The organism is Aporhodopirellula sallentina SM41, from assembly GCF_000346505.1.
Lineage (GTDB): Bacteria > Planctomycetota > Planctomycetia > Pirellulales > Pirellulaceae > Rhodopirellula > Rhodopirellula sallentina.
Genome location: NZ_ANOH01000120.1, coordinates 1 through 46,061, shown reverse-complemented (window position 1 = coordinate 46,061; position 46,061 = coordinate 1). Strand labels below are relative to the sequence as shown.

General features: G+C 55.3%; 37 protein-coding genes. 22 read left to right on the top strand and 15 right to left on the bottom strand.

Going from position 1 to position 46,061, the window contains the following annotated elements:
* A partial coding sequence (locus RSSM_RS07825; RefSeq protein ID WP_044301717.1) for a DUF1501 domain-containing protein occupies positions 1 to 926 on the top strand: 926 nt, incomplete at its 5' end.
* A 61-nt stretch (positions 927 to 987) separates the two neighbouring features.
* Here the strand turns inward: RSSM_RS07825 and RSSM_RS07820 are convergent.
* The 8 genes from RSSM_RS07820 to RSSM_RS07785 all read right to left on the bottom strand — a co-directional run bounded on the left by RSSM_RS07820 (position 988) and on the right by RSSM_RS07785 (position 9,076).
* The gene (locus tag RSSM_RS07820; protein WP_044301715.1) at positions 988 to 2,235 is read right to left on the bottom strand and encodes an RNA polymerase sigma factor; all 1,248 of its coding nucleotides are present in this window, start codon (positions 2,233 to 2,235) and stop codon (positions 988 to 990) included.
* A 20-nt stretch (positions 2,236 to 2,255) separates the two neighbouring features.
* The gene (locus RSSM_RS07815) at positions 2,256 to 2,729 is read right to left on the bottom strand and encodes a VOC family protein (protein ID WP_008676378.1); all 474 of its coding nucleotides are present in this window, start codon (positions 2,727 to 2,729) and stop codon (positions 2,256 to 2,258) included.
* Positions 2,730 to 2,863: 134 nt separating this feature from the next.
* Positions 2,864 to 3,250 carry a YciI family protein gene (locus RSSM_RS07810; protein ID WP_008676376.1) on the bottom strand — a complete coding sequence of 129 codons (387 nt, stop codon included), beginning with the start codon at positions 3,248 to 3,250 and terminating at the stop codon, positions 2,864 to 2,866.
* A gap of 33 nt (positions 3,251 to 3,283) precedes the next feature.
* A complete protein-coding gene (locus RSSM_RS07805) occupies positions 3,284 to 4,141 on the bottom strand; it encodes a YciI family protein (protein WP_008676372.1) in 858 nt (285 codons plus the stop codon).
* A gap of 100 nt (positions 4,142 to 4,241) precedes the next feature.
* Entirely contained in the window at positions 4,242 to 5,399 is a 1,158-nt protein-coding gene (locus RSSM_RS32365) for a DUF899 family protein (RefSeq protein WP_008676368.1), read from the bottom strand.
* A gap of 233 nt (positions 5,400 to 5,632) precedes the next feature.
* A complete protein-coding gene (locus tag RSSM_RS07795) occupies positions 5,633 to 7,102 on the bottom strand; it encodes a sulfatase family protein (protein ID WP_044301711.1) in 1,470 nt (489 codons plus the stop codon).
* Between the two features lie 88 nt (positions 7,103 to 7,190).
* Positions 7,191 to 8,120 (bottom strand): EamA family transporter, encoded by a 930-nt coding sequence (locus tag RSSM_RS07790; RefSeq protein WP_008676366.1) that lies wholly within the window; start codon positions 8,118 to 8,120, stop codon positions 7,191 to 7,193.
* A gap of 116 nt (positions 8,121 to 8,236) precedes the next feature.
* Complete coding sequence (locus RSSM_RS07785) at positions 8,237 to 9,076, bottom strand: helix-turn-helix domain-containing protein (protein WP_044301691.1); 840 nt, start codon at positions 9,074 to 9,076, stop codon at positions 8,237 to 8,239.
* 116 nt (positions 9,077 to 9,192) lie between these two features.
* Between RSSM_RS07785 and RSSM_RS07780 the strand changes: the two genes are divergently transcribed.
* The 6 genes from RSSM_RS07780 to RSSM_RS07755 all read left to right on the top strand — a co-directional run bounded on the left by RSSM_RS07780 (position 9,193) and on the right by RSSM_RS07755 (position 17,931).
* Complete coding sequence (locus RSSM_RS07780) at positions 9,193 to 10,707, top strand: L-fucose/L-arabinose isomerase family protein (RefSeq protein WP_044301689.1); 1,515 nt, start codon at positions 9,193 to 9,195, stop codon at positions 10,705 to 10,707.
* A 3-nt stretch (positions 10,708 to 10,710) separates the two neighbouring features.
* Positions 10,711 to 11,853, top strand: a complete 1,143-nt coding sequence (locus RSSM_RS07775; protein ID WP_008676361.1) for a PfkB family carbohydrate kinase — start codon at positions 10,711 to 10,713, stop codon at positions 11,851 to 11,853.
* Positions 11,854 to 11,867: 14 nt separating this feature from the next.
* On the top strand, positions 11,868 to 12,890 hold the full coding sequence (locus RSSM_RS07770; RefSeq protein WP_008676359.1) for a beta/alpha barrel domain-containing protein: 1,023 nt from the start codon (positions 11,868 to 11,870) through the stop codon (positions 12,888 to 12,890).
* 140 nt (positions 12,891 to 13,030) lie between these two features.
* Positions 13,031 to 14,023 carry a phosphotransferase family protein gene (locus RSSM_RS07765; protein ID WP_008676357.1) on the top strand — a complete coding sequence of 331 codons (993 nt, stop codon included), beginning with the start codon at positions 13,031 to 13,033 and terminating at the stop codon, positions 14,021 to 14,023.
* Positions 14,020 to 15,312 (top strand): phosphopyruvate hydratase, encoded by a 1,293-nt coding sequence (gene eno / locus RSSM_RS07760; protein WP_008676355.1) that lies wholly within the window; start codon positions 14,020 to 14,022, stop codon positions 15,310 to 15,312. The genes RSSM_RS07765 and eno overlap by 4 nt, the downstream gene beginning before the upstream one ends.
* Before the next feature lie 15 nt (positions 15,313 to 15,327).
* A complete protein-coding gene (locus RSSM_RS07755; protein WP_008676354.1) occupies positions 15,328 to 17,931 on the top strand; it encodes a sugar-binding domain-containing protein in 2,604 nt (867 codons plus the stop codon).
* 78 nt (positions 17,932 to 18,009) lie between these two features.
* On the opposite strand, the gene RSSM_RS07750 is transcribed toward RSSM_RS07755, so the two are convergent.
* The 6 genes from RSSM_RS07750 to RSSM_RS07720 form a co-directional block, all read right to left on the bottom strand.
* Positions 18,010 to 20,544, bottom strand: coding sequence for a glycoside hydrolase family 2 TIM barrel-domain containing protein (locus RSSM_RS07750; protein ID WP_236621010.1), 2,535 nt, complete (start codon positions 20,542 to 20,544; stop codon positions 18,010 to 18,012).
* Positions 20,545 to 20,628: 84 nt separating this feature from the next.
* Positions 20,629 to 21,966, bottom strand: coding sequence for a family 43 glycosylhydrolase (locus tag RSSM_RS07745; RefSeq protein WP_144059639.1), 1,338 nt, complete (start codon positions 21,964 to 21,966; stop codon positions 20,629 to 20,631).
* Between the two features lie 98 nt (positions 21,967 to 22,064).
* Positions 22,065 to 22,937: a LamG domain-containing protein gene (locus RSSM_RS07740; protein ID WP_008676348.1), complete on the bottom strand. Its 873-nt coding sequence runs from the start codon at positions 22,935 to 22,937 to the stop codon at positions 22,065 to 22,067.
* Between the two features lie 111 nt (positions 22,938 to 23,048).
* Entirely contained in the window at positions 23,049 to 25,277 is a 2,229-nt protein-coding gene (locus RSSM_RS07735) for a beta-galactosidase (protein WP_008676346.1), read from the bottom strand.
* A gap of 320 nt (positions 25,278 to 25,597) precedes the next feature.
* Positions 25,598 to 26,701: a sugar kinase gene (locus RSSM_RS07730; RefSeq protein WP_008676344.1), complete on the bottom strand. Its 1,104-nt coding sequence runs from the start codon at positions 26,699 to 26,701 to the stop codon at positions 25,598 to 25,600.
* A gap of 293 nt (positions 26,702 to 26,994) precedes the next feature.
* The gene (locus tag RSSM_RS07720) at positions 26,995 to 27,612 is read right to left on the bottom strand and encodes a bifunctional 4-hydroxy-2-oxoglutarate aldolase/2-dehydro-3-deoxy-phosphogluconate aldolase (protein WP_044301686.1); all 618 of its coding nucleotides are present in this window, start codon (positions 27,610 to 27,612) and stop codon (positions 26,995 to 26,997) included.
* Positions 27,613 to 27,749: 137 nt separating this feature from the next.
* Here RSSM_RS07720 and RSSM_RS07715 point away from each other — a divergent pair, with 137 nt between their 5' ends.
* The 14 genes from RSSM_RS07715 (at position 27,750) to RSSM_RS07650 (ending at position 43,782) form a co-directional block, all read left to right on the top strand.
* Positions 27,750 to 28,352, top strand: coding sequence for a GntR family transcriptional regulator (locus RSSM_RS07715; protein WP_008676341.1), 603 nt, complete (start codon positions 27,750 to 27,752; stop codon positions 28,350 to 28,352).
* Between the two features lie 50 nt (positions 28,353 to 28,402).
* Positions 28,403 to 29,518: an L-rhamnose/proton symporter RhaT gene (locus tag RSSM_RS07710; RefSeq protein ID WP_008676340.1), complete on the top strand. Its 1,116-nt coding sequence runs from the start codon at positions 28,403 to 28,405 to the stop codon at positions 29,516 to 29,518.
* 150 nt (positions 29,519 to 29,668) lie between these two features.
* Positions 29,669 to 30,682, top strand: a complete 1,014-nt coding sequence (locus RSSM_RS07705; protein WP_008676338.1) for a zinc-dependent alcohol dehydrogenase — start codon at positions 29,669 to 29,671, stop codon at positions 30,680 to 30,682.
* 41 nt (positions 30,683 to 30,723) lie between these two features.
* Entirely contained in the window at positions 30,724 to 31,488 is a 765-nt protein-coding gene (locus RSSM_RS07700) for an SDR family NAD(P)-dependent oxidoreductase (protein WP_173403141.1), read from the top strand.
* A 59-nt stretch (positions 31,489 to 31,547) separates the two neighbouring features.
* Positions 31,548 to 33,014 (top strand): aldehyde dehydrogenase, encoded by a 1,467-nt coding sequence (gene aldA, locus RSSM_RS07695; RefSeq protein WP_008676335.1) that lies wholly within the window; start codon positions 31,548 to 31,550, stop codon positions 33,012 to 33,014.
* Positions 33,015 to 33,071: 57 nt separating this feature from the next.
* Positions 33,072 to 34,196 carry a mandelate racemase/muconate lactonizing enzyme family protein gene (locus RSSM_RS07690; RefSeq protein ID WP_008676334.1) on the top strand — a complete coding sequence of 375 codons (1,125 nt, stop codon included), beginning with the start codon at positions 33,072 to 33,074 and terminating at the stop codon, positions 34,194 to 34,196.
* Between the two features lie 488 nt (positions 34,197 to 34,684).
* Positions 34,685 to 36,037 carry a glycoside hydrolase family 117 protein gene (locus RSSM_RS07685; RefSeq protein WP_144059638.1) on the top strand — a complete coding sequence of 451 codons (1,353 nt, stop codon included), beginning with the start codon at positions 34,685 to 34,687 and terminating at the stop codon, positions 36,035 to 36,037.
* A 96-nt stretch (positions 36,038 to 36,133) separates the two neighbouring features.
* Positions 36,134 to 37,135 carry an ABC transporter substrate-binding protein gene (locus tag RSSM_RS07680; RefSeq protein ID WP_144059637.1) on the top strand — a complete coding sequence of 334 codons (1,002 nt, stop codon included), beginning with the start codon at positions 36,134 to 36,136 and terminating at the stop codon, positions 37,133 to 37,135.
* Positions 37,136 to 37,143: 8 nt separating this feature from the next.
* Entirely contained in the window at positions 37,144 to 38,682 is a 1,539-nt protein-coding gene (locus RSSM_RS07675) for a sugar ABC transporter ATP-binding protein (RefSeq protein ID WP_008676328.1), read from the top strand.
* Positions 38,675 to 39,733, top strand: coding sequence for an ABC transporter permease (locus RSSM_RS07670; protein WP_008676326.1), 1,059 nt, complete (start codon positions 38,675 to 38,677; stop codon positions 39,731 to 39,733). The genes RSSM_RS07675 and RSSM_RS07670 overlap by 8 nt, the downstream gene beginning before the upstream one ends.
* Positions 39,730 to 40,728: a galactofuranose ABC transporter, permease protein YjfF gene (gene yjfF / locus RSSM_RS07665; RefSeq protein WP_008676323.1), complete on the top strand. Its 999-nt coding sequence runs from the start codon at positions 39,730 to 39,732 to the stop codon at positions 40,726 to 40,728. Before RSSM_RS07670 ends, yjfF begins: the two co-directional genes overlap by 4 nt.
* Before the next feature lie 171 nt (positions 40,729 to 40,899).
* Positions 40,900 to 41,460: a dihydrofolate reductase family protein gene (locus RSSM_RS07660; protein ID WP_008676322.1), complete on the top strand. Its 561-nt coding sequence runs from the start codon at positions 40,900 to 40,902 to the stop codon at positions 41,458 to 41,460.
* Positions 41,461 to 41,581: 121 nt separating this feature from the next.
* Positions 41,582 to 42,721, top strand: a complete 1,140-nt coding sequence (locus RSSM_RS07655; protein ID WP_008676320.1) for a DNA alkylation repair protein — start codon at positions 41,582 to 41,584, stop codon at positions 42,719 to 42,721.
* Between the two features lie 419 nt (positions 42,722 to 43,140).
* A complete protein-coding gene (locus tag RSSM_RS07650; RefSeq protein ID WP_144059636.1) occupies positions 43,141 to 43,782 on the top strand; it encodes a glycine zipper family protein in 642 nt (213 codons plus the stop codon).
* 41 nt (positions 43,783 to 43,823) lie between these two features.
* Here the strand turns inward: RSSM_RS07650 and RSSM_RS07645 are convergent, their stop codons facing one another.
* Positions 43,824 to 44,555: an AraC family transcriptional regulator gene (locus RSSM_RS07645; RefSeq protein WP_044301694.1), complete on the bottom strand. Its 732-nt coding sequence runs from the start codon at positions 44,553 to 44,555 to the stop codon at positions 43,824 to 43,826.
* Between the two features lie 543 nt (positions 44,556 to 45,098).
* Here RSSM_RS07645 and RSSM_RS07635 point away from each other — a divergent pair.
* Positions 45,099 to 46,061: a dihydrodipicolinate synthase family protein gene (locus RSSM_RS07635; RefSeq protein WP_315850008.1), complete on the top strand. Its 963-nt coding sequence runs from the start codon at positions 45,099 to 45,101 to the stop codon at positions 46,059 to 46,061.

Below are 46,061 nucleotides of genomic sequence, written 5' to 3'. Positions count from 1 at the left end.
CCTACGGTCTCGGTACGATGGCGGAGGATTTGCCGTCTTTTGTCGTCATGACTTCGCAGGATCGTCAGGGATCGTGCGGGCAACTCTTCTTTGACTACTACTGGGGTTCCGGATTCTTGCCCGGGAAACACCAGGGCGTGCCGTTTCGCGGTGCGGGCGATCCGGTGTTGTATTTGAGCAACCCGGCGGGCGTTTCTCGCGAAGCTCGGCGGGAAATGCTCGACGGGCTTTCGCAAATGAATCACTTCGCACATCAACGCTATGCCGACCCTGAAATTGAAACCCGCATCGCGCAGTATGAGATGGCGTTTCAAATGCAGGCGAGCGTCCCTGAGTTGACCGACTTTTCAGACGAACCGCAGAGCGTTCTGGACATGTACGGTCCCGACGTTCACCGCAAAGGAAGCTACGCGTACAACTGTCTGATGGCACGTCGGTTGGCCGAACGCGGCACCCGCTATATCCAATTGATGCACGCCGGATGGGATCAACACGGCAACCTTCCGAAGCAGTTGCCGATTCAATGCGAAGATACCGACGCCCCGAGCGCGGCGTTGGTCAAAGACTTGAAAGCACGCGGCATGCTCGATGACACGCTCGTAATCTGGGGCGGTGAATTCGGCAGAACCCCTTTCGTCCAAGGTGACATCAACAATCCGAACGCTCACGGACGAGACCACCACCCGCGAGCGTTCACGATGTGGTTAGCGGGCGGTGGAATCAAACCCGGAACGATCCACGGCGCGAGCGATGAGTTCGCATTCCATGTCGCAGAAAACCCGGTGCATATTCGCGACTTACAGGCGACGTTGTTGCATCTGTGTGGAATCGATCACGAGCGTTTCACCTATCGACACCAAGGCCTCGACTTCAAATTGACCGGAGTCGAACCAGCCAAGGTCGTGCACGATATTGTCAATGGATGATCGAAAGAGACCGACGTAAACACGCTGCAAAAAACCGGTTCACGAGGTTTCCGGCTCGGTTCTACGTCGGCTTGCTGATTGACCGGACTGCGGCAATCTTCTTTTGCAGGAATCGTATTTCGGGCGTTTGTTTCGCCAACGACGCTGCCTTCTCAAACGATTCGATGGCTTCGGCGTGTCGTCCGATTCTGCGGAGGAATTCCCCACGTGCGGAGTGCGCGAGATAGTACTGCTCGATCGTTTCCTGCAGCAGCAATCGATCGACAATCTCGAGGCCAAACTCCACGCCGTCTCTCATTGCGACTGCGACGGCACGATTGAGTTCCACGATCGGGTTCTCGCCGAACCGCAGCAACACGTCGTAGAGGGCGACGATCTGCGCCCAATCGGTTTCCTCTGAAGTCGGGGCCTCGGCATGAATGGCAGAGATCGCTGCTTGGATCGTGTACGTTCCGGCGAGTCCTGTTCGAAGTGATTGCTCAACGAGTTGCTGCCCCTCGGCAATGTGTCCTCGGTTCCAACGCGAACGATCTTGATCTTCGAGCAGCACGATGTCGCCCTGATCATCGGTACGCGCGTCACGCCGCGATTCGTGCAACAACATCAAGGCGAGCAGCCCAGAGACTTCCGCGTGCGGCAAAAGTTCGAGGAGTAGACGTGCCAAACGAATCGCTTCGTCTGAAAGATGAGAACGCGTCAACGTCTCACCGCTCGACGCCGAATACCCTTCGTTAAAAACCAGATAGATGACCGAGAGTACCGCGTCGAGACGATTGGGAAGCTCCGTCAGTGACGGGATGGAAAAGGAGATTCCGGCCTTACGGATCTTTGCCTTTCCGCGGACGATTCGCTGGGCCATCGTCGATGAAGGGACTAGAAACGCCCGTGCAATCTCTTCCGTTGACAGTCCACAAACTTCGCGTAGCGTCAACGGAACTTGAACCTTGGGATCAATCGCCGGGTGACAGCATGTGAAGATCAATCGCAATCGATCGTCTTGAATCTCAAGACCGGCCGGCGAACCGTTAAGCGATTCAAGCTCCGCAACGCGACGGGTTAGTTCAGGGTGTAACTCGGCGAGACGTTTGCGTCGACGGATCATGTCAACAGCTTTAAAACGTGCCGTCGACACCAACCATGACACGGGATTGCCTGGAATCCCCTCGACCGGCCACTTCTGTACTGCGGCGCTGAACGCGTCGTGCATCACCTCTTCCGCGAGATCGAAATCGCCGAGTAGCCGAACCAACGTCGCGTACACCTTGCGTGAATCATTGCGATAGATTCGGTCGATTTCGTCTGGATGCACCACAACACTCTTTCGCGATGTCACTCGTTGCCCGCGTATGCTTTTGTCAGCGCCGCGATGTCGAGTTTTTTCATTTGCCAGAGTGCTTTGAACATCCGTTGAAGTCCTGCCGGACTATCGGCTGCGAACCAATCTTCCATCACAGAAGGCCATACCTGCCAACACATCCCGAACGGGTCTTTAAGCCATCCGCAGGCGAGTTCCTGCCCGCCATCGCCAAGCAAATCATCCCAAAGGCGGTCGATTTCCTCTTGCGAGTCACACACAATTGCCAACGAGAACGCTTCGGTAAATTCCCATTGTTGACCTGCATTGAGAGCGATTGTTCTCATGCCGCACATTTCAAACTCAACGGTCAACACCGATTGATCACTCGGGTTGACTACCTTGCGAATGATGTGGGAATCGGGAATGACAGAGACGTAGAAGTCCGCCGCCTCTTCGGCGCGATCGCAGTATGAAAGAAACGGTGTGATTCGTTGTTTGATCTTCATGAGAGCATCGAGAGATCGTGGAGAGTAAACAAAAATGGTGGTAAAACGGACCGCACATTAACGAGAAACCGGAGCGTGCGAGAACGGGCAGCTCACCCCGATACTCCATGTCATGGCGTCGGTGGCTTTTCGGGTTAGGAGTCCATCGACGCAGTTGTGTCCTTCTCGGGAGTCGCAACCTCCGGCAACGGGGCCAGCGGGCGGATTTCGACCGTGCCTTTTTTGGACGGTGGCAACCGCGCCGCGATGGCGATTGCTTCATCGAGGTCGTCAACATCGATAATGTAGTAGCCGCCGAGTTGTTCGGTGGTCTCGGCAAACGGTCCGTCGACGATCTGTTGTTTGCCGTCACGCACTCGAACACTCGTTGCGGTCGAAATTGACTGAAGGGGCGAGGCCGCACACCATTTGCCTTGTGATTCGAGTTCTTTGCTGATCGCCATCGATTCAATCATGCACGACTCGCGTTCTTCTTCTGTCCAGCAGTCTTCATTGCCATAGATTAGCAGCATGTATTTCATCGGATCACCTTATTGGTTTTGAGCAGGAAGTTGCTATTGAGTAGGTAGTTGCTGGTCTCCGGGAACCATCACCATCCATCCGACGCCGAATGGATCGGTGGCCATTCCGTATTTCGTCGCCCAGAACGTTTGGGTGAGAGGCATGTCGACTTTCCCATCCTTCGAGAGCGCATCGAAAACACGCTCGGCGTCTTCCTCGGTCGGAACCGATAGACTCAGACGGAATCCGTCGAAGTGCGCCGGCTCGCCACATCCGTCCGACGCAAATAGCGTTTGCTGACCGACCTGAAAGGTGGCATGCATAATTTTTTCGGCATAACCTTCGGGGAGCGTGCCCTCGGGCATCGGTTCAGGCGAATCCTGCCACCGCATCTGCATCACAATTTCAGCACCGAGGTTCGACTGATAGAACTCGAGAGCTTCTTCGCAGCGTCCGCCGAAGAATAAATACGGTTGCAGCAAGGCGTCCTTGGCGGCCACGTTGCATCGGAGTCGGCTTTCCTGCTCCGCGATTTCTCCAGAGGAATCCGAATCCGCGAAGTCGCTCATTTCGTAGAACGGGCGTATTTCGATGTCGGAGTCTTCGATCATCGGGTTCGGACACTTCCTTACCCACGCGACAGCCTCCTGCATGTTTTCGACTTCCCATACCCAATATCCCGCGATCAATTCTTTGGTTTCGGTGAACGGGCCATCGGTAACGATTCGATCGGGACCGGAGAAGTGAACGCGGATGCCCTCGGAACTGGGTTTGAGACCGTCGCCGGATCGCATCACGCCAGCCTTGGCCAGCTCTTCATTGAACCGTCCCATTTCGGCGAGTTGATCCTCGCTAGGCAGTTTCCCCGACTCAGAACTCGGGCTCGCTTTGACGATCACCATCACTCGCATGTTTCATTTCCAATGTTGGTAGTAGTTACAAAAACGGCATCCACGCCGATGTATAAAGGCGTTATCGATTTTCGTGACTCAGCACGCCACGAAGGAACGGTTAGCTTTGGATTTGCGTGAGAGAAAGGTGATCATACTCGTCGCGTCTTCGCCACCATGAATACGGTTCCGTTTGAGGCCAACCGCGAGGAGAGTCTTCCCATGTTTCTTGACGGCCAAACGGTGCCATATCCAGAAGCGTGAAGTGGCTCATCAGCGTTTCACACCCGCGTTTTTCCGTAAAGTATGTTTGATAGATATCATCACCATCGCGAAGGAACATGCTGAGGCCGTGGTGTTCGCCCTGAGAGGTTGAAACGCCGAAATCTTCGTTGAAGGTGGTCCCCAATGACGAATACCAGGGGAACTGCCAATCCATCCGCTGCTTGTAGGGTTTCAAATGTGCCAGCGGGGCACGAGACACCAACGCCAACGACAAACCTCGCGCGTGAAGGTGGGCGAGCGGCCCGAGATGGTCAACGAGCGTCGAACAACCAACGCAACCTGCGTCTGGCCATCCGCCGACATCCTCCGCGAACATGAAGTGATAGATCGCGAGTTGACGTCTCCCGTCGAATAGGTCGACGAGGCGACGTGGCCCCTCGGTTCCTTCGAAAACGTATTCCTTCTCGATCTTGACCATCGGAAGGCGACGACGCTCGGCCGACAATGCATCTTTGTCGCGAGTATGCTCCTTCTCTTTTTCACGCAGTCGCTCGAGCGCCGCGTGCCACTCTTGCCGAGAGACGATTCGCGGAAGCCCGGTTGCCGATTCCGTTTGGTGACCGCTCGGGGGAGCAGTCGAGCTTCCGTTCGACTCTTCATCTCGCGTTTGTTGAAACTCTCCCTCACGGGTGGCAATCATCGCGTTCACTGTTTCGTCTGCGGGACGAATTTCAAACGGACCGATCGATACGCCCGGATGATGCGACATCAACGAGATCGCATGGTTGAGGTCTCTCGCCTCGAGGAAAAGAATGCCGCCCAACACTTCCTTGGTCTCGGTGAAAGGCCCATCGCAGACCCCCAGCGAGCCGTTTTTCTTGCGAAGCGTCACCGCGTTGCGAGCCGACTGCAACGCTTCCCCACCGATGAAATGACCTCCACGACGGAGTTCATCGTCGTACGCAAGACACTCTTCCATCTTCATGTGTGCCTCCTGCTCCGATAGCCCTTCCCATTTCGATTCATCGACGAAGCCCATGCAGATGAATTTCATTCTTTCCCTCTCCAATCGAATTGGCGTGGTGGAATCGACAGCATGAAAACTGAGTTTGGAGAGTAGTCGACCGGGACGAATCGAAATCGACAGCCGGCGACAGAAAAAGTCGATGTTTTCTGTGACTCACCACAGACCGCGAGAGGTCACCGCCACACGCGATGATTGCGTTCGTGCTGCCGAATCATCAGGCAGTGTTCATTTTCCCGGTGATGGACACACGACCAGATAGATTACGGCAACCGCAAAGGGCCGGGATGATGAATCGTTGTCGCGTTGGCGGCATCGCCGGGCATCTCGAGGTGTTGAAATGTCCGTCGATTGCTCTTTTTGCCGTTCGCGGGCTTGGGCTCACCCTCATTTTGAGACAAGGAAGGGCGGGCGTTGCGGTCGGGAGTCGGGTTGCTCGGGACCGTGTCACCGGTCTGTTCGGTCCATTCCTGGAGCGCGTTTCGGGTACGCTCTAGCACGGATTGTTGCTCGGGATTGGCAGCGAGGTTCTGCAGTTGATTGGCATCTTTTGACACGTGATATAGTTCTTCTTCCGGGCACGATTCGAGAAACAGCGGCATCTGCTCGGAATTCAATTTGCCGTTTCGGTAGGCGTCCCACAATTCGACGCCGGCACCGCCCTGATAGGCTTCGACACACAAATTCTGCTGCTCGGGATATTGATTGCGGATGTAGAGCCAATCGCCGAACCGGACGAGACGCTCGTGGTTTCGAAAGACATGCCAGTTGTGTTCGGCAAAAACCACCTCGCGAGTTACTTCATTCGTATCATCGAGAATCGGTTTGAAACTGACTCCCTGAATGCGTTCGTCGATCTCAACGTTGGCAAGGTCGAGAATGGTTGCCGACACGTCAATCGAACTGATCAGTCCGTCAACCGTGGCGGGCTCAGATCGTCTGGGATCGTGAACGACAAATGGTGTTTTGATGCCACTGTCATACAGCCTTGTTTTGCAGCGTGGGAACGGCCTTCCGTTGTCAGCCATCACGATAACGTACGTGTTGTCGAAAACTTCCTGACGCCGCAGCTCAGCTACGACCTCGCCGATGAAAAAATCGAATCGACTCACCTCGTGGTAGTAATTCGCGAAATCGACGCGGGTCTGTGGACCGTCGAACAAATAGGGTGGTACTCGCACATCATCGGGACCGTAGTTGGGGGTGTTTGCAGTCACGCCCCACGGACGGTGAGCGTCCGTGGACGCGAACCAACAAAAGAACGGCTGATCCTTTGGCCGATCGCGTAGGAGCCCAACCCAATCTTCTTCTTTGCCAACACCCTTGCCCCTCGAAATCTGCGAAAACGCGGCATTCGCGTTGGCCCCCATGTGATGTTTGCCGGACAGCACTGTGTAATACCCATCATCCTTCAAACATTCAGGAAACAGCACCGATCCGGCCGGCAATTCGGTGTGCAGTTCCGGTGCTCCGGTGTTGTGCGGGTACCGACCAGTGATGATGCTGCAACGACTCGGGCTGCAACTGCTCGTTGTCAGATACGCATTGTCAAAGCGCAGCCCGGCACCGGCCAAGGCGTCGATGTTGGGGGTCTGAATATGCGGATTGCCGTAACAACCGATGTCTTCCTGTGAAACATCGTCCGCGATAAAGAGGACAAAGTTAGGCCGTTCCGCGGAAGCGAAACAAGGAAGCAGAAAAGCACACGCCAACGCCGTGAATACCAATCGCATGATGAATGAACGCTTTCCAAGAGAGTTTCGTTTTCGCAACAGCATAACCCAACCTGCGGTCGATCGGGGCTGACGCTATTGATTGCGTCTACGACTGCGCACGCAGTTTCCGCTGCGGCGTCCGCAGTTCGCTGAGCCACGGTTGGACCAAAACCGAAAGGGCAATCACGACGGCGCCGACGTAGAAACTCGTGTTGAGATCGCGATGATCGTGAAAGACCAGCGATCCGAGTGCGATGCCGTAAACGGGTTCGAGGTTATTGGCGAAGTTGATTGTAAAGACGCTCAACCGTTCGAGCAGTTGGATGTACACGTGGTAGCCGTAGATAGTGCACGCGGCCACGAGGATCAGTATCCAAATCCACTGCAATGTAGAAAGGGACCAACTGCCCGTTGAGAGATTCCACCCAAACACAGCCGAAACCGACAATGCCGCCGCGCAGAACACCGTCGATCCCGCCATTTGATAGGTGACGATCACAATCGGCGGGGCACATCCAAAGAGTTGGCCATTGAAGATCGAAAACAAACACGCCAGAACGGCGGCAACAATGGCCACCACCACACCGGATTGAAAGTGCGCGTGACTTTGGTAGATCACCACCACCCCGACCGCGGCAACGACGCCGAGCACCAGATTAACGACGTTGAAGCGGACACGCCTGACCAGCATCGGTTCGAGAATCGCGGTCCAAAACGAGACCGTCGCCATCCCGATCATGCATACCGAAACAGACGCGATCTTCACGGCAACGAAGAACAAAATCCAATGCGCACCGAGCAGCATCCCGTTACCGATCAACAGGATGGCCACCCGTGGGCGAATCGCAAGGTGTTTGCGCAGCAAGGCCGCCAACAATAGGCTCGCGAGTAGGCTGCGAATGAAGACCAACTGCGTTGAACTGAGGTCAACCAAGTTACCGAGGACGGCGGTTAGCCCCCACAATAGGATCACAAAATGTAGTTTGACGTAGTCGAGCACAGAATCAACCGCGGATAGCGAATTGGAAAACGACACGCACCGAACGCGTGCATGAGATGTGATGGGACGTCGAACAAGGTAGGCAAGCGAACGAGATCGTGAAATCGGATCGGCTATCTTGTCATTTATCGATGGGCTCGCGTCGAGATCATCTATCGAGAACGATACTGACGCGGCGACATTTGATAGCGAGCCAGGAAGAGCCGATTGAAGTTGGCGAGGTTGTTGAACCCGCAGTGGAACGCGATTTCCGATACCGTGCGTTTGCTCTCGAGCAGATCACGGGCCGCCCGGCTGAGTCGGAGTTCGATGACGTACTCTTGAAACGTCCGGCCGAGTCGTCTCCGAAAATAGCGACTAAGCGATTGCGGATGAAGGCGGGCGACTTTCGCGATTTCAGCCAGTGGGATCGTTTCCTTCCAGTGGGCGTCGATATAGCTGAGGATCCGCTCGAGCCGTTTGTCAGGCTCGAGATTCTCAGTCGCCATAAAATCATGGCTGGCCATTTGCTCGCGTTCGGTATCGCTGCTCAGGATGTCCATCAACTCGACGAGACGACTGATCCGCTGTGGCCCCACGGGCGTTTTGAACAACCGCGTCATCATACGACATCCGTCCTTGCGAACCGCGTCAGAAAAACACAGACCCCGCGACGAGTCATGAATCAACTGCCGGATCGCTCGGCATTCGGGCAGTTCGAAAAATCCCTGCCCGAGTGCGTCGAGCCGGAACTGAACGACTCGAGAATGCGACTTTTTGCATTTCCAGTTCTTGTACCGGTGAGGCAGCAGGGGGCCAAACATGGCGAGGTCGCCCGGTTCGTAGTTGTCGAACCGGTCGCCGACCAAACGCTCCCCGCGGCTGGCGACGATGTGCGTGATCTCGACTTCGGGGTGGAAATGGTGAGGGCAATCGAAGTCTTTGTCGATCCACTCAAGGCACCGAAACGAAGCCTGCTCGTCCGCGGTGATTTTTTCGTAGATCATTCGCATGTGAGACGCCTCCGGTAACGCCATCGGATCTTTTTTTTCGATAACAGGTGAAGATAGTATAGGTTTGAGTGAGCGTAAGCGTAGTGGTCGTCGGGATTTGCTGTGATACTCCCGGAATGAGCACGACACCCAACTATGCGTTGCCCGAAAAAGGCATTCTGAACGACGTTCTCTCCGATTTGGTGCGGCCACCCCGGACGCTCCGGCCGAGTCGAATCTTGGTGGTTGCCTGTGGAGTGAAGATTCACTTCCCATGGGACAAAGCCTGCCAGCGGTACGACGCGGCGTACTCGGAAGTCTGCTCGGCGACCGCCGACTTACCGGTGGAGATCGTTCGAGCGGACGAGCCTTTCGAGGATCCGGATGCTCTTTGCGAACTGCTCGATCGAGAGCTGAACAAGGGGCTGGCCGGGATCGTGTTTTTCCACGCCGCATACACCGCCGGTGAAATCGGATCGCACCTCGGCCGATGGTTGCTCGATCACAAGGTGCCGCTGCTTTCTTGGGCGTGGCCGGAACCGGGCAACGGTGCGTCCAACGAAGCCAATAGTCTGACCTGTCAGAATTTCTTGCAGCAGATGTGGACGCAGATGGGCGTGCCCTACGCGTGGTTGCATGAACAGATCGATCCGTCGGCTCATCCGACTCTACGCAAATTCTCGCGAGCGACGTTTGCACGAGATCAATTTCGTCACGCGAAGCTACTGCACGCCGGTGGTTCACGGGTGACGGCGTTCTATGACGGCGAGGTGGATGAACTCGCCGTGATGAGAAATCTCGGTTGTCGATTCGACAGGATCGACCTCGAGGCGGTTTATCAACATGCGAACAAACGGTTCACCGATGCGGACGTGAACCGTTTGAAAGACGCTTTGATCGGTCACCCCGGATGCGCGGCGGTGCAGGTGCCTGAAGAACAAATATTGCAAACATACCGGTTTGGTCTGGGTATCCTCGATTTGGCCGCCGAACACGGATACATCGGTGCGACGGTGAAGAGTTGGCCGGAGTTGTTTGATTGCTATCAATGCGCAATCGACGGTTCGGTTTCGATGATGAACGATTATGGCTTCTGCGTCGCCGAAGAAGGCGAGATGAACGGGCTGCTGTCGTCGCTCGCGTTGTGGTTGTTGTCCAACGGCGACGCGGTTCCAACGATGATGGATTTGTCGCTGTGGAAGGTGCCCGAAAATCGATTGGGGATTTGGCACTGCGGTGCATCCCCGACTCGACTGTTAAAACCTGGCACTCAGTTTTCAGCAACTCGGCATTCGATTCTTGAAAACGGCGATCCCAAAACCGCGGTCGGTTTGATGCTCGAGTTTTTGTTGGCCAACGGGCCGATCACGGCAATGCGATACCAGGCTCCTGACGCGACAAAATGGTTTGCCTTTGAAGGTGAATTCGTGGATACCGAACTGGACTACCGCGGCACTTACGGTTTGATGAAACCGACGAGCAAGGCCAACATTGGGCAAATCATGGGAACGATTTTCGACGCCGGGCTCGATCACCACTGGAGCGTCGGATACGGGCACTGGCATGAAGAACTGCGAATGCTGAATCATTTCTGTTCGCTCACCGAAGTGCCGCTTCGCCAATCCGACGCCAACTATGGATTGAGCCGTTAAAAGATGAAGAATCAGGAACACTACAACGCGTGCGAGACATTGGCCGATTTTCTCGCCGAAAGAGAGTCGACGCTCCATGATTTGCCGGTGGTGATGGGGTTTGATGCCTTCGTTGACGAATCCATTCGCATCGTGGGTCAACGCCACTCGCCGGAATCTTATCAACCGATGCCGACCATTGCCGACTTCGGTGCCTGGGCAGCCGCGGCGACCGGTCGGAGTGGGCTACGGGAATTCGTCTGCGAGGAAGTCACGGCGGGCGGTTGCACAGTGAACATGGGCGATGGCATCGCCACGATGGGAATCCCGTTGGTTGCGTTCTCTGGCGTCGGCAATCCACCGCATTCGGTCTTCCATGATTTCATGCAGAAATGCGAAGTGGTCTATTCTCTTGGAATGGACCCGGGGCGGGCGATCGTGACGGAGTTTGATGACGGCAAGCTGATGTTTTGCGCCGTCAGTCACTTTGCCAATGTCACGCCCAACTATCTGCGCGAACAATTCGCCGACGGTGTCTTTCGAGCCGCATGCGAACGGGCCAGTGGCATCGCGTTTACGAGTTGGTCCGTTTATCCGTACATGACGCAGTGTTGGAACTTTCTCGTCGAGGAAGTGTTTGCGGGAATGACGCACCGACCGCATTTCTTTTTCGACCTCGCCGATCCCGCGAGCCGGACGACGGAGTCGCTCGTCGAGATGGTTCATTCACTCGAAGGATTCGAAACGGTCGGCCGAGCCACGCTCAGCGTCAACGGAAACGAGGCGAACCAAATCGGCCGTGCGTTCGGATGGCCCGAAGGCGGGCAGAGTGCGGAGACCTGGGAACAGTTGGCGAATCGCATCCGCGAAGAAGCCGGTATCAGCGAAGTGAGTATCCACCTCGTTGATTCAGCAACGTCGGCGACCCCCGACGAGTTACAAACGGTTGGTGGCCCCTTTTGCGTGAAACCCAAACGAAGCGTCGGCGCGGGCGACCGATTCAACGCTGGCTATCTCGCAGGATTGTTGTTGGACCTGAACGTGGCGGACCGGTTGCGGCTCGGTTGTGCGAGTTCGGGGTTCTTAGTGCGTCAGGGCAAAAGTGCGTCCTGGCAGGAACTCATCGAGTTTCTACGACGTTGGGCGATCGGTGAGATTGAAAACTAGATAGGAACAGGCATTTGAAAACCTTAGATAAAAAACTCGACAATTTGCGTCGCAATCCTGACGCGAATGACTTCATCATCGCCGATGCTAAAGACGCAGACATGGCGTGGGGAATCGCGGCACCGGGGCGACCTTACCCCGACGACGGGCGAGATCGGTTTTACTCGATGCCTGAATTCCTCGATCAAATGCGGGAAATGGTCGCGAGTGGATACATCGATATTCTGCTGGCGTCCAATTCAGCGATGAGCGTGCTCGCCCATCGTGACCAACTGTTTGCCGACAGCCCGGTCACGCCGGCCATTCGGGCAAACGACACGACCGATGTTTGGATCAGCCGCGCGGCCAACTATCGCGATCTGCCATCGAGGCCGTTCAGATCGAGCAATCTCCACGAGGCTCAATACGGCAGCCTGACCGCACCGAGCGATGGAGAACCAGTCGTCAATTTGGGGCTCTATTCGATCACGTTCAACAATGATCTCGATGCCGACTACAACAGTTTGACTGCGTTCAAGGAGTTTCGAACCGACGCCGCTGCATGTGGGTTTGAATACTTCCTAGAAGTCTTCGCTCCGAACGTGGAAGACTGTAGCATCGCGCCGGAGAACATCCCGGCGTTCGTCAACGATTCCCTGGTGCGAGCGTTAGCGGGCGTGGGACGTGCTCACTGGCCAAAGTTTTTGAAGATCCCTTACTTTGGCCCCAAGCCAATGGAGGAACTGGCGGCTTACGATTCGGATTTGATTGTCGGCATCCTCGGTGGCGGCAGCGGGACAACCTACGACGCGTTCAAGCAACTCTCCGAAGCGCAGAAATACGGCGCCCGCGTGGCACTTTATGGACGCAAAATCAAAGACGCCGAACACCCGCTATCGATGGTGAAATATCTTCGTGCGATCGTCGACGGAAACATCACTGCCGAAGAAGCGGTCAAGGCGTACCACGGCGATCTTCAAAAACTCGCCATCGCCCCCAAGCGGGATCTTCAACACGACAGCGAATTGACCGCCACCGAACTCAGTTATGCACGTTAGCCCGATGATCGAAAAACTACAGTCATCGGAAGAACGGGCCTGTGCGGGAATTTGTAAAGACCAAACATGTTGCAGAGCTTTAGCGAATCGCAAAGGCACAACGCGTCGCGACGGCATCAAGGCATGAAAGGCGACGTGAGATGACAACTTCGTTTGAGAACATGCTGCGTGACCGCGGCTTTCTACAATCGCAATCACCGACGCTGACGCCGTTGACCGGTGGTGTCTCGAGCGAAATTTATCTGGTTCGCGATGGCGATCGACGTTTCGTCGTCAAACGGGCCTTGGAAAAACTCAAGGTGCAGCAGGATTGGTTCGCCGACACGTCTCGCAATCAGAGCGAGCAGGCGTTTATGCGGTATGTTGCCGGGTTTCGTCCCGATGCGATGCCAGAGATCTACCGTTGTGATGCCGAGGGTGGTGTGTTCGCGATGGAGTATCTCGACGGTTTCAGCAATTGGAAACAGGACCTGCTCGACGGGGAGTGTGACATGTCGCTCGCTCGAAGCGTCGGCGAACTTCTCGGCGAGATTCACGCAACCACGTGGGGAGATCCCAAGGTCGCCGAGCAATTCGACACCATTGCCAATTTTGATCAACTCCGAATCGATCCCTATTTACGTGGTGCGGCGGATAAAAATCCGGATCTCGGACCACAATTGCTCAACGAAGCAGAGCGTTTGACCAAGAGTCGTCAGTGTCTGATCCACGGTGACTATAGCCCCAAGAATATCTTGCACCGAGACAACCGAGTTGTCCCGCTCGATTGCGAGGTCGCTTGCTACGCCGATGCCGCGTTCGACTTCGCGTTCCTCATCAACCACTTGTACCTGAAGTCACTCTACCACGCTCCCCGGCGGTTGCCTTTGGACGCGATGATCGAAGAAGTTCGCGTGGGCTATCGCGAAAAGAATCCTTCGCACTCGGCGGCAGTGGAAGACAACGTTGCCACGTTGCTGCCCATGTTGATGTTGGCGAGGGTCGATGGGAAGAGCCCGGTCGAGTACCTCGATTCGCAAAAGCAGAGCGTCATCCGAACCTTTGCCCGATCGCAAATCGCGTCTGGACCGACCGACCTCGACCAAACGCACAGCCAGTGGCTTCAAAACCTCCAACCCTTAGTGAATGAATGAAGATTGAATCCCTTGACGCCTACCAGATCTACGATTCGCGTGGCATGCCGACTGTAGAAGTCGAGGTCCGTTTGGCTAGTGGAGTAAAAGGCTACGGGCTCGTTCCGAGTGGAGCGTCGACGGGGCAGTTCGAGGCACTCGAAATGCGTGACGGCGACTCAAAGTCTTTTCGCGGAAGATCGGTTTTCAAAGCCGTTGAACACGTTCGCACCGAGATCGCATCGCTTTTGTCGGGGCATGACGTTTTCGATCAGTCGGGCATCGACCGGGCCATGATTCAACTCGATGGCACACCGAACAAAACTCGATTGGGTGCGAACGCGATCTTGGGTGTGTCGATGGCGGTCGCCAATGCGGCGGCGATCGAACGTGGCGTGCCGCTCTATGAGTCAATTGGCGGCGGCAAAGGGACACAGCTACCGTTGCCTGAGATTCAAATTATCGGCGGCGGTGCTCACGCGAATTGGCGGACCGACGTCCAGGATTACTTGGTCATCGCGACCGGGGCAAGAAACTACGCGGAGACGCTCGAAATTACATTCAACGTCTACCACGCCGCTGGGGATTTGATGCGAGAACGCAACAAGTACTACGGTCTCGCGGACGAAGGTGGCTATTGGCCGGAGTTTGAGAACAACGAAGACGCGTTGGAGGTCCTCGTCGAAGCGATGCAGCGTGCGGGCTACACGCCTGGAAAAGAGGCATCCATTTCGCTCGACATCGCGGCGAGCGATTTATACGACGAAGAAACGCAGACCTATCGATTCGGTTTGGAAAACAAAAGCTTCTCTTCCGAAGAGTTCTCGGCATTGTTGATCGATTGGTGCGAAAGTTATCCCATCATTTCGATTGAAGACCCGTCCGCCGATACCGATTGGGACGGGTGGAACCGAATCAACCAAGCGGTCGGCGAACGCGTTCAGATCGTGGGCGACGATCTTTTCACGACCAATCTAAAGCGGATCAAAGAAGGAATCGAACGCAAGGCTGCCAACAGTGTTCTGATCAAACTAAATCAGATCGGAACAGTGACCGAAACGATCGACGCCATCGAGTTAACTCAACAGGCCGGTTGGCTGCCGATCGTGTCGGCGCGCAGCGGAGAGACCGAAGACGCGTTCATCTGTCACCTCGCTGTCGCGACCAACGCCGGACAACTCAAAGTAGGTTCGTTCGCACGTAGCGAGCGAATGGTGAAGTGGAATGAAGTGCTGCGTATCGAACGTTTGTTGGGGCAAAACGCGACTTTCCAAAGTGCAGAGATCTTTTCCAAACTCAAACAGCTCTAGAAAATTGAGAATGTGATGAACAGGTTGATCGGGGTTCTGATCGCGGTGACCTTTGTGGCAATTTCAGACCGCGCGACAGGCAATGATCACACGGTGCACAGCGGTCACAAATTGGGCACTGATTTCGAGAGCCCGTCGCCTCGCGTGACCGAGGACTTTAACTTCGGTTGGCTGTTTGCGAAGTGCGATCGCTCGGATGGTTCTATTGCCGTTATCCCTGACGCGGATCTGAAGTTTCAAAAGATCAACCTGCCGCATGACTGGAGCATCCGGGAATCCTATCGCCAGGAAAACACTGCAGCGAGTACGGGATTCCTGCCCGGAGGCGTCGCCTGGTACCGCAAGTCATTTCGATTGCCGGCATCAGACCGCGGCCGAAACATCCGCATCGAATTCGACGGTGTTTACTGTCGGTCAGACGTGTGGATCAACGGACATCATCTCGGCTTTCGACCGAACGGCTATAGCAGTTTCTCATACGACCTGACGCCGCATCTACGATTTGGAGATTCGACAAACGAAATCATCGTCAAGGTCGATCACTCCGCCTATGTTGACTCGCGGTGGTACACGGGATCGGGGATCTACCGCAACGTTCGATTGGTCAAAACGGCACCGACGCATATTCCTCAGTGGGGCGTGCGAGTCACAACGCCACTGGTCCGTGAAGACCACGCCGCAATCAACGTTCGGGTCGAAATCGAGAAGTCCTCGACTCAAACAACGACTGCGGGAGAACCGATCGTTGAGGTTTGTGTCTTCGAAGGTGACGACCGCGTGTCGGATATCGTGCGGGCATCGAAACAAGACGACGGCTATCGAGCGAACGTCGGCTTGCCGAATCCGAAACGTTGGAGCACCGAATCGCCCTTCCTGTACCGGCTCGTTGTGAATGTTCGTGACACAGAAAAAACGCTCGATCGTGTCGAAACAACGTTTGGCATCCGTACGATTCGTTTCGATGCGGATCGCGGCTTCTTTCTCAACGATGTCTCGACAAAGATCAAAGGCGTTAATCTTCATCACGACGCTGGGGCAATTGGAGCGGCCGTCCCTAAAGCGGTTTGGAGGTATCGGCTTGCGAAACTCAAGTCGATCGGCGTGAACGCGATACGAATGTCGCACAACCCGCATTCGGTCGAATTGTTGGACCTGTGTGACGAGATGGGCATGCTCGTGATGGACGAGTTCTTCGACGAGTGGGATCGTCCGAAAGCAAAGAGCATCCGGTATCTCGGTGATCATCCGGATGAAACGATGGACGCCACAAACGGCTACACGAATTACTTCGATGAGTGGGCAGAACGTGACCTCAAAGATCTGATACGCAGAGACTTCAATCACCCATCAGTAATCATGTGGAGTATCGGAAACGAAATCGAATGGACCTTCCCGCATTACTCTCAAGTATTTGCACGTCTGAATCCGGAATCGGTGCAAGGTGAGACCGTACCGGTGTTTGATCCCGCGGTTGTCAAACCAGCGTTGGATGAAGTCACTGAAGGTGAAGACCCGCTCGCCACCATCGCTCAGCGACTGTCCAGGTGGGTAAAAGAAGAGGACATCACCCGACCGGTGACCTGCGGCAGCGTGCGTCCGAGCATTTCGGCGGTGAGCGGATACTTCGATGCGGTTGATATCACAGGATTCAATTACCGAGCCGAATGCTATGACGCCGCACATGCAACGTATCCCCAAATGAAAATCATCGGTTCCGAGAACTGGGGTGCCTACTCAGAATGGAAAGCTGTCCGCGACCGCGAGTTTGTCAGTGGCATGTTCGCGTGGACCGGCTTTGCATATTTGGGAGAAGCCGGTCCTTGGCCACGCAAGGGACTCAACCTTTCCTTCTTCGACTACGCGGGATTCCAGACTCCGCGGGGACACTTCTTTGAGTGTCTGTGGAAAGACGAACCGAAGGTCTACATGGTCACCACACCCGCATCCAAATCCGAGTACACCTATTCGGAAAAAGACGGTTGGCAGTTCGAGATGCAGATGCACGAACCTCCCTACTGGAGTGCTTTGCGGAAGTGGGAATGGTATCCCGTTAACGAACATTGGAACTACCGCTCGCGGGAAAGCATCGTGGTTCAGGTTTATACAAACTGCGAGGAAGCGGAACTGTTTCTCAATGGACGCAGCCTGGGAAAACAACGTCTCGAAGATTTCCCCGATGACAATATCATCAAATGGATGTTGCCGTTCGAAGAAGGCGAACTGTCAGTGACCGCGGTTCATCACAGCGGTGCTACTCGGTCTTACTCACTTTCAACAGCCGGCGAACTGGCGGGCATAGAATTGGTTTCTGACACCGGTTGTCTCGAGGCTGATGGTTACGATGTCGCTCATGTGCGTGCCGTCTTGGTGGATCGCTCGGGGCAACGGATCTGCACCGAAGATGTCTCCGTCGACTTCGAAGTTCAGGGCGCGGCCAAGCTTCTCGCGGTCGATAACGGTTGGGAGAAAAACGTCGAACCTCACTACCGACCGACAGTGACGTCGCACCACGGGCGTGCGATGGCGATCATTCAATCGGGCTTCACGCGAGGTGAGTGTGTCGTACGGGCGCGAGCAGCCGGACTGGAAAGCAAACCGGTAGAACTGAATGTCCGTTGAGGATGCGAGCGTGGTAATGGCGAAAGAGAAATCCGAGGTTCTCCGACTCGTTCTCGCAAACAGGTCGGCTCGGCGTTTCTATTTGACTTCGATCGTCATCGGTTTGCTGCGGAGCTTTCCTGCTCGTGCTCGGATAACCGCTTGGGCCGGTGTGCGTTGCGACTGAATGATTGTCAGACATCGCCCTTGATGAGTTGGGACGCGATCGGACTGATACTCATCGACAGTAATCCCAGAGCCATTGTCAACACCAAGTTTTGTGACGTTGCCTTCGATTTCGAACGTGATTTCGAGTTCCTGATTCCGCACCGGTTTTTGATCGGCGTCGACCAATTGGGCGACGATGTGCGCGACATCGGTACCATCGGATCGCAGGAGATCGTTATCGCTCGAAAGAATGATCTCGGTCGGTTCTCCTGCGGTTGAAAGTCGATCGGAATGTGTCACATCGCACTCGACGAAGCGGGCCTCGAGAGTCCCCGGGGCGAACGGAACGAGCCATTTGAATATTCGATCGGGAAAGTCCGAAAGGCTTTTGATCCCGAGTGATCGGTCGTCGAGAAAGAGTTCAACGCGATCACTGTTGGCAATCACCTCGACGACGACCTCTTCCTCCGGTTGGTAGTTCCAATGACGGTTGACGTCGTGCCAAATCCACGTGCGTCGTTTCCAATCACCATCGGTCTTTCCGACAAGATCGCCGCTCGTTGGGTCAATCCGATACTTTGAATCCGCGAACGGCTGGGTGCAGAGAAACACGTGTGGGTCATCCGACCACAGTGTTTTCATCATGTGGAAAGATTTTTTTTCAAAGCCTGCCGTATCGAGCAGGCCGCTCAGTACGCTCTTTCGAGGCCAGTCTTCATGTGATTCGCCCATGTAATCAATGCCGGTCCAAAGGAACAGACCGGCAACAAAAGGCCGCTGCATCACGGCTTTCCACTCATGCCACTGGGGAACGTTTTCGGTGCCCATCACGATCGTGTCGGGAAAATGCTTTCGGGCGTAGTCGTAGACCACCCGACGATAGCTGTAGCCAACAACGTCCAAGGAGTCGGCGTATCCGGTAACGTGACTAACCGAAGGCAAGATGCAGTTGGAGACAACCGGACGAGTCGTGTCCATGTCCTTGGTCCACCGGGACAGTTTCTGAGCAGTCTCCGCCAAAACGTATTTGCCGGCCGGCGTCTCCTGGTAGCGTTCCTTGATCTCTTCCGGCATCAAATGCGGAGCCGTCCAGAAGTAATTCCCTGACGCATCGGCGTCGAAGTAACCGGAGGCTTGGCGGTAGCGGGGATAGGTCCATTCGATTTCGTTCCCGATACTCCACTGGAAGATGCACGGATGGTTACGGTCTCGCCGCATCGTGGCCTTCAAGTCTCGCTCCGCATATTCCTGGAAGAACTCCGCGTGGCCTCGCGTGATTTGGTCGTCGTGCTGTTCCACCATGTTGAGGCGTTTGTCTTTGGGATTGTCCCACTCGTCGTAGAACTCTTCTTGGACGAGCAATCCCATTTCATCACACAGGTCTAGAAACTCGTTCGAGGCGGGATTGTGCGCGGTACGAATCGCATTGCAGCCGGCGGATTTCAACTTTGCTAAACGCCGCTTCCAAACTCCCTTGGGAACCGCGGCCCCGACGAGCCCGGCATCGTGGTGAAGACAGACGCCTTTGATCGCGGTACGTTTCCCGTTGAGATAGAACCCGGTCTTTGCGTCGAAACGAATTTGGCGAATGCCGAATCTGGTTTGGTATCGGTCGACAACATCAGCTTGCTGCGTGATCGATGTTGTCGCGGTGTAAAGATGAGGAGTGTCGAGCGACCAGAACCGCGGCGATTCGATGGAAAAGGTTTGCCGAAAAGTTTGCGTGTCAGACGCGGCTACTTCGCAGGTCGAGGATTCCGTCGTCACGACCACGCCTGACTCGTCGGAAATTGTCGTTGTGAGATCAAACTGCTTCGCGACATCGCATTTGTTTTGAACTTCGATCTGTAACTCAGCCGATGCCTCACTCTGTGAAATTGTCGAGGTCGTTACAAAGGTTCCATCGATGGGAACATGCAGCGTGTTGGTAGTGATGAGTTTGACATCTCGGTAGATGCCCGATCCTGTATACCAACGACTGTCTGCGTAGCGGGAGTGGTCGACCTTCACCGCGAGAACATTGTCTTCGCCGGACGTGTTCAACAGCGACGTAATGTCGAAAGAGAACGGAGTGTATCCATAAGGATGAAACCCCAACCGGGTTCCGTTAAGCCAAACCTCGGTGCGGTTATAAACGCCGTCAAAATGCAGGTAGACGAGTTCGTCTTGGTTGACTGGTTTCGAGAAGTGTTTTCGATACCAACCGATGCCGCCGGGCAAGTAGCCTGTGCAGCCTTCGAGGTTTTCCTGGAACGGCGATTCGACGCTCCAGTCGTGAGGGAGCGTCAACTCTCGCCAGCTCGAGTCATCGTGATCGCGCGAGTACGCGTCGTCGGCGTGGAGCGAAAAACGCCAACCGGCATTGAAGTCCACGACTCGGCCCGGTTGTTCGTAGTCCGCCGGGGAGGTAGGTAGGGCAGTCAGTAAAAACGCGAGACAGATTGCGAGGCGGACGTGGATCTTCATGATGTGAACTCGTTGACGATGTTGCCGCGCCGTGGAAGTAGCCAACGTTTGGTCTCCCATCGAGTCTGCGACGCACGCGGATTGCTACTCGACCTTCTGATATTTCTGAATGTACATCCAACCTTTGGGGCCCGCGTTCCATTTCAAAACGTGGCTCAGTCCCCATTGAACGCCAGAGTGCGGTGTGTCGTCCGGTTCGTTGGGGCGGAACAGCCCAGCGGCTTCAGGCATGTTTTTCACCGTCCCCATGACCTGGAAGTTCAACCCGTCTTCGGCATATTGAATCGTCTTGGCTTCAGGACCGTCTTGATGTTGCAAAATTGCGATCCCGGTTCCGTACTTCCAAACCATGACTTCATGGCCCGTGTTGGTGATCGGGTTGTACGGAGACTTTTCGAATGGGCCGGTGGGTGAATCCGAGATCGCCACGCCCCATTTGACTTGCTTGCGAAGACCGCATGGCGGGTTGCACCACTGGCGACAGTTTTCGTTGTCGCGGCAACTGCACTCACCCTTGTAGTACAGATAGAACTTGTCGCGGTAATGAATCAGACAGGGATCATGGACGGCTCGGTTGTCAAAGAACATTTGTTCTGTGTAGGTCGGCGTGAGCACGGGAGCATCGAGCTTTTTCCATGGCCCATCAGGGGACTGGGCGTGCGCCATTCCGACAACGTTTCGATTGTAGATTCCGTCGACGTCCGCAGCGGCTTGGTAGATGAGGTAGTAGACGTCATCGTGCACAAAGATTTCAGTGGTGAAGACCGAACGGTGGTCGAACGAACCTTCGACACCTCGCGGAACTGCGACGCCTTGCTCCTTCCATGTTTCGCCGTCTTTGGAAGTGGCTAAATAGAGATCGTTGAGGTCCCACGGGGCGATCTTGTTGGTGTCGTGTGTGAGACTATACGAGTACCAAACGTAGTACGTGCCATCGACAAGAATGACCGAACTCGGATCTCGACGGGTGTAGGTCGGATCGGGAGCGAGATCGCCTTTGAGAAGCGACGAGGTGAAGGCGATGTTCCATTCCGGTTTCGCTGGATTGTCGACTTCGCACCCATTGGCCAAGTAATGTTGCTCGCGGATGGTGGCGGCGCTCTCGTGCCGCTTTCGAAGTTTGAACTCAATCTCGTCGTTAGGTGACACGTTCTGTTCTTCATCGAACATGTATCCGACACTCTCCACCCTGATTGTTTTGGCGTCCGAATCACTGGCTTCGATTTGGAAGGTGCCATTGTCGTCTGTCTTCGTTGACAACTCGTCTTCGACGAGGCGGACCGTCAGCCCGGCCAGAGGGGATTGTGATTCGCGGTCAACAACACGTCCTTTGAACTCATCGGCCAACGCCGCACATGGAAGGCACAGGATGAGTGCAACAACGAACGAGCATTTTCGAGACGGGGACAGTACGTAATTCATGGAGCCGATTCGGATGCGAGTAAAACGTGGGGAAAAACAGGGGTGCTAAGCGAGTCGCGAAAGAACGAGGATGGAATCGAGGACGGTAACACAGCGGGCTATTTCAATCGCCATGTGCGGATCCAGTCGTAACGCGTGGTCCGTTCGTCTTCGGACATGGTGGCGACATATCCGCCGTCCTCGGGCACCGGATTCCAGTCATAGGTTTCGATCGCCATTTGGTAGTAGGAGGGAACATCCCAATCGACTCCCGGTTTGAGAGAGTAGACGTATTTGCCGTCGAGATAAAAACGCAGCTCGCGAGGCGATTTCCACCACGCTCCGTAGACGTAATATCGCTCCCAGTTTTCGGTTTCCGTTTTGACCGAACCTTGAATTTGAACCTTTTCAGGACGCTCTTTCGTGGGACGCTCGATCGCGTTGGAATGAAAGATCTGATTCCAATTGCGTCCCCAACCGTGTGTCAGTTCGGTGGTTCGGCCGACGCATTCTTGAATATCGAACTCGAGTCTTTTGGGAACGTTACCTTTCGTCATCAACCAAAATGTGGACGACATTTCCGTATGGTTCGCTTTCATACGACACTCGTAATACCATCCGACTTGGCCGGGATGGATCGAGCGAACGATCGCACCGTGGTATTTGTACTCGTGATCGTTGATGGTCTGCGGTGAATCGAGGACGCCGACGGTCACGCAGAGGTTGCCCTCTTTGACCGCGACACTTTCGGGTTGGAACAATCCAGGTGGGCGACCGATCCATGCCCAGCCTCTTGATTTGGGATCGCTGTCCCATTTCGATTCATCCAGTTCGTTTCCATCAAAATCGTCGGACATCAGATCGACCAGTTCCCATGTTTTGTCCGAGGGCCGAGGATCTTCATGGTCGACAAAGTGTGGCGTTGTCTGAGCTGATACGTTGCTGACAAGGCAAAGAAGAATCAGAGGCACGAAGTGTTTGGCGATTGTCATTGGAGAACCATGTAGAGTGATGCCAAGGTGTGGAGAGTTGCACCTGAGTAGAATGCGTCGAGAACGCAGAACTTGCTGCGGGCGGCCAGAGACAGACTACGGGGACATGAGTTACGGGTTGTTCGATCGGACCTTGTACATGTTCGCACCGATCTCTTGGGCGGCGGCAATGGTTTCGGGATAGGGCGTGTCACAATTGTCGACAAAGCCGACTTGATAGTTCTCACCATCGCCTCGCCCCGCAGTCGGTTCGGACGTGTACTGAAACCAGTGAGTGCCGACGACACGGGGGTTTTTCAGTGCGGTGTTCAAGAAGTTCTTGTAGCACTCCGCTCGATGCTCTTGATTCTTCGCGGGGACTTTGGTCGGGTGAAAAAGCCCACGGTCAAGTGCACCGAAGTGGAACTCGCCGACGATGATCGGTTTGTCTTCGCCTTCGGGAAGTTGGAGGTCCGCGACGCTGTAGCGATATTGATTGAAACTGACGACGTCGCAGAATTTGCTCGCCGCCCGCAACGCAACATCCGAGTACCAGATGAATCGACAACCGAGGTACAGTTGCCCGGGTGCAGCCTTCGCGAGTTCCCCTTTGACGGTTCCGAAATACGTGTCCGCGAACTGTTTGGAAAATGCGAGCAAGTCTTCGGAGGCATTTTCGACATCCGGCGTCTGGGTCGCGGTTGCGAGAGCGTCCCAAGATTCGTGCTCGGTACCCCAAGACGCATTGAGTTCTTCGACAGTTTCATATTTGTCACGAAGCTGCTCGATGAACACCTTCTTGGCGGCCTGTTCAGGTGGGCAGGCGAGAGTCCAAAGGGCCAAAGATTCGTTGTTGCCCCAGTACAACTCATTATCAACATAGAATCCGATGCACCATGGATCACCGAGTGATTCGTGACACGTATCGATCCCCTCGATCACCGCCGTGCGGAACTGAGGATCAAACACATCCACGAACGTAGTCCATCGCTTTTCGGCGCCCTGCAACGTCGGGCAATTCTCGGCTCGGAAGAAGGCGACATAGGGCGTCTTGTGCTGCAGATACACCTCCGAGTCTGACCAAGACGCGAGCGTATTCATGCCCCAATGGCGCAGACGCTGATGAGCGGTTTTTGTGAATTCCGACTTCCAATTCTCGCCGTATTTGCGAAACAAATTCGCCGCGTAGAAGTTGTACATCTCGAAAGGAATTCGGTCCGCGTAGAACCCGAATGCCCACGTGCTCTGGAAGTAAAACTGACCGAGCGGTGATTCCTTGGAGGGGAGATTCCGGAAGTAGGTTTCGCGGTGCTGCGTTCCGGTGCCACCGAAGCGAGTGGAAACCGAGTCGATGCCGTGTGACCAAAATCGACATCCGTCAGGATCGATCAGCCACCAAACGCCATCATGTTTCTCGACGCGAAAGAACTTCGCACGATCGCGTTGGGGACCATCCTTCCATCCACCGAATCGATTAAACGAAGTCGGCCCGGTGCTCTCTGCCAACACTTTGGCTTCGTCGTCGCGGTACTGATGGAGCTGCGCGTCCGAATGAATCTTGCCCGGCCAATCGCCGTGGATGAATTGCCCGTACTCATCGATGAACGGCAGGAACGTTTCTGGATCGAGAACTTCGACGGGTTGTTCGAATCGAACGTTATCGATTGTGAACTCGTGGTCTTCCCTCGGCGTTCGCAGAAACAGAATAACCTCATTAATCTTCGCCGGATCGATCGATTGCTGTCCGGGGGCCGCGTGCATTCCTTCCAATTTCAACGGGCTGGAAAATTGCCACGGTGTGTCAGACAAGTTCGCCGAAACGGTAACCGAGTCACCTGGTTTGACGAACGTCATTTTTGTAACGCTATTGCTCTGTCCGTCTCCTCCCGGGTTGTCGATCCGCAGTCCCAATTCGAAGGCGTGCTCTCCTGTGTTCTGCACGTCGAGTGCGAGACGTTGATACGGGGCACCATTCCAAAAGGTCGACTCGGGTTTGAGCGTGATGCCGGGCCAGTCCAAATCGTGGCGCGAATGAAGCATGAGTCGCGAGCCAGACGCACCGTCAACGCGGCTGATTTCAATGCCACGCGATTCGATTCGTCCCATCGACTCATCGTCTTCAAAATGGAACAGCATTTCACGTGAGTCCGGCTCGCTGGCGTGTGCCGGTGACGGCGACGCGAGCAACATCCCCAACACGATCGCGACGCAGTACGGCGACCTCGATAGGGTCAACGCGGCCGCGACGGGAGTCGATTTGGCTCGAATCGGCGGAGCGTAAGAAGAGCGGCAAGCAGCGGCGGCCTGCTGAAGAACGTTCGCAGGATTGGCGAACGTGGGAGAACCCGAATGGCAAATCATTGGTATTCAGTGCGGTGGGGGCGTGATTGCCGGACGCGGTGCCGGCTGAACCACGATTTTGTCACATGTAGATTGTTAACAAAATAACGACTCGAACTCGGGTGTCAACCGGATAACGGCGTTGCCTGCCACGTTATGGGCGATTGTGGGTCGCTCGTCGTACAAATGAGCATTGGGATGCGCTGCGTGCTGAGAACGCTCGCCCGATCTGGTTTGGGGTGGATAGGCTTGGGTAAGCCGTGGTGGATCTGGTTAGGGATCCTCATGCACCAGGATCTTTTACAAGATCCACTACCTGAAGATATTGCTGATAGAAACGACTAGCGGACGACTCTTGCGCCGCCTCCGGCCATCACCTTTTCGACTTCCTGGACGGTGACCATCGTGGTGTCACCGGGCGTGGTCATGGCGAGGGCACCGTGAGCGGCACCATAATTAACGGCCTTGTCGGGATCGCCGGTCGTCAGGAAGCCGTAGATCAAACCGCTGGCAAAGCTATCTCCGCCGCCGACTCGATCGAGAATCTCGAGTTTGGGGAATGCCTGCGACTCATAGAACTCGCCGCCACACCATGCCACCGCACTCCAGTCGTTGGAGGTTGCCGAATGGACTTCACGGAGCGTCGTGCCGGTGGCTTGAAAGTTCGGGAATTCGGTGACCGCTCTCTCGATCATCTGTTTGAACTTCTCAACGTCGATGTTTGCGAGATTTTCGTCGACACCTTCGACATGCAATCCCAGACAAGCGGTGAAGTCTTCCTCGTTGCCGATCATCACGTCAACTGACTTCGCGATCTCGCGATTGACTTCCTGCGCCTTGGCATGCCCGCCGATCCCTTTCCATAGCGACGGGCGATAGTTCAGGTCGTAGCTGACGATCGTGCCGTGTTTGCGTGCGCACTGAACCGCTTCGATAACAACATCCGGTGTCGTGTCGCTCAGCGCCGCATAGATGCCACCGGTGTGGAACCAGCGGACACCGAGTTTCCCGAAGAGGTGTTCCCAATCAATGTCGCCCGGTTTGAGTTGACTCGCGGCGGTCAAACCACGATCGGGACATCCCACCGCCCCACGGATACCAAACCCGCGTTCGGTGAAGTTCAACCCATTGCGGATCGTTCTGCCGAGTCCGTCGTAAGGCATCCATTTCACGAAACTCATGTCGACGCCACCTTGAAGGATGAGATCTTCGGCGAGTCGTCCGATCTCGTTGTCCGCGAACGCACTGACCAATGCCGTTCGCATTCCAAAGCATCGCCGCAGGCCGCGAGCGACGTTGTACTCGCCGCCTCCTTCCCAAACGTTGAATTGCCGGGCGGTGCGGATGCGGGTTTCGCCGGGATCGAGCCGGATCATAACTTCGCCGAGTGAGACAAGGTCAAAGCGACAATCGTCTGCGTTTTTGACGTTAAGTGCGTTCTTCATGGTGGGGATATTAGATAAAAATATGTGTGTAACGATTTGCCCGGCAACGGTTCACGTCATCGGGCGAAGATGGACAAGGAGGCCAGCACGCGCGAAGGCGACCAGCACAGGCGACGCGATAAACACAGGAACCCGACCAACACAAGCATCTTCGACAAGCCCTGAATATTCTCTACAAACGCCCTGATTATTCTCTACAACCCCCTGGATATTCTCTACAAACCCCAGGACATCCTCTACAAACGCCAGGACATTCTCTACAAACACAGTCGAGGAAATGCACGTGGGGGAAATCAGCTCTTAGCCAACTCGACCGCGTCGCGAGTCAGTTGAGCAATTTCGGCAAACTTCTGATCGCGGATCAGATCGGCCTTCACCATCCAACTGCCACCGCAGGCGACGACGGAAGGCAGGGACAAGTAGTCGCGAAGGTTGCTCGTTGAGATACCGCCCGTTGGGATGAACCGCACCGAACCGTAGGGCCCTTGAAGCGCCTTGAGCATCTTCGCGCCGCCGATTTGTTCCGCCGGAAAAAACTTAACCACCTCCAAGCCGAATTCGAGGGCCGTTTCGAGATCCGTGGGGCTGGAGACGCCCGGGAAGATCGGCATTTCGTTGTCCAAGCACCACTGAACGGTTCGCGGATTGAACCCGGGCGAGACGATGAATCGAGCCCCCGCGTCTGCAACCTGCTTGGCCTGGTCAACGCTGTGCACCGTTCCGGCCCCGACGAGGAAACCTTGGCGATCGGCGAGCGACTCGATGGCCGCGACTCCGGCGTCGGTCCGCAGGGTAATTTCGGCAACCGGAAGCCCCCCCTCGGTCAGGGCATCAGCTAAATCGGACGCGTCTTCCACGCGGTCAATCGCGACGACGGGGACGATCCGCAAACTTTCTATCTGGTCTATCAATTTCTCTCTCCCATTGCGGGTTTACTGCAAAATCTCGGCAAGCAATCACTTGTATATGGATTCACGACGCTGTACGATGTTAACAATTAACAGATGGCATTCGTAAGGTGCCTGGCGCAAAAAACTGAGTCGAAATCATGTCCATTCAACCGAAGACGGTACGAGAACAGGTCACCAACCAACTTCGCGACGATCTCCTGTCGGGTCGTTTCGAGGCCGGGTCGATGCTGCGTGAGATTGAATTGGCGAGCCGGTTTGGCGTCAGTCGCGGTCCCGTTCGTGACGCATTCATTCAATTGTCTCACGAAGGATATCTCGCCTACTACGCCAACCGTGGTGTGATGGTACGGCAACCGCCGAATCCAGAGGACCGGAAGTTTATCACATCGCTGCGTGTCGAGATTGAGACTCACGTGGTGACCCGCGGTGCCGCCTCAGTCGACCCCGGCGAACTGAAGCTTGTCGAGGTGTCACTGGATCGTTTGAAGGCGGCCTGTGACACGGGCAAGGCGACCCACATTGCCCTGCGGGATGTTGAATTCCACGAGGCGATTTTGGTCGCGTGCGGTGGCGAAGACATGTTGGGCGCGTGGCGGCAGTTGTGTTCGCGCATGTTGCTCACCTACACGCGTCACGACAACTACGCCCAAACTTACCGAGAGCATTTCGAAATCTTCACGCCGTTGGCAGACGGGGATCCGAAAGCCACCGTTGCCGCGATCAAGGCAAACATTCGTTAGCGTCACCAACGCTCACACCCTCCCCACAATTTTTCAACCGGATACGGTACATGTTCATTGGAATTGCCGCCGCGCTCGTCGCGGGCACGATGCTCGGTCTCTACGCTTTACCAGGAAAGTACACCACGGACTTTGAGGAAGAAAACAAGTGGAGCTTGTTCTTCATCCTGACAATGTTTGTTGTCCCCTTGGGCGCAACACTCACGTTGATGAAGGGCGTCGGCGCGGTCTACTCGGGAATCGACTCGGGCATCCTGCTGACAATGATTGTGTCGAGCTTCCTCTGGGGCGTTGGCGTGATGATGTGGGGCAAGGCGATCGACCACATCGGTCTTTCACTCGGCTTTTCTCTATTCATCGGAACGGTGATCTTGGTGGGCAGTATCCTGCCGCTGGGGATTGCGATTTCAAAAGGGCAACCGCTACCTTCGACACCTGCATTGATTGCAATCTTGACAGGGATCGCAATTGTGTTGCTCGGTGTTCTTTCCAACGGCAAAGCGGGGCTAGCTCGAGAAGCCGATGAAGCCGCAATCAAATCGGCCGAAGACGCCGAGGGAGACGGCGGCGAATCAGCAAAGCCAAAGTCGTACGCTTTAGGCATCACGATCGCAGTCGTCGGTGGTTTGTTGGCGACAGGTTTCAATGTCGCGTTCACCTATGGCGCGGGGCCACTCGGTGAAGCGGTCGTTGCCAACGGGAACCCGGGATGGATGACGGCGATGGCGGTCATGTTGCCGGTTTTCCTCAGCGGCGGGGCGGTGATGACGTTTTACTTCCTCTATCAGCTTTCACAGAAGAAGGCATGGGGCAAATTCAAAACGCCGGCATTTGGCAAGAACTTTGTCCTAATTTTCGTGATGGCATTTTTTCATTATGCGGCGTCGGCGATGTACGCATTTGCTGCTGATAAACTCGGTGCCAACGGGCCGGTCGTGGTTTATGCGATTTTCAACACAACCTGCCTCGTCGTTGCAGTGGTCAGCGGTATCCTCACCGGCGAGTGGACGAAGGCATCACCGACCGCGCGGCGTTGGCTCTACACCGGACTGTTCTGCATGGTCGCGGGCGTTTTGACGTTGGCCTTTGGTCAAACACTCGACCAAGCCCCCGAGACAGAACCCGTTGCCGAAGCGGTCGTGGCCGCGGATGCCGAAGGCGTTTAGACACCAGCGATTGAACGGCCGTTTGCGTTCCGCCTTTGCGGCCTGCCGGTCATGAGATCACGCCGAACACATGACGAAGACCCCGGTGGCCGCCCTCACATCCGGTCACCGCCCCACACACAACTCAACACTTTACCTATCTCTAGTTTCATGAAATCAGCACAATACAAAGGCGACCGCACCGTCGATGTCGGCGTCAGCGAAGCAATCGCCCCAGCGGCGGGAGAAGCCCGTTTGGAAGTCGCCTACTGCGGTATCTGCGGCACCGACATTCACATCTTCCACGGGGCCATGGATCAACGAGTTGACATGCCGCAGATCATCGGCCACGAAGCATCGGCTGTCGTTGCCGAAGTGGGAGAGGGCGTTACCAACGTTGCCGTTGGTGACCGCGTGGCGGTTCGGCCGCTGTTCTTTGGCGAACCGGCGAGCTTCGACAAGGGTCATCCCCACGTTGGGAAAAACCTGAAGTTTATCGGCATCGACATGCCCGGCGGGATGCAGTCGTCATGGACGGTGCCCGCCTACACACTGCACCACCTTCCCGAGTCGATGGACCTACAACACGGTGCGATGATCGAACCGGCCGCGGTTGCCTGCCACGACGTACGATTGGGCGACGTCCAATCGGGTGAAACGTGCGTGGTCATTGGCGGCGGCCCCATCGGGTTGTTGATAGCGTTGGTCGCACTGGAGAAAGGGGCCAAGGTCATTCTTTCGGAGGTCAATCAAACACGTTTGGATCTGGCCGCGTCGCTCGGCATCGAAGGCGTCAATCCGCTGAACGAAAATTTGCCCGAAGCGGTCAACCGCATGACCGATGGCAAGATGGCCGATTGCGTTTTCGAAGTTTCCGGATCGGCACCCGGCGTGGAGGTGATGACCGAACTGCCCAACGTTCGCGGCCGAATCGTGATGGTTGCGATTCACCCTCAGCCCAAACCGGTCAACCTGTTCAAGTTCTTCTGGTCAGAGATCAAGATGATCGGCGCGCGACTTTACGAAGAGCAAGATTTCGACGAAGCGATTCAGTTGGCCGCCAGCGGCAAATTGCATCTGGACAAACTGATCACCCAAGTCAGCCCGCTCGAGAAAGTCCAGGAGGTGTTTGAATCCATCGACGCCAACCCTGATGGGATCAAATACCTGATCCAGTGCAGCTAACTTTCCGCATTCACTCCTACGAATAACTTCCCCCAATGAGCATTCTTCAACAATTTGATCTGACCGGAAAAACGGCATTGGTGACCGGGTGCAAACGCGGCATCGGCATGTCGATGGCTATCGGGCTCGCCGAAGCCGGCGCGGACATCATCGGTGTGTCGGCGTCCTTGGAAACAGAGGGCAGTTCCGTCGAGAAAGAAGTCATCTCACTCGGCCGTTCCTTCCGCGGTTATCAATGCGATTTCTCGGATCGCAAATCGGTTTACTCTTTCATCGAACAGGTCAAATCGGAACACCCAACGATTGACATTCTGATCAATAACGCGGGAACGATCCTTCGCAAACCGGCGGCCGAGCACCCCGACGACTATTGGGACAAAGTCATCGAGGTCAACCTGAACGCTCAATTTGTCTTGTCTCGCGAGTTCGGGAAGGACATGATCGCTCGTGGCAGCGGGAAGGTGATCTTCACCGCGTCCCTGTTGACGTTCCAAGGCGGCATCACGGTTCCCGGATACGCAGCGAGCAAGGGCGGTATCGGTCAGTTGACGATGGCCCTCGCCAATGAATGGGCTGGCAAGGGCGTCAACGTGAACGCGATCGCCCCTGGTTACATCGCCACCGACAACACCGAAGCGTTGCGTGACGATCCGGTTCGTAGCGAGCAAATTTTGGCACGAATTCCTGCGGGAAGATGGGGCAATCCCGACGACTTCAAAGGCCCCGCCGTTTTTCTTTCCTCCGACGCTGCGAGTTACGTGCACGGTGCCACGTTGCTGGTCGACGGCGGATGGATGGGACGTTAGCCCTCCCAAATTAGTTTCCCCACACCTCCAATCGAGATCACTCCATTATGTCATTGTCAATGAAGACATCTAGCGGCGACGTCGACCACTATCGCATGTTCATCAACGGCGAGTTCAAGGACTCGGTGTCCGGTGAAACGATCAATGTGGAGAACCCGACGAACGAAGAGTTGATCTACACCGTCCCGAAAGGGAACGCGGAAGACGCCGTGTTGGCGTTGAAGACTGCAGAGGCGGCGCAGAAAGCCTGGGCAGCAACGCCAGCGGTAGAGCGGGGCGAGATCTTGGCGAAATTCGCCGATTTGATTCGTCAAAATCGCGAGCGACTGGCAAAAATTCTCGTCCGTGAGATGGGCAAAACCTACAGTCTCGCGTTGGGCGAAGTCGATGTGTCGGCGGACTTCATCAACTTTCCTGCTCAGGCCGCACGCCGACTCGAGGGTGATATCCTGCCGTCGGATTTGCCCAACGAACACATCATGATTCACAAGGTTCCTTACGGCGTGACCGTTGGAATCGCGGCGTGGAATTTTCCCCTCGCGCTGTCGTGTCGCAAAATCGGCCCGGCGTTGACGACCGGTAACGTGATGGTCGTCAAACCACCTTCGGTGACTCCCGTTGCGGTACTCGCCCTGGGCGAATTGGCTTTGGAAGCAGGGATCCCGCCGGGAGTACTGAACCTGGTCACCGGTGGCGGGTCCACGATGGGCGAGGAATTGGTAACGAACAAAATGACCCGGTTGGTCACCATGACCGGCTCCACACCGACGGGGCAAGAGATCTTCCGTAAAGCGGCAGACCGTTTGACGGCGGTTCGTTTGGAACTGGGCGGCAAGGCACCGTTCATCTTGCTCGCCGACGGTGACGTTGACAAAGCCGTCGAGGCGGCTGTGGTGTCGCGACACCTCAACAGCGGTCAGGTTTGCACCTGCCCCGAACGGTTCTACATCCACGACGCGGTCTACGATGAATTCCTCGAGAAGTACTGCGAGGCCGTTTCGAAGCTGAAGATTGGTGACCCCATGGACGAAAGCACCGACATCGGTCCCAAAGTGAACGCGCACGAAACGAACGAGCTCGAAAAGGTCGTCAATGCGGCAATTGAAGCTGGTGCCAAGGTCGCCGTTGGTGGAAAACGGCCAGAGGGCGAGCAGTATCAAAAAGGACATTGGTATGAACCAACTGTCCTTACTGAATGTACCAACGAAATGACCGTGATGAGGGATGAGGTTTTCGGTGTCGTCAGTCCGATTGCACGGGTCAGCAATTACGACGAAGCACTGACGTTAGCCAACGATAGTGATTTCGGATTGGCTGCGTTTCTATTCACCCGTGACATGCGTTTAATCCAGCGTGCTGTACTCGAGCTCGAGTTCGGTGAGATCTACGTTAACCGTCCTATGGGAGAACAGCGACAAGGCTTCCACAACGGACACAAACTCAGTGGCACCGGAGGAGAAGATGGCAAATATGGTATGGACAATTATCTCGAAAAGAAAACCATGTATGTCAACTTCTCCGAATAATCACCGGTGCGTTTCGCCATTCGCAAATCAATACACTGCTAACCCCAATCACCTCCGATGAAAATAGAAAAAGTCGAAACTGAGCTTTATCACGTTCCACTGGCGAAACCCGTCGTTGACGCGATCCACGGTGTTCAGCGTGAGTTTTCGCTGATCGTCGTGAAGATCACGACCGACGATGGTGCGACGGGGATGGGGTACACCTATAGCGTCGGAAAGGTCGGCGGTACTTCGATCGCGACTCTCGTCAAGGACAACCTTGTTCCGCTATTGATCGGCGAAGACCCTCGCCGCATCGAACAGTTGTGGAACAAAATGTGGTGGGCGTTGCACTACGTCGGGCGCAGCGGGATCGCCGTCTTCGCGCTTTCGGCGGTGGACACTGCGTTGTGGGATCTCAAGGCACGCATGGCGAACGAGCCAATGTGGCGTTTCTTGGGTGGCCACGATAACAAAGCCGAAGCGTACGGTGGCGGCATTGATTTCGACATGACGATCCCGCAACTGCTCGATCAAACTCAGGGCTTCCTGGATGCGGGAATTCGCGCGATCAAGATCAAAATCGGTCGCGAGTCGATCGCTCAGGAGTGCGAACGGATCGCAGCGATCCGCGAGTTCATCGGCCCGGACAAGAAACTCATGGTCGACGTGAACATGAAGTGGAGCGTCGAGCAGGCACTCCGCGCGGTTCGCGCGTTCGAGAAGTACGATCTGTACTGGATCGAAGAACCTACGATTCCAGATGATATCGAAGGGCACCGCCGGATTGAAACGGAAGGACCGATTCCGGTCGCAACGGGCGAGAACCTCCATTCGATCTACGAATTCAAAGAGATGATTTCGCGTGGCGGCGTTTCTTTCCCCGATGCGGACATCTCGAACCTCGGCGGCATCACCGCGTTGATGAAGGTCGCGCACATTGCCGAGGCGTATAACCGAAATCTGACCACACACGGCATTCAGGAAATGCACGTCAGTTGTTTGGCGGCGATTCCGAACGCATCGCTGTTGGAAATACACGCATTCCGACTCGACGATTTCCTCGTTCACCAACTCGAGATTCGCGACGGCTACGCCTACGCGTCGGATCGCCCGGGACACGGTGTCGAGATCGATTGGGAAAAGATCGCCGCTCACCGCGTGGCGTTTTCGGAAGAGTGCGTGATGGCACCAACCTATTGATCGGTCCAAATTCGACGTGGAACGCCACGTTCGGCGTCGATTGATTGATCGCTTGAATGATCGGAAGCGAGCCTGAGTAAAGCAGCCGGCACACTGTTTGAACGCCAGACTTGTCAACAGCAAACGCATGAAGGCTGAAATCGCTGCCGGCTAGCCCCGCGGGGGTGTCGGCTCAAGTTTAGAACGATCGCGATTCGCAGACGCGAGCTCGGAACCGCATGGATGCATCCGAACCGCAAGCATGGCGAATGGATCGATTGCGTTCGAAAACCTGCACCAACACCATGTTGGCGCGCGTTTCGATGAACGCGTTCGAATCAACGCGTGCTACCGATGAGATCATGGACGCCCCCCCTGAATCAGCTCCGCCTGAATCAGCTCCCCTTGAACTAGCTTCACGGGCAACCGCATCTGTCGCGACGCTGTTCGTGTCGCGACCGCAACGGCAAGCGGTTGCCTCCCGCCCTCCTATCTCACGCGAGCAATCAATGAACACGTGGCAGACGTCTCGAATACTTGTCTTGGCACGATCCGGTGCGACCTTCAGTTTGGTAGGTATCTTCGCCGCAGTGAGCGTATTTGGCTTGGCAGGAACACCGGCGTTCGGTGACGAACCCGATAGCGGCGCCGCCAACGCAGCCGTTTTCCCCTACGGCAATGTGCCTGCCGAAAAGCCCGACGTGCCGCTCAGTGCAGCGATGAAGCGTGTCTACGATGGAACGTACACAGGGCTGGACTGCGCGAGCAACGAGTTGTTCAGCCGGTTCAAGTACACACCGCTGAAGGGTTTCGACTATCACGGTCACGATGGCACCGTGTCGCGACGTGATGCAACCAAGATCATTCGCGTCAACGGAAAGTACTACGTTTGGTACACGAAACGTCATACCCCGACTCCACCCAACTACGACGGAGGCGCCAACGAGACGATCCCATCGCGAGACTGGGATCTATCGGAAATTTGGTACGCCACGAGTGAAGACGGGTTCACGTGGGAGGAACAAGGCGTCGCGATCGAGCGGATGAAGAAGCCGCTCGCCGGTTGGCGTTCAGTGTCCACGCCGGACATCTTGGTATGGAAGGGCAAATACTATCTCTACTATCAGGCGTATCTATTCATGCCCGGCAGCCGAGAGTCCAGCGGCACCAACGGCGATGACTGCCCGGTGTCGGCATCGGTTGCCGATTCACCCGATGGCCCATGGACACCGTCAAACAAAATCGTCGTGCAGAACGGCCCGCCGGGCTCGTGGGATCAATACGTCATCCATGACCCGTACCCTCTCGTCCGCGACGGCAAAATCCATCTGTACTACAAAGGTGAAATGGGCGGAGAGCCGCTGCCTGTTCGGGCTCAGGGTTTGGCCATCGCCGAGCATCCTTTTGGTCCGTTTCGCAAACACCCTTTGAACCCGGTTATCAATTCCGGCCACGAAACCTCCCTGTTCCCGTTCCGCAGCGGATTGGCGGCCCTGGTCAGTCGCCATGGTCTTGAACACAACACGATTCAATACTCACCCGACGGTGTTAATTTCGAGATCGCTGCGATCACCGGACTGATGCCGATCGCGCCGGGTGCGTACGTGCCTGATGCGTTCACTGATACAAAAGACGGTCGCGGTATCACGTGGGGTCTATGCCACTTCCGCAACCTGAAACGTGACGAAGGCAAAAGCCACAGCATGCTAGCCAGGTTCGATTGTGACCTAAGTCTTGATGTTGATGACATTGAGATGAAAGAAAGTGATATCTTCAATGATCCGGAGATCAACTTCAAATTTGGTCTCACGGAAAAGCAACGCAAACGCATCGAAGCGGCCGCGCGAAATCCCTCCCGGTGAGTGAACGTTCGCTTGTGCGTTGCTGCATAGGCGGGTGCGTGAACACTCCCGATCCCCAACCTCTCGCTTCGCTCTATTCTTTTCTGGAGAAGATCAATGAGTACCCATTCTCGGATGACCCGCCAATGGCTCGCTGTTGGATCGATGATCATGTTGTCTATCATCGGTTGCAGTTCGAAATCCGATAGTAGCTCCGCGGACGGCAGTTCGGGCGAGAACGACAAACCGGTGATCGGTTTTGTTCAGACCGGCTCGGAAGGTGACTGGCGAAAGGCTCACACGGTTTCAGTTCGCGAAGCGGCCGAAGCGGCAGGATACGAACTGCGTTTTGCCGACGGCCAAGCGAAACAGGAAAATCAAATCAAGGCGTTGAGCTCATTCGTTGCTCAGGGTGTTGACGGAATCATCCTGGCACCGCTCGTTGAAACCGGATGGGACAACGTTCTCGAAAAGGCCAAAAAGCGAAACATCCCAGTGTTGATTCTCGACCGCCAAGTGGACGTGAAGGACGACTCGCTTTTCGTCACCTACATTGGTGCGGACACGTATAACGAAGGTCGTCTCGCCGCAGAGTGGTTGATCGAGAAAACGGGAGGAAAGGCCAAAGTCGTCGAACTGCAGGGCACGCCTGGCGCATCGCCGACGATCAATCGCTACAACGGGTTCCGGGACGTGATCGGTGAAGAATCCGGCATCGAAATCATCGCTTCGCAAAGTGGTGACTTTCGCCGGTCCAAAGGAAAAGAGGTCATGGAAGCCTTCTTGAAAAAGCACGGCGACGAGATCGATGTCGTCTACGCCCACAACGACGACATGGCGATCGGTGCGATTCAGGCGATCGAGGACGCGGGCAAGAAACCGGGCGACGACATCATTCTGGTTTCGATTGACGGCGTGCGAGCCGCGTTTGAGGCAATGGTCGAAGGCAAACTGAACTGCACCGTTGAATGCAATCCTTTGCAGGGACCGATGGCGTTTGAAGCGATGGATAAAATCCTCTCGGGCGATATCGGAGACATGCCGAAGAAACAAATGATCAAGGACGAAGTCTATGAACGCGAGAATGCCAAAGAGGTAATCGATTCTCGCAAATACTAGGACACGGCATGTCTGAACCGGCACTACTAGAAATCAACGCGTTGCAAAAGAGTTTCCCGGGCGTCAAGGCGCTCGCGGGGGTCGATTTTCGCGTGCGTCGGGGCGAAGTACACGCGCTCATGGGCGAGAACGGCGCCGGCAAATCGACGTTGATCAAAGTCCTCAATGGCGTGCACGATCGAGACTCGGGCGAAGTCCGTCTCGATGGTCAGGTGATCCACCCGCGGGCTCCCACCGAGGCGGAGTCGCTCGGAATCAGCACGGTGTTCCAAGAAGTGAATCTGATCCCCAGCCTCTCAGTCGCCGAAAACATCGCACTGGGACGGCAACCTCGGCGATTCGGTTTAGTGAACTGGCGTGAAGTGAAACGATCGGCGCGGACGGCGATCGAGCGTCTCGGTCTGTCGATCGATGTTGATCGCGAATTGAGTTCTTACTCGGTCGCGACTCAGCAAATGATCGCAATCGCCAGGGCCATCAACCTCGACGCCAAACTGCTCGTTCTCGATGAACCGACCTCGAGCCTTGATGAGAAAGAAGTCGAGGAGTTGTTTTCGGTCATGGAACGACTGCGTGACCAAGGTTTGGGCATCGTGTTCGTGACGCACTTTCTGGATCAGGTCTATCGGATCTGTGACCGAATCACGGTACTGCGAAACGGACAGCATGTCGGAGAGTACGTGACCGCCGACCTGCCGCGCATTGAGTTGATCGCCAAGATGCTCGGTAAAGAAACTGCGGATATCGAATCGATGGAAGCGGCGACGGTTGCCGCGCATCATCAAGACGCAATAGCCGATGGAAACGATACTGAGCAAACTGCCTTTGTTCGTGCCAAACAGTATGGCCGCCGCGGTGCGATTGAGCCGTTCGATTTTTCGATACGCAAAGGGGAGGTCGTCGGACTCGCCGGTTTGCTCGGAAGCGGTCGTACCGAAATCGCTCGCCTGCTCTTTGGGCTCGATTCGCCGACCGAGGGAACGTTGGAAGTCGACTCCGAGGAGAGAACCAACTGGAATCCTCGCCGAGCGATTGATGCCGGGATCGCGTTCTGCCCCGAAGACAGGAAGGTGGAAGGCGTGATTGCCGAGTTGTCGGTGCGGGAAAACATCGTCTTGGCGATGCAAGCGAGTCGTTCGGTTCTGCGAACGTTGCCGATGAAGAAACAGGTCGCGTTGGCCAATCACTACATCGATGCATTGAAGATCAAAACACCGTCAACGGAGACTGCCGTCGGGACATTATCGGGCGGCAACCAGCAGAAAGTCTTGTTGGCCCGTTGGCTGGTGATGAATCCCAAATTGATTATTCTCGACGAACCGACACGAGGGATCGATGTGGGAGCCAAAGCCGAAATTGAAACACTGGTGGCGTCGCTGCGACGTGAAGGGATGGCTGTCGTGTTCGTTTCATCGGAATTGGATGAGGTCGTACGCACGTGTCAACGCGTCGCGGTTCTTCGCGATCAAAAGGTGGTAGGAACGCTCGCCGGCGACGACGTCAACGAACAAGGAATCATGGAAATGATCGCGCGCAGTCATGACTGAATCGAATCAGAATGCCGAGGTGAACCGCACGTCATCCAATGCCTTTGGCAAGGTAATGGGCAGTCGAATTTTGTGGCCGTTGGTGAGTCTCGTCGTTGTGCTGGTGTTCAACGCGATCTTCATTCCTTCGTTCTTTACGATCGAAGTACGAGACGGTGCCTTCTATGGCAGCCTGATCGATGTGGTCAATCGTGGCTCGATCGGAATCATTCTCGCGTTGGGAATGACGTTGGTGATCGCCACCGGGGGCGTTGATTTGTCGGTCGGTTCCGTGATGGCAATCTCCGGAGCGGTCGCCGCCTTGATTCTCACCGAGACCGACTTGGGCATGTGGGGGTTGTTGCCTTCGGTCCTGTTGGTTGCGTTGCTAGCAGGATTGATGAACGGCGTCCTGGTCGCGTACCTCCAGATTCAACCAATCATCGCCACATTGATCTTGATGGTTTCGGGACGCGGAATCGCGAAGTTCATTACCGGGGAAAAGATCATCACGATCGGTGATGAATCGCATAACTACTACTTTGATTTTATTGGGAAAGGGCATCTGTTTGGTCTGCCTTTCACGGTGACTCTCTTTGCTGTGTTGTTTTTGCTGACGTGCCTGCTCGTCCGAGCGACGTCTTTAGGTTTGTTCATCGAGTCTGTGGGAGCAAACGAAACAGCGAGCCGAGCCAGCGGGATTGCCGATCGTCGCATTAAGATCGCGGTTTACATTTTCGCTGCTTTCTGTGCCGTGATCGCTGGACTGATTGATTGTTCGAATATCAATGCAGCGGATACGATGAACGCGGGAGTCTTCACGGAACTGGATGCGATCTTTGCCGTCGTGGTCGGTGGCACTTCGCTGACCGGCGGGCGATTTTCATTAACCGGTTCCCTCATCGGGGCGATCCTGCTGCAGACATTGATGACCACGCTGTACACCTACGGCGTGCCGTCGGACGTCGCACCGGTTCCCAAGTCGCTCGTGATCATCGCAGTTTGTCTTTTGCAGTCGCCTGTGTTTCGATCCAAGGCGCGACGATTGGTTGGTCGGGGGGCGACGGCGTGAGCGGCAACGAAAGCAATGCCAACCAAGGCAGCGGGAACACGCGAGGCAGTCTGCTCCCGAAGAAGTGGATCCCACTGTTGGTCACCGCAGTGGTGTTTGTGCTCCTATTTGCGTCCGCATCGATGCGGTTCGAGGGATTCGCGTCGATGTATGTCGTCGCAGACCTTTTTTCCGAGAATGCGTTTTTGGGGATCACCGCCATCGGGATGACGTTTGTGATTCTCTCCGGCGGAATCGACTTGTCCGTCGGTTCGGTAATCGGCTTCACCTCGATTTTGGTTGCCTCGTTAATCACAGATTATGGAATGTCACCGTGGATCGTTTGGGCGATCGCACTGACGCTCGGAACCACTCTCGGCGCCGCGATGGGGACGTTGATACACGTGTATCGTTTGCCGGCGTTTTTGGTGACCCTCGGCGGTCTCTTCTTTGCGCGTGGGATGGCTTTCCATGTCAAACCAGAGGCGGTGCAAATCGACCATCCTGTCTACGACCGTCTCGGTGATGTTGCGATCCCAATCGGTGGCGGTGCCGAGTTAGGGATTCCGCCGCTGATTTTTCTGAGCCTGTTTGTGATTGCGTTGGTGGTTGCTCATTACACTCGATTCGGACGTAACGTCTATGCGATCGGTGGCGACGAGGAGTCGGCGGTATTGATGGGATTGCCGGTCGGCAAGACCAAGATCCTGGTCTACACCGTCAACGGTTTTCTGTCCGCGTTGGCCGGGATCACGATGACTCTGTACATGGATTCGGGAAATCCGATCAATGCGACCGCGTTGGAATTGGACGCCATCGCGGTCGTCGTGATCGGGGGAACGTTATTGACCGGCGGCGTCGGATATGTCGCAGGCACATTGCTGGGGCTTCTGATCTACGCGACAATCTATCAGGTCACGTTCTTTGCCAGTCTCCGTTCGTCGCTGGCAACGATCGCGATCGGTATGCTGCTGCTCGGGTTCATCGTTCTGCAGAAAGTCGTTCACCGGGACTAAGTTCTTACCGGAAATATGCTCTACCCGGAAATAGGTTCAGAGCGAGGTGAGAAGCCTATCTATGGCGAACTTCGATGCGGAGAACGTTGTCGAATCCCTATCACTGGCGCGAGGTCTTCGCCAAAGTCCACGGTACTGCCAGTCGTCAATTCCGCGAATGAGTGAGTTCCTATGCCGGCAAAGTGTTCTGTATTTATCGCGACGAGTCTCGACGGTTTTATCGCGCGGAGCGACGGATCATTGGATTGGCTCGATCAGGCAAATGCAATGGTCCCTGAGGGCGAGGATTGTGGCTATCAGGCGTTCATGGGATCGGTCGACGTTCTCGTGATGGGACGAAAAACCTATGAGAAAGTGCGTACTTTCGGAGAGTGGCCTTATGGTGATCAACGCGTCGTTGTTTTGAGCCGGAAGGACATCTCGTTTCCAGAGGAAATGCCGGCCTGCGTGTCGCACTCGTCGGAGTCTCCAGAGACGCTACACAAACGACTTTCCGACGAGGGAGCCGAGAAGTTATACATCGATGGTGGGGCGACGATCTGCCGTTTTCTCAACGCAGGACTGATCGATGAGATGATCATCACAGTGATTCCGGTGGTGATCGGGTCAGGCATTCCGCTGTTTGGTTTAGCGGTGGAAGACCGATGGTTGACACATCGTTCCACCACAACGTACGAGTTCGGTTTTGTCCAATCGACCTATGACGTGAATCCCAACGGCGGATCACGTTAGAGCGTTCTTGCAAATGACGTAGCCGATGTCGCCAAACTTGGGTCCGGAATTCTCGCGAATCCTGCTACCGGGATCGGACACGTCCAATTTCGAAATGCGTTAAGCCAATAGAAAGCAGTTCATGTCAACCACGTCATCGGGAACCGGATTCAGCCTGAAGGATCAACTCTTCAATCGAGAGCGAGTTACCTACCTCGCGAGATTGTTCCACGAGCAGGATCACGAATTCGATCAGACCGCATTCGTTCGCACGACGATGCGAGGGTTCTCGAAACTCGAACTGAAAGAGCGCATCGTGCGAATCGCAACGACGCTCGAACGATTCTTGTCCGACGATTTTCGAGTGGCCGCGAAGCAGATCACCCAAGCGTTGCCGCCACCTCTGGATCCTCGTCGAAGCGACGACGATTTCGGTGATTTCATTTTCGCTCCTTTGGGAGAGTACGTCGTCCGCAACGGGATGGACCCAAAGCATTTGAAGTTGTCGCTGCGAACTCTCAAATCGCTGACGCAGCGGTTTTCCATGGAGGACGCGATCCGTTCGTTTATCAACGAGTATCCCGATGAGACGATGAGAGAACTCAGTAAATGGGCGACGCATTCCCACTACCACGTGCGACGGTTGGCGAGTGAAGGGACTCGTCCGTTGTTGCCGTGGTCGAAGCGATTGCTGATTGATAGTACGGCTGCGATTCCGATTCTCGATGAGGTGCACGGGGATCGCACTCGCTATGTGACGCGATCGGTTGCCAACCATTTAAACGACATCTCGAAATCGCATCCGGATGTGGTGCTTTTAACGCTCGAGCGATGGAAGCGAGAGGAACGACAATCTGCCGATGAGTTGCATTGGATGTCTCAGCACGCGCTACGCACGCTGGTCAAGAAAGGCGACCGAGACGCACTCCAATTTCTCGGTTTTCGCAGTTGCCCGGACGTCGAGATATCTGAGTTTTCTCTGCGGCGCACCGAAATTCGTCCTGGCGAGGCGGTCGAGTTTTCGTTCGTTGTCGATGCCAGACGAGACGAAAGGTTGATGGTGGATTTTGTCATCGATTTTATGAAAGCAAACGGCAAACGTTCGCCGAAGGTGCACAAATTAAAACAGCTCGAAGTGAAAAAGGGCAGCCAGACGGTTATCCAAAAGAAGCACGTTCTCCGTGCCAACGCCACGACATACACCCTCTATCCGGGAACACATCAACTAGCTCTGCAGATTAACGGTCAAAACAGGGGCACTCTGTCTTTTGAACTGCTGTAGCGTTTGCAAACTACCACGATCGCTCGCCCAGCACAGGCTGTCATGCGATCTGTCCGATCGAGCAATCGCGAAGAGACGATTCGGTTGACGCATTGACGATCGGTTCGATGCGAACTGACATCGTGACACGCGATCGAGTATCAGTGGCAGCTCGATATGGATGCCTTTTGCGGTTGAGGCGCCCCAGTCGTTCGGGCCCGTACGATTCATTTTCGCATGAAGACGACCGACGTGCGTATCTCACGAATGATTGGATGCTGCGTCGTCGCGGGGCCGAAAGAGAGGAACGTTTCGCGACCGGTTTGTCATCCTTTAGGTGGCAAACTCACTAGCGGACAGACTCCTGATAGCGACGGTTCGCTTGCCTTTAACGCGAGTCGACGCGACGTCATCGATCCCCCCATTTCCAAGAGTGTTCCATGACAATGAAACTGATGCATCACCGGTGTCTTTGTTGGTCTGTTGCTGCCCTCGGTTTGGTTAGCACGGTGGGATGCCAAACGACCAGTCACATGCAGCAAGATGCTGCGGTCGGCACCTTTTTAGGGAGCGCGGCCGGAGCTGTGATCGGACACCAATCGGGGCATGCCGGGGAAGGCGCGTTGATCGGTGCGGCCACCGGTGCCGTTGCCGGTGCGATCGTTGGAGACGCCAAAGACGCTCGCGAAGAAAGAGACGCTGCGTTGAGCCAGGTCAGTCATCCGGTGCAAGACGCTTCGCTGACGAATTTCGATTTGATTCGCATGTCGCAATCCGGGTTGGGCGACTCTGTGATTATCAACACCGTGCAAACACGCGGTGGCACGTTTGATTTGAGTCCGGACGGTCTGATCAACTTGAAATCCAATGGTGTTTCCGACGGAGTAATCGTCGCCGTGCAGTCGGCGTCTCAGCAGAATCAAGCCGCGGGGTATGCGAGTTCATCGACAACGTACGTGTCACCATCGAGTAGCATCTACGTGGTCGCTCCTCAGCCTGCCGTTCGAGTCGTTGCTCCGGTGCGACGGGCTCCCGTGGTGCGAACCCGTCCTCGTCGGTCGTCGTTTCACTTCCGATTCTAAAGCGTCTTCATCAACGTGAGACAACCGAAGAACGTTACCTCTTAGGTTCGTTTTCGAACGGCGCGGTATTCTCGCGGAGTCAGTCCTGTTGCCCGGCGAAATTGACGGGTGAACGCGCTTTGATCGGCGTACCCTGCTTCCAAACCGATGGAGGCGATCGACATGTCGGTGCCGATCAAAAGATTTTGAGCCGTATCGATACGCGCCTTCATCAACCACTGACCGGTGCTGATTCCAAAAATTTGTCGCATGCGGCGATCGAGTTGGTACCTCGACATCATCGCAATGGATGCGAGTTGCTCGACCGAAGGCGGTTGCGAAAGGTTGTCCTCGGCGTACTTCAACGCTTCTGCAACGTGGGCATACTCTTCCGTTTCGTAATCGGGCAATTTGAGATCTTGAGAGATCCCGACAAGTCCGATCACGTTTCCGTTTCGGTCTTTCATGGGCAGTTTGGTGGTCATGCACCAACCCACAATTCCCGACGGATAGAGATGCAGTTCCAATTGAGAGAGCAACGGTCGTCCGGTCTCAATGACCTGCCGATCCTGCTCCACATAACGTTGCCCCAACGGAGCATCATGTAATTGATCTGCCGTTCGCCCGAGCACATCTTGTTTCCCACGGACACCGCTGCGTTGGACGAGCGTCTCGTTGACGACCAAATATTCACCGCGAGTGTTCTTGATAAAAAACACACTGTCGGTGAGGTGGTCGAAGAGCTCTTCGCCCGTGAAGGGGCTCGGTAGCTGTTGGAAAATTTCCTCGATCATGTTTGCCACCGGTTAGTGGGATGTGCGCGTTTTCTAAAATGTTAGCTACGTCGCTCACGCCGTCAAATCGAATGATGAATGAATCGGAGCCGCGAAGCGTGTCTCTCGGATGGATGCACGATACCGATACCGCATCCTCGCTTCTATCACGATGTCGTTTCAGCGAAAGCATCCGTCCCCCAACGTTGATCCGGCTTCGATAGTTCGAAAACCACGCTTTTCCAGCGTAAATGGGAGTGCATGGGCACGAGTCCTGTCAATGCTCAGTTGGAATATTTGTGCCCGATGCATTATGAGCCGAGCGACACATCATGGTGCGTCGTTGGAATCAGGTGGATCACATGAGATTGAATTACCGCCGGTGGCGTACGATTCAAAAAGAATGCAATTGTGCGCATTTTTTTGTTTCGTCTGCCAACGCGGACAAGAACCGGTTGGCTCTGTCACTTACTCTTTCACTGTCGAGAGTTCGGACGATGGTTTGCCCGGATTCGCTCAGATTCCTTGACTGTCCACGGCCAACTGATTCGACAGTCGCTACCAATCCTGGAGTTGTGTGTGTCCGAAAGTGCAACAATTTTCCGCGGGTGTATTCCCGCTCTGATGACTCCTTGCGACGCGAGCGGCAAACCTGATTTTGACGCATTGGTTCGCAAAGGCGACGAATTAATCGATCACGGGATGCGAGCGGTCGTTTACTGTGGATCGATGGGTGACTGGCCCTTGCTGTCCGACGAACAGCGACAAGAGGGGGTTCGTTTGCTATGCGAAGCGAATGTCCCGGTTGTGGTCGGGACGGGCGCACAGAACCCGCGTTTGGCGGCCCAGCACGCCGCTCACGCACAGGAAGTCGGTGCCGCCGGATTGATGGTGATCCCACGTGTGCTCTCGCGAGGAATCTCTCCGACGGCACAGCGATCGCATTTCGCGGATATCCTGAAGGCGGGAGAGAGCCTCCCCTCGGTGATCTACAACAGCCCATACTATGGCTTTGAAACCAAAGCCGATTTGTTTTTTGATTTGCGTGCGGACCATGCCAACCTCATCGGTTTCAAAGAGTTCGGCGGGGCCGCTTCGCTGAGTTACGCGTCCGAGTTCATTACCAGCGGTGATCCCGACTTGACTCTGATGGTCGGTGTCGACACGCAGGTCTTCCATGGGTTTGTTCGTTGCGGCGCCGCAGGGGCCATCACCGGGGTAGGGAACGCCCTGCCGACCGAGATTCTCCGGTTGGTGGAACTATGCCAAATGGCGGCGACCGGTGACGTGGAAGCGCGACGATTGGCGGAAGAACTCGACAACGCTCTCGCGGTGCTGGCGAAGTTCGATGATGGTCCTGATTTGGTACTGCACTACAAGCACCTGATGGTCTTGGAAGGCAACCCGGAATACACTCACCATCTTCATTCCTCGGACGCGCTGAGTCCGTCGCAGCGGGCGTTCCTCGAAAGTCAGTGGAAGCTCTTCCGGGCATGGTGGGAACAATGGCCGGGGAAAGCATCTTGA

Coding starts and splice junctions, on each gene's coding strand:
- RSSM_RS07815 (WP_008676378.1), bottom strand. CDS start 2,729: ATGAAGATCAAACAACGAATCACACCGTTTCTTTCATACTGCGATCGC.
- RSSM_RS07810 (WP_008676376.1), bottom strand. CDS start 3,250: ATGAAATACATGCTGCTAATCTATGGCAATGAAGACTGCTGGACAGAA.
- RSSM_RS07805 (WP_008676372.1), bottom strand. CDS start 4,141: ATGCGAGTGATGGTGATCGTCAAAGCGAGCCCGAGTTCTGAGTCGGGG.
- RSSM_RS32365 (WP_008676368.1), bottom strand. CDS start 5,399: ATGAAATTCATCTGCATGGGCTTCGTCGATGAATCGAAATGGGAAGGG.
- RSSM_RS07795 (WP_044301711.1), bottom strand. CDS start 7,102: ATGCGATTGGTATTCACGGCGTTGGCGTGTGCTTTTCTGCTTCCTTGT.
- RSSM_RS07785 (WP_044301691.1), bottom strand. CDS start 9,076: ATGCGAATGATCTACGAAAAAATCACCGCGGACGAGCAGGCTTCGTTT.
- RSSM_RS07780 (WP_044301689.1), top strand. CDS start 9,193: ATGAGCACGACACCCAACTATGCGTTGCCCGAAAAAGGCATTCTGAAC.
- RSSM_RS07775 (WP_008676361.1), top strand. CDS start 10,711: ATGAAGAATCAGGAACACTACAACGCGTGCGAGACATTGGCCGATTTT.
- RSSM_RS07765 (WP_008676357.1), top strand. CDS start 13,031: ATGACAACTTCGTTTGAGAACATGCTGCGTGACCGCGGCTTTCTACAA.
- eno (WP_008676355.1), top strand. CDS start 14,020: ATGAAGATTGAATCCCTTGACGCCTACCAGATCTACGATTCGCGTGGC.
- RSSM_RS07755 (WP_008676354.1), top strand. CDS start 15,328: ATGAACAGGTTGATCGGGGTTCTGATCGCGGTGACCTTTGTGGCAATT.
- RSSM_RS07750 (WP_236621010.1), bottom strand. CDS start 20,544: ATGAAGATCCACGTCCGCCTCGCAATCTGTCTCGCGTTTTTACTGACT.
- RSSM_RS07745 (WP_144059639.1), bottom strand. CDS start 21,966: ATGAATTACGTACTGTCCCCGTCTCGAAAATGCTCGTTCGTTGTTGCA.
- RSSM_RS07740 (WP_008676348.1), bottom strand. CDS start 22,937: ATGACAATCGCCAAACACTTCGTGCCTCTGATTCTTCTTTGCCTTGTC.
- RSSM_RS07735 (WP_008676346.1), bottom strand. CDS start 25,277: ATGATTTGCCATTCGGGTTCTCCCACGTTCGCCAATCCTGCGAACGTT.
- RSSM_RS07730 (WP_008676344.1), bottom strand. CDS start 26,701: ATGAAGAACGCACTTAACGTCAAAAACGCAGACGATTGTCGCTTTGAC.
- RSSM_RS07715 (WP_008676341.1), top strand. CDS start 27,750: ATGTCCATTCAACCGAAGACGGTACGAGAACAGGTCACCAACCAACTT.
- RSSM_RS07710 (WP_008676340.1), top strand. CDS start 28,403: ATGTTCATTGGAATTGCCGCCGCGCTCGTCGCGGGCACGATGCTCGGT.
- RSSM_RS07705 (WP_008676338.1), top strand. CDS start 29,669: ATGAAATCAGCACAATACAAAGGCGACCGCACCGTCGATGTCGGCGTC.
- aldA (WP_008676335.1), top strand. CDS start 31,548: ATGAAGACATCTAGCGGCGACGTCGACCACTATCGCATGTTCATCAAC.
- RSSM_RS07690 (WP_008676334.1), top strand. CDS start 33,072: ATGAAAATAGAAAAAGTCGAAACTGAGCTTTATCACGTTCCACTGGCG.
- RSSM_RS07685 (WP_144059638.1), top strand. CDS start 34,685: ATGAACACGTGGCAGACGTCTCGAATACTTGTCTTGGCACGATCCGGT.
- RSSM_RS07680 (WP_144059637.1), top strand. CDS start 36,134: ATGAGTACCCATTCTCGGATGACCCGCCAATGGCTCGCTGTTGGATCG.
- RSSM_RS07675 (WP_008676328.1), top strand. CDS start 37,144: ATGTCTGAACCGGCACTACTAGAAATCAACGCGTTGCAAAAGAGTTTC.
- RSSM_RS07670 (WP_008676326.1), top strand. CDS start 38,675: ATGACTGAATCGAATCAGAATGCCGAGGTGAACCGCACGTCATCCAAT.
- RSSM_RS07660 (WP_008676322.1), top strand. CDS start 40,900: ATGCCGGCAAAGTGTTCTGTATTTATCGCGACGAGTCTCGACGGTTTT.
- RSSM_RS07655 (WP_008676320.1), top strand. CDS start 41,582: ATGTCAACCACGTCATCGGGAACCGGATTCAGCCTGAAGGATCAACTC.
- RSSM_RS07650 (WP_144059636.1), top strand. CDS start 43,141: ATGACAATGAAACTGATGCATCACCGGTGTCTTTGTTGGTCTGTTGCT.
- RSSM_RS07645 (WP_044301694.1), bottom strand. CDS start 44,555: ATGATCGAGGAAATTTTCCAACAGCTACCGAGCCCCTTCACGGGCGAA.